This window comes from Collinsella sp. CLA-ER-H2, from assembly GCF_040092405.1.
In the GTDB taxonomy this organism is placed as follows: domain Bacteria; phylum Actinomycetota; class Coriobacteriia; order Coriobacteriales; family Coriobacteriaceae; genus Collinsella.
Window position 1 is genome coordinate 1 of record NZ_JBBNLO010000009.1, and the last position, 57,671, is coordinate 57,671.

37 protein-coding genes (1 of these 37 running past the window's edge) are annotated in these 57,671 nt (G+C 62.0%); 8 read left to right on the plus strand and 29 right to left on the minus strand.

The window, feature by feature from the left end; translation table 11 throughout:
- Positions 1-400: 400 nt before the first annotated feature.
- Positions 401-1,738, minus strand: a complete 1,338-nt coding sequence (locus AAAX59_RS03880) for a hypothetical protein (RefSeq protein WP_349070699.1) — start codon at positions 1,736-1,738, stop codon at positions 401-403.
- A 218-nt stretch (positions 1,739-1,956) separates the two neighbouring features.
- On the opposite strand from AAAX59_RS03880, the gene AAAX59_RS03885 reads away from it, so the two are divergent.
- Positions 1,957-3,138 (plus strand): cation diffusion facilitator family transporter, encoded by a 1,182-nt coding sequence (locus AAAX59_RS03885; protein ID WP_349070700.1) that lies wholly within the window; start codon positions 1,957-1,959, stop codon positions 3,136-3,138.
- An 18-nt stretch (positions 3,139-3,156) separates the two neighbouring features.
- Here the strand turns inward: AAAX59_RS03885 and AAAX59_RS03890 are convergent, their stop codons facing one another.
- The 12 genes from AAAX59_RS03890 to AAAX59_RS03945 all read right to left on the minus strand — a co-directional run bounded on the left by AAAX59_RS03890 (position 3,157) and on the right by AAAX59_RS03945 (position 25,911).
- On the minus strand, positions 3,157-4,146 hold the full coding sequence (locus AAAX59_RS03890; protein ID WP_349070701.1) for a hypothetical protein: 990 nt from the start codon (positions 4,144-4,146) through the stop codon (positions 3,157-3,159).
- A 179-nt stretch (positions 4,147-4,325) separates the two neighbouring features.
- Complete coding sequence (locus AAAX59_RS03895) at positions 4,326-5,993, minus strand: formate--tetrahydrofolate ligase (RefSeq protein ID WP_349070702.1); 1,668 nt, start codon at positions 5,991-5,993, stop codon at positions 4,326-4,328.
- A gap of 144 nt (positions 5,994-6,137) precedes the next feature.
- Positions 6,138-7,205, minus strand: coding sequence for a Holliday junction branch migration DNA helicase RuvB (gene ruvB, locus AAAX59_RS03900; RefSeq protein WP_022095140.1), 1,068 nt, complete (start codon positions 7,203-7,205; stop codon positions 6,138-6,140).
- Complete coding sequence (ruvA, locus tag AAAX59_RS03905) at positions 7,205-7,825, minus strand: Holliday junction branch migration protein RuvA (protein WP_271736621.1); 621 nt, start codon at positions 7,823-7,825, stop codon at positions 7,205-7,207. Before ruvA ends, ruvB begins: the two co-directional genes overlap by 1 nt.
- On the minus strand, positions 7,825-8,346 hold the full coding sequence (gene ruvC / locus AAAX59_RS03910; RefSeq protein ID WP_022095142.1) for a crossover junction endodeoxyribonuclease RuvC: 522 nt from the start codon (positions 8,344-8,346) through the stop codon (positions 7,825-7,827). Before ruvC ends, ruvA begins: the two co-directional genes overlap by 1 nt.
- Positions 8,347-8,588: 242 nt before the next feature.
- On the minus strand, positions 8,589-10,574 hold the full coding sequence (locus AAAX59_RS03915) for a hypothetical protein (protein WP_349070704.1): 1,986 nt from the start codon (positions 10,572-10,574) through the stop codon (positions 8,589-8,591).
- Positions 10,575-10,691: 117 nt separating this feature from the next.
- Positions 10,692-11,054, minus strand: a complete 363-nt coding sequence (locus AAAX59_RS03920) for a desulfoferrodoxin family protein (RefSeq protein WP_055285739.1) — start codon at positions 11,052-11,054, stop codon at positions 10,692-10,694.
- 165 nt (positions 11,055-11,219) lie between these two features.
- Complete coding sequence (locus AAAX59_RS03925; protein WP_349070705.1) at positions 11,220-14,684, minus strand: SNF2-related protein; 3,465 nt, start codon at positions 14,682-14,684, stop codon at positions 11,220-11,222.
- A gap of 28 nt (positions 14,685-14,712) precedes the next feature.
- Positions 14,713-18,516: a DNA polymerase III subunit alpha gene (gene dnaE / locus AAAX59_RS03930; RefSeq protein WP_349070707.1), complete on the minus strand. Its 3,804-nt coding sequence runs from the start codon at positions 18,514-18,516 to the stop codon at positions 14,713-14,715.
- Between the two features lie 176 nt (positions 18,517-18,692).
- Positions 18,693-22,325 (minus strand): UvrD-helicase domain-containing protein, encoded by a 3,633-nt coding sequence (locus AAAX59_RS03935; RefSeq protein ID WP_349070708.1) that lies wholly within the window; start codon positions 22,323-22,325, stop codon positions 18,693-18,695.
- A 3-nt stretch (positions 22,326-22,328) separates the two neighbouring features.
- On the minus strand, positions 22,329-25,427 hold the full coding sequence (locus tag AAAX59_RS03940) for a PD-(D/E)XK nuclease family protein (RefSeq protein ID WP_349070709.1): 3,099 nt from the start codon (positions 25,425-25,427) through the stop codon (positions 22,329-22,331).
- 184 nt (positions 25,428-25,611) lie between these two features.
- Positions 25,612-25,911 carry a YerC/YecD family TrpR-related protein gene (locus AAAX59_RS03945; protein ID WP_022094855.1) on the minus strand — a complete coding sequence of 100 codons (300 nt, stop codon included), beginning with the start codon at positions 25,909-25,911 and terminating at the stop codon, positions 25,612-25,614.
- A 324-nt stretch (positions 25,912-26,235) separates the two neighbouring features.
- Here AAAX59_RS03945 and AAAX59_RS03950 point away from each other — a divergent pair, with 324 nt between their 5' ends.
- Positions 26,236-26,601, plus strand: a complete 366-nt coding sequence (locus AAAX59_RS03950) for a phage holin family protein (protein ID WP_349070710.1) — start codon at positions 26,236-26,238, stop codon at positions 26,599-26,601.
- A gap of 141 nt (positions 26,602-26,742) precedes the next feature.
- On the opposite strand, the gene AAAX59_RS03955 is transcribed toward AAAX59_RS03950, so the two are convergent.
- Positions 26,743-27,171, minus strand: coding sequence for an Rrf2 family transcriptional regulator (locus AAAX59_RS03955; RefSeq protein WP_022094857.1), 429 nt, complete (start codon positions 27,169-27,171; stop codon positions 26,743-26,745).
- Between the two features lie 253 nt (positions 27,172-27,424).
- Here AAAX59_RS03955 and cysK point away from each other — a divergent pair, with 253 nt between their 5' ends.
- Both cysK and mnmA read left to right on the plus strand, forming a co-directional pair.
- Positions 27,425-28,363, plus strand: a complete 939-nt coding sequence (cysK, locus tag AAAX59_RS03960) for a cysteine synthase A (RefSeq protein WP_349070711.1) — start codon at positions 27,425-27,427, stop codon at positions 28,361-28,363.
- 55 nt (positions 28,364-28,418) lie between these two features.
- Positions 28,419-29,642: a tRNA 2-thiouridine(34) synthase MnmA gene (gene mnmA / locus AAAX59_RS03965; protein ID WP_349070759.1), complete on the plus strand. Its 1,224-nt coding sequence runs from the start codon at positions 28,419-28,421 to the stop codon at positions 29,640-29,642.
- Positions 29,643-29,778: 136 nt separating this feature from the next.
- Here the strand turns inward: mnmA and AAAX59_RS03970 are convergent, their stop codons facing one another.
- From AAAX59_RS03970 to AAAX59_RS03980, 3 genes are all read right to left on the minus strand, one after another.
- Complete coding sequence (locus AAAX59_RS03970; protein ID WP_349070712.1) at positions 29,779-30,822, minus strand: M42 family metallopeptidase; 1,044 nt, start codon at positions 30,820-30,822, stop codon at positions 29,779-29,781.
- Between the two features lie 607 nt (positions 30,823-31,429).
- Positions 31,430-32,596: a lactaldehyde reductase gene (gene fucO / locus AAAX59_RS03975; RefSeq protein ID WP_022094861.1), complete on the minus strand. Its 1,167-nt coding sequence runs from the start codon at positions 32,594-32,596 to the stop codon at positions 31,430-31,432.
- Positions 32,597-32,761: 165 nt separating this feature from the next.
- Entirely contained in the window at positions 32,762-33,478 is a 717-nt protein-coding gene (locus tag AAAX59_RS03980) for a YoaK family protein (RefSeq protein WP_055310199.1), read from the minus strand.
- Between the two features lie 253 nt (positions 33,479-33,731).
- On the opposite strand from AAAX59_RS03980, the gene AAAX59_RS03985 reads away from it, so the two are divergent.
- Positions 33,732-35,873 carry a YgiQ family radical SAM protein gene (locus AAAX59_RS03985; protein WP_349070713.1) on the plus strand — a complete coding sequence of 714 codons (2,142 nt, stop codon included), beginning with the start codon at positions 33,732-33,734 and terminating at the stop codon, positions 35,871-35,873.
- Here the strand turns inward: AAAX59_RS03985 and AAAX59_RS03990 are convergent.
- From AAAX59_RS03990 to AAAX59_RS04045, 12 genes are all read right to left on the minus strand, one after another.
- Entirely contained in the window at positions 35,870-36,790 is a 921-nt protein-coding gene (locus AAAX59_RS03990) for a CPBP family glutamic-type intramembrane protease (protein ID WP_349070715.1), read from the minus strand. The two genes, AAAX59_RS03985 and AAAX59_RS03990, sit on opposite strands and share 4 nt — an antisense overlap.
- Before the next feature lie 83 nt (positions 36,791-36,873).
- A complete protein-coding gene (locus tag AAAX59_RS03995) occupies positions 36,874-37,074 on the minus strand; it encodes a hypothetical protein (protein ID WP_349070716.1) in 201 nt (66 codons plus the stop codon).
- A gap of 215 nt (positions 37,075-37,289) precedes the next feature.
- Positions 37,290-38,669 (minus strand): ATP-binding cassette domain-containing protein, encoded by a 1,380-nt coding sequence (locus AAAX59_RS04000; protein WP_349070717.1) that lies wholly within the window; start codon positions 38,667-38,669, stop codon positions 37,290-37,292.
- A 3-nt stretch (positions 38,670-38,672) separates the two neighbouring features.
- Entirely contained in the window at positions 38,673-39,731 is a 1,059-nt protein-coding gene (locus AAAX59_RS04005) for an ABC transporter substrate-binding protein (protein ID WP_349070718.1), read from the minus strand.
- A 2-nt stretch (positions 39,732-39,733) separates the two neighbouring features.
- A complete protein-coding gene (locus AAAX59_RS04010; RefSeq protein ID WP_349070760.1) occupies positions 39,734-41,488 on the minus strand; it encodes a [FeFe] hydrogenase, group A in 1,755 nt (584 codons plus the stop codon).
- Positions 41,489-41,538: 50 nt separating this feature from the next.
- Positions 41,539-43,371 (minus strand): NAD(P)-binding protein, encoded by a 1,833-nt coding sequence (locus AAAX59_RS04015; RefSeq protein ID WP_349070720.1) that lies wholly within the window; start codon positions 43,369-43,371, stop codon positions 41,539-41,541.
- A 256-nt stretch (positions 43,372-43,627) separates the two neighbouring features.
- Positions 43,628-45,010 (minus strand): 6-phospho-alpha-glucosidase, encoded by a 1,383-nt coding sequence (locus AAAX59_RS04020; RefSeq protein ID WP_022094313.1) that lies wholly within the window; start codon positions 45,008-45,010, stop codon positions 43,628-43,630.
- A 3-nt stretch (positions 45,011-45,013) separates the two neighbouring features.
- Complete coding sequence (locus AAAX59_RS04025; RefSeq protein WP_349070721.1) at positions 45,014-46,630, minus strand: PTS transporter subunit EIIC; 1,617 nt, start codon at positions 46,628-46,630, stop codon at positions 45,014-45,016.
- A 99-nt stretch (positions 46,631-46,729) separates the two neighbouring features.
- A complete protein-coding gene (locus AAAX59_RS04030) occupies positions 46,730-47,584 on the minus strand; it encodes a PRD domain-containing protein (protein WP_349070723.1) in 855 nt (284 codons plus the stop codon).
- 18 nt (positions 47,585-47,602) lie between these two features.
- Positions 47,603-48,115, minus strand: coding sequence for a PTS glucose transporter subunit IIA (locus tag AAAX59_RS04035; RefSeq protein WP_349070724.1), 513 nt, complete (start codon positions 48,113-48,115; stop codon positions 47,603-47,605).
- Between the two features lie 343 nt (positions 48,116-48,458).
- Positions 48,459-49,220: a 4Fe-4S dicluster domain-containing protein gene (locus AAAX59_RS04040; RefSeq protein WP_349070725.1), complete on the minus strand. Its 762-nt coding sequence runs from the start codon at positions 49,218-49,220 to the stop codon at positions 48,459-48,461.
- A 622-nt stretch (positions 49,221-49,842) separates the two neighbouring features.
- Entirely contained in the window at positions 49,843-52,092 is a 2,250-nt protein-coding gene (locus AAAX59_RS04045) for a DEAD/DEAH box helicase (protein WP_349070727.1), read from the minus strand.
- A gap of 508 nt (positions 52,093-52,600) precedes the next feature.
- Between AAAX59_RS04045 and AAAX59_RS04050 the strand changes: the two genes are divergently transcribed.
- The 3 genes from AAAX59_RS04050 to AAAX59_RS04060 form a co-directional block, all read left to right on the plus strand.
- Positions 52,601-53,563: an FHA domain-containing protein gene (locus tag AAAX59_RS04050; RefSeq protein WP_349070728.1), complete on the plus strand. Its 963-nt coding sequence runs from the start codon at positions 52,601-52,603 to the stop codon at positions 53,561-53,563.
- A gap of 171 nt (positions 53,564-53,734) precedes the next feature.
- Positions 53,735-55,819, plus strand: coding sequence for a DUF6273 domain-containing protein (locus AAAX59_RS04055; protein ID WP_349070730.1), 2,085 nt, complete (start codon positions 53,735-53,737; stop codon positions 55,817-55,819).
- Between the two features lie 411 nt (positions 55,820-56,230).
- On the plus strand, positions 56,231-57,671 hold the 5' portion of the coding sequence (locus tag AAAX59_RS04060) for a heavy metal translocating P-type ATPase (RefSeq protein ID WP_349070731.1). Its footprint extends 902 nt past the window's final position; 1,441 of the gene's 2,343 nt are visible here — the first part of the coding sequence; the start codon lies at positions 56,231-56,233; the stop codon falls past the right edge of the window.

The following is a 57,671-nucleotide window of genomic DNA, read 5'->3' on the forward strand; positions in this document are numbered from 1 at the left end:
GAAGCGCACCCGCAGGAGCCCGCGGATATTAGCTTGCCAGGCAAGCGTCGACTAAGCCATGCAGCGTGCGCGGGCCCTCCCGACGGGAAACGAAAAAGCCCGGTTTCAAACCGGGCTCGAACGAACATGCCTATTGACAATGGCTTTCTCATATTAAAGGGCCGGTTGCAGCCGGCCCTTAAGACACTTGTACCTGCGTTGCCCGCGCTTCCAAAGTTGACCGACTGAGGAGCGGGTTCCGCGGCACAACCTGATTTTACCCGGTGGGGCGGCTCTTTTGCAGCCGCTCCACTGTTTATTTACATCTGGCACCCTCAAACAATCAGACGGCAGCCCGCACTCCTGAGAGCTGCCCCGCACCCCCGGCCATCACCTTACGGCAACAACCGGTGCTACTCCCCTACTTCCCAAATAGCGCACCCAGCAGACCGCGGCGTTTGGGCTTCTCCTCTCGGTAGGAACCCTCGACGGCGGCTGCAACCTGGCGCGGTTGCTCGCCGCCTCCACGGCGCACGATCTGGTACAGGAAGGGCGATTTAACGTATTTGACCTCGACGGGCGTGGCGTGCACGGTGCTCTCACCGGACAGATGCAGGCTCGGGCTGAGCGGCGCCACGATATGCGTTTCGCGCTTGTCGCTAAACACCACCGCGGCCGCGCGGCCCGTCTGGCCGTTTACGGCAATGCGCACCTGCTCGCCATCGCGGCCGTCTGTCGCCGGACGATCGACAAAGTAGACCGGCACCATCACCAGGCCGTCCTTATGTTTGCGGGCCTTGCGCGCCCACATGCGAATGCTCTTTTTATTGAGCCCCAGTACAGCCTCGGCGTCGTTGCCCGCAACGTCGAGCGCCAACTTATCAATGACCACCTGGTCCTTGGTAGACGCATCGACTGAGACGACGCGAAAGTCACCTTCCTGCATGGCGGGATCGAACGGACCGACCTTGGCAAAGTCCCACGGCTCCAAAATGCCCATGAGGCGAACGTCCAGGTAGTTTGCCCTGGGGTATGCCCAGTCGAGCACCTCGTAGTACACCAAGGCCTCCTTGCTCAGGCCCTTGCCCGGGAAGCTCGCCATCATGCGCAAGTCCGCCAGCGCCATGGGGAAATAGAAGAGCATCATGTCGTTTTGGATCGCGTCTTCCACGTCGTGCCCGGCAAAGGCATCCGGATACTGGCGCACCAGCTGCAGCGCGTTGGCACGTGCCTGCTGCGGCGAGATTTCGCAGGGAATACCCTGCTCGGGCACATACTCCGCACCAACGCCCATGGTCAGGCGCTTGCTAAACGTCCCCGGCTTGAGCAGGTCCGCAATGCCGATCTTATTGCCGCAGGACGGGCACTCAAACACACGCTGCGTTGACTCGCCCTCAAAGGACGCTCCGCAGAAGGGGCAAGGAATGCTCACATGCGTGGCCTCTTGGAACTCCTGCGCCGTGCCGCGATCCTCCCACAGCAGATGTTCCAGGACCGACTGATTGCGCCAGTGCGCATTGAAGAAATACCAGTCCGGGTCCTGCGGGCGCTCGAGTTGCGACACATGCGTGAGTTTGAGCAGTCCATCCACCACCGTCAACGGCGTATGGCGAATACCCAAAGCGCTCTTGGGCTCTCCGGCGTCCGCCTGCCACGGAACCACCGTGCCGCAATAGGCGCACTCAAAGCTGCGCTTAGCCTGGTGCGAGTACATAGGGCCGCCGCAGTTTTGACATTTAATGGCAAACATCTCGTCCATGGAAACGTCCTCCTTTGCACAGGGGCTGTCGACATTAAGTATGTCGAGCAAGCAGGCACATGCCCATACCCATGTGGCCCAAAATGGACCACCCAGGCAGACGAGAAGGCTCGCTCGTTAGCACCGGCAGACTATTGCTGCATTTTCTGAGCATCGGCGCACGGCGCCCCCGTGCGAGCTACACTATTCCCTTAAACATGATTGTGAGGACGACCGCTATGCTATTTGTAAATCGGCTGGTACATACGCTTGTTCCCGGCAGCGAGAGCGAGCCGGTCGATGCATCTTGCCGCACCAACGCGGGCTTTTCCGCAAGCCTCGTCTGCATTGGCCTCAACATCACCCTGTGCCTGGCCAAGGGCATCGCGGGTCTGCTCGCCGGCTCCGTCTCCCTCATCGCCGACGCTTTCAACAACCTCTCCGATGCCTCGAGCAACATTGTGAGCCTGCTCGGTTTCCGCCTTGCCAGCCGCCCGGCAGACGAAGGCCACCCCTATGGTCACGGCCGCTACGAGTACCTAGCCGGCCTGTTCGTCGCCGTCCTGGTTTGCGCCGTCGGCATCAACCTGATTCTCGAGTCGGTCACTAAGATCATCAAGCCCTCGCCCACCGCTTACACGTTTATTTCCCTTGCGGCACTGGCTACGTCCATGCTCGTTAAGCTCTGGATGGCAGCGTTCAACCGCACGCTGGGCAACCGCATCGATTCCGAGACGCTCATCGCCACGGCGCAGGACTCCAAAAACGACGTCATCACCTCGGGCTCGGTCTTGGTGGCGGCGCTTATTTCGCAGACGACCGGCTTTGATCTCGATGGCTGGGCAGGCCTGGGTGTGGGCGTCTTCATCTGCATCAGCGGTCTGGGCCTGGTGCGCGACGCCATCAGCCCGTTGCTGGGGCAAGCGCCCGACCCCAAGCTCGTCCAGGCAATCCGCGACAAGATCATGTCCTATCCGCAGGTCTTGGGCACACACGACCTCATGGTGCACGACTACGGCCCCGGTCGTCAGTTTGCCAGCGCCCACGTGGAGATGCCCGGCGAGGGCGACGCGTTTGAGCACCACGAGATTCTGGACACCATCGAGCACGACATCAAGCGCCAGATGGGCATTGGTATCACGCTGCACTGCGACCCCATCGCGACAACCGGCGATGACTTGCGCGGCTGGGTCAAGCGCGGCGTCATGCAGATCGATCCCGCGCTCTCCATCCACGATCTGCACGAGCACGACGGGTTCGTTTCGTTTGACCTGGTGCGTCCCGACGGCTTTGACATATCCGACGAGGAGCTGCTGGAGCTCGTCACGCGCATCGTGCACGAGCGCCGGCCCGATGTCTCATGCGTCGTCACGTTTGATTCGGGCTTCAGCTCGCCCGAGCGTCCGGCCGAGCAGCTGTAGCCCCGCTCCGCTCGTCCGCTAGTTTCCCTGCGCGCCCGAGATGCCGTTTTGCAGGGCGTTCCAGGCATCCGTCGCCATGCCGCCCAAGTTCTGCGCGGTATCGCCCAGGTTCTGAGCGGTGTCGCCCAGCTCCTGCGCCTTGTCTCCCAACTCCTGCGCCTTGTTGCTCAAGTCCTCCAGCGTATTGGAGCTCGAGCTGTCGGTACCGCTTTGGCCGTCGGACGAGTTGCCCGAACTGTTCTTGTGCGTGAGTTGAATTTCGAGGTTGCCGTTGTCGTTATAGTAGGCAGAAGTAACGACCCAGTTGGCATCGACGACGGGCGTTGAGCCATCATCAGTCAGGACCACGGCATTCGAAAGATCGGCGCCGCGCGACTTGAGGATCTTCTTGGCGTTGGACCAGTACTGCCCCGGGATATCGCTCAGATCGACGGTGCTAGACGAGGCGGACTCGGTTTGCTCGGCAGTGGCATCGGCCGTTGAACTCCCCCGCTTGTTGAGCATGCCCGACACGATGGCAAACACAATCGACAGCGCAAAGAAGATCGCCAGTACGATGAGGATCTTCTTGATCACGCTCGACGAACGCGACGGCTTCCTCTCCTCGTCCTCGCCATATTGCGGAATCGACTTGGGGTACTCGCGATACGGCTCGCGCGACTCGTAGCGAGGCTGCGCCGTGCGAGGCATATACGTCGTCTGCTGAGGCTGCGGAATGGGATTTTGCGGCAGGTCATCATAGGGATTCGGCGTCGAGGCAGCATAAGAATCCTGCGGCGCGTAATCAAACGGGTCTGCCGCCGCGTTGCCATAGGGGCTTTGCAAAGATGCAGCGTAAGGGTCCTGCGCCGCGTCGCCATAGCCCATAACTCGGGTGAGCTCGGCAGAAGGCTGCGTCGCGGCGGGGTCGACATAACCGGGGTTGGGAACAACGCGGGTCGCATCGGCGCTATCGCCAGCCTGCGCGGAACCGTAGCCGCCCATCACGGTTGTCTTGTCCTGATCCATGCAACGATTCCTTTCCGTCGCCTGTAAGCATCAAGTTATCCATGCATTCTACCAGCGCAAAAGCCTATGATGGGCAGAGTCCGTCGGTATCTACAAGACATGCGCGGGTCTAAGGATCAAAAAGCCCCGCCGGGCCTTGTGGGCACGGCGGGGCGGGCTAGCAGCGATGGACAGCAGACTTAGAACAGGCCGGTGATGTTGCCGTCGTTGTCGACGTCGATGTTCTCGGCCGCAGGGACCTTGGGCAGGCCCGGCATGGTCAGAACACTGCCAGTCAGTGCGACCACAAAGTGGGCGCCGGCGGAAACCTTGAGCTCACGCACCGTGATGCGGAAGTTCTCGGGAGCGCCCAGGGCCTTGGCGTTGTCGCTAAAGCTGTACTGCGTCTTGGCGACGCACACCGGCAGGTTGCCAAAGCCATTCTCGCGCAGCTCGGCGAGCTGGCGCTTGGCGGCCGGCGTAAAGTCAACGCCGTCGGCGCGGTAGACCTTGGTGGCAACGGCCTCGAGGGCATCAGCGACATCAGCGCCGTCCTCATAGGCAAACTTGAGCTCGCTCGGCTGCTCAATCAGACGCATGACCTCATCGGCAAGCTCGAGTGCGCCCTCGCCACCCTTGGCCCAGACCTCGGACAGCTTCACATTGACGCCCAGCTTCTGGCACTCGGACTCGATGAGGGCAAGCTCTGCCTCGGTATCGGTCGGGAAGCGGTTGATGGCGACCACGCAGGGCAGACCGTAGACATTCTGAATGTTGTCGACGTGGCGCAGCAGGTTGGGCATGCCGGCCTTGAGGGCCTCGAGGTTCTCTTCGTTGAGGTCGCCCTTGGCAACACCGCCGTTGTACTTAAGCGCGCGGGCAGTGGCGACGACCACAACAGCGCTGGGACGAACGCCCGTCATGCGGCACTTGATGTCGAGGAACTTCTCGGCACCCAGGTCGGCACCAAAGCCCGCCTCGGTAATGGCGACATCGCCAAAACGCATAGCCATACGCGTGGCCATGATGGAGTTGCAGCCGTGGGCGATATTGGCGAAGGGACCGCCGTGGACAAACGCGGGCGTACCCTCGAGCGTCTGCACCAGATTGGGCTTGAGCGCATCCTTGAGCAGTGCGGCCATGGCACCCTGGGCCTTAAGGTCGCGGGCACGGACGGGCTCGCCGGCAAAGCTATAGCCGACGACAATCTCGCCCAAGCGTTCCTTGAGGTCGCTGATGCTCGTAGACAGGCACAGAATTGCCATGACCTCGGAGGCGACGGTGATATCGAAGCCGTCCTCGCGCGGCACGCCCTGGGCCTTACCGCCAATGCCGTCGATGACGTGGCGCAGCTGACGGTCGTTCATATCGACGACGCGCTTCCAAGTGATGCGCTTAACGTCAATACCGAGCTGATTACCCTGCTGGATGTGGTTGTCGAGCATGGCGGCCAGCAGGTTGTTGGCAGCACCGATGGCATGGAAGTCACCGGTAAAGTGCAGGTTGATATCCTCCATGGGGATGACCTGAGCCCAGCCGCCGCCGGCGGCACCGCCCTTAACGCCAAAGACGGGGCCGAGCGAAGGCTCGCGCAGGGCCACGGCACTCTTGACGCCGCGACGACGCAGGCCATCGGCCAGACCGATGGTCGTGGTGGTCTTGCCCTCGCCCGCAGGCGTTGGGTTGATAGCGGTCACGAGGACGAGCTTGGCCTGGTGATCGGTCGGCTCGTTGAGCAGTGAGTAGTCAACCTTAGCCTTGTCGAAGCCGTACGGAATCAGGTGCTTTACGTCGACGCCGGCGTTCTTAGCCACCTCGGTAATGGGCAGCGGCGTGACGGAACGTGCGATTTCGATGTCAGTAGGCATGGGCGGTCCTTTCGTTACCGAATGAGAAAAAGACCAATTCAGCATAGCACGGGCGCGCAATAGTAAAACACCCGTAACCGATGAATGGCGATATGTTTATCCAATGCTCAGTGATAGCCTACAGACTAGCCAAAACAAAGCGCCCTAAACGGTAGGTTCAATCCCCAGGTGCTCAAAGGTGCGAAGTGTTGCCTGACGACCCTGCGGCGTACGAATCATCAATCCGCACTGCAGCAAATAGGGCTCATAGACATCCTCGAGCGTGCCCGGGTCCTCGCCCACCGCGCTGGCAAGGGTCGTAAGTCCCACGGCGCGACCGGAGAACGTCTTAGCGAGCGTCTCCAAAATGCGAATATCCATCCAGTCCAGACCGAGCTCATCGATCTCGAAGAACTCGAGCGCCTGGCGACAGATATCGAGCTCGATGGGGCCGTTGCCGCGCACCTGTGCGTAATCGCGCACGCGTTTGAGCAGGCGGTTGGCAAGACGCGGCGTGCCGCGCGAACGCGAGCCGATCTCGAGTGCACTGGGATGATCGATCGTCACGCCCAGAATAGTCGCCGAGCGCGTCACAATCTGCGCGAGTTCCTCGACCGTGTAGTAATCCAGGCGATATGAAATGCCAAAGCGGTCGCGCAACGGGCCGGTCAACATGCCTGAGCGGGTCGTTGCCGCTACCAGCGTAAACTTGGGAATATCCAGGCGAATCGAGCGCGCCGCCGGACCCTTGCCAATCACGATATCGAGGGCAAAGTCCTCCATCGCGGGGTACAGGACCTCCTCGACCGAACGGTTAAGGCGGTGGATCTCGTCGATAAACAGCACATCACCCGGCTGCAAGTTGGTAAGGATGGCCGCCAGGTCGCCGGTGCGCGCGATGGCAGGGCCACTCGTCGTCTTGATCTGAGCGCCCAGCTCGTTGGCGATAACGGTGGCCAGCGTGGTCTTGCCCAGGCCCGGAGGACCCGAGAAGATCACGTGGTCGAGCGTCTCGCCACGGCTCTGCGCCGCTTCGATCAACACGCGCAGGCTCTGCTTGATGTGCTCCTGGCCGCAGTAATCGTCCAGGCGCTGAGGGCGCAAAGTGCGGTCGACATCGAGATCCTCGGCCGTCAGCTCCGAGCCCACCATGCGCTCGCCGTGCGCCATGGATGCCGCCGGCGAGTTACCGGGCGTCGCCCACAAGTCCTGAGAGTCATCGGCTTCCCACATCACGCATCCATTCCGAGTCGCTTAAGCGCCGCGCCGAGCAGATCCTCGACACGCATATTCTGCCCATCATACCCGCTCAGGGCAACATCGGTCTCCTGCGGGCTAAAGCCCATGGAAAGGAGCGCCGCACGGGCATCATCGATCACCGAGGGAGCGGCAGCGGGCACGGGCATCGCAACCTGTCCGGGAATCACGTCGACCGGCACAAAGCCCTTATCCTTGGCAAAGGTGCTCTTGAGTTCCAGGATCAGGCGCTGAGCTGTCTTTTTGCCCACACCGGGTACCTTGGCCATGCCCTTGTCGTCCTCGGCCATCACCAGCGAATACAGCTGTCCCACGGTATAGGTGGAAAGCACGGCAAGCGCCAGGCGCGGGCCAACGCCCGAAACGGACACGAGCCGGTCGAACATCATGCGCTCATCCTTTGAGGAAAAACCGAAAAGTGTCATGGCGTCCTCGCGCACCTGCATACGCGTGTAGAGGCAGACCTCGCCACCGGGCGTCGGCAACGTGGCCGCAGTGCTGCCCGAGATGCCGAGCTCAAAGCCAACGCCCGACACATCGACGACAGCAGAGCTCATCGTGGCCTCGACAAGCGTTCCGTGGAGCTGGGAAATCATCAGTATCCGGTTCCTCTCTGTTGATAGAACTCGCCACCGGTGAGGGCGCGGGTGCGGCTGAGGTTTACGTGGCAGATGGCGCAGGCCAGGGCATCGGCGGCATGGTCGGGATGCGGGTCGTGATCGAGCTGCGTGAGTGTGCGTACCATGTAGGCGACCTGCCGCTTGTCCGCGGCGCCAGTGCCCACCACAGCCTGTTTGATCTGCATGGGCGTGTACTCGCCAATCTCGAGTGCGCATTCCGAAAGTGCGACGAGTGCAGCACCGCGGGCATGCGCCGTGGGGATGGCCGAACGAACGTTGGCGCCAAAGTAGATGCTCTCGACAGCAGCCGTGTCGGGTCGATAACGCTCAACGACATCCTTAAGGTCATGGGCGATATGCGACAGGCGCACCGCGAGCGGACTTCCGGCACTGGTCTCGATGCAGCCATAGGCACGGCAGCGAACCTCGCCACGCCGCTCCTCGATAATCCCCCAACCCGTATGAGCCAAACCGGGGTCAATGCCCAAGATAACCAAGCCGACCTCCCCTCGCCACAAGCACAGCGCAAGACAAGGCCCCGCGCATCATTCACGAACGTCTGTTCTAGAATAACACAACGCTAGCCCTATAAGTCAGCCGAGATCGAATTGTAGGTTGAGTATACGCAAGCGAGCGCCCGCCAGAGCGAGCAAGGTGCCTTGAAAGAGGAGGGCATTGACCTGGCGGTCATGTCCGACGATTGAAAGGCAGATTGCCGCTCTGGCGGGCGCGCAGCGACCTAGTTCTGAGAGAAGAACGGAAATTGTCGGGGATCAACCGGCGGATGCGGCATCGGGCCACCCTGGGGCCCACCCTGCGGGCCACCCTGGCCGCCCATCATCTTATCGATGGCGTCCTGAACCTCGCCCTCGAACTTTTTCATTCCCTCGTGTAAACGACGCTGACCGTCCTCAGAGCGCAGCTCCTCCATTTGCTCGGGCGAAATACCCAGTAGCTCACCCAGCACGCCCATCATCTCGTTTCGCACGCGCTCGCTCGTATCCTCGTCAGCAAAACGGCGCACCTCGGCGCGCGCCAGCGAATCGACCGTCATACGCTCCTTGCCGTTAAGCCCCAGGTCGGACCACGCGAGCATATACGGCCAGGCACGCTCGGCAAACGAACGGGCCGAGACGATCGGCGCCATCGGCAACATGCGGCGGGCAGCCTCACCCTGTCGAACGAGCATCAGCAGCAGCGAGCAGGCCTCAGGCTTGCCAGCGGCCATCGGGATGTCGTCGAAAGATCGATTGCGGTCCACGTGCGCCTCGAGCGCGCCATCGACCTCACCCGGCTCAAGCCCGCCGAGCAGCTGTGCCGCACGGTCGAGCATATCGACCGGACCGTCGAGCGTCGAGAGCGCCTGCGCCAGCACGCGCTCCATACAATCTTCCACTGCGTTGAGCGTCACGAGCTCTTGGGGCACCACGACAGACGTGCGGTTGCGCACACGCGCCACAAACTCAAGCGTCGACAGGTACACATCGCCAAAGGGCGCAAAGTCGCCCTGGTAGCCGCCGCAAAGCGCCGGCGCCGCCAGCGCGTACTCGGTTTTGGACAGCGGGCTCAGCGCCATCGCACCCAGCTCGAGCGCCGTATCCTCCAGCATCAGGCCCAGCGTGCGCGAGCGCAGGCGCTCGGCATCGCCCGCCGACACGTCGCGATCGAGCACGCGCGCCGCATCCGGTGCATCGCGCTCGACGGTGCGAATGTGCAGACGCTCGGCGATGGCGCGGACGGCGGCACAGCGGGCAGCCTCGGCTTCTTCCTGCGCCGGCGTAAAGATACGGTTGCGCCCCAGCACCAGGCCAATCACATTGCGCGGGCCCAGAGCGTCGACGGCCAGCGCCGCCAGCAGGGACGACGGCAAGTCACCCTCGAGTGCCACCACAGCACGCGACGCACCGTGGGCTCGGGCGTTGTCGCGCACGGCGAGCACCAGCGCCTGCCACAGCCACTCCTCGGAACGGAACTCGGGCAGTTCGTGATCCTCCAGGGCATCGAGCATCACGCCGCGCTGAATCTCCTGAACCAGCAGGCTCTCCTCAAAGCACGGCGCCTGGGCCACCACGCGACCGCAGTCGTCGAGCACAAACGAACCGCCGGTATACACCGACTCGTCATAGGCACCGACCGGCGCCATGCAGGCAAACCACACGCTGCGCTTGGATGCGATCTTGCGGTAGGCGCCGCTGCGAACGGCAGCAATGGCGGCAGTCTCGCGGTCGGTCATGTCAAACGCGTTGAATTGGAAATACGCAATGAGGTCAACACCGGTCGGCAGCATCTCGAGTTCGCGGTCCAAGTCAAAAATCACGGCGATGCGCACGCCGTCCACGTCGAACACCGGCGGCGCCCAACGTGTGTCGTTGTTCTCGCCACGCTGCAGGGCAATGCTCGAACGCGCCGGCACCACATGACCGTCCTTGAGCATCATGTAGTCGAGCAGCGGCTGGCCCTCAAACGAAACCGCCGCGGGCACGATGCAGATCATGTCAAGCTCCTGGATACGCTCGGCGACACCAGTCAAACCGGCAAGCACGTCGTGCTCAAAGTCGGCAGCGCCCACCAGGCCACCGGGCATGGCGCCCATAAAGAGCGGAGCCGGAACGCACAGCACGCGCGCCCCGCGCTCGTGGGCCAGACGAGCCTGGTCCTCGATGCGGCCGCAAATGCCCTCAATATCACCCAGGCGCATATCGATCTGTGCAAGCGCGAGCTTCATGCCCCAGCCCTTTCCGTCGTAAACCATCGAAATCGTAGTAAAAGCGCCGGCCGCATAATGCAGCCGGCGCTTGCATGTGCATATGCTAGCTATGATACCCCGAGCGGGGGCGCGCTCCTAGAATGTCGCGGACCACAGCCCGTGCAGGTTGCAGTAGGCATAGACGGTACCGGTCTTGGAGCCGCCCGCGAAAAACGTCGCGGGTTTCATGCCGGGCTCAAGGTAATGAACCTCTAAGCGGCCCTCGGCCTCAAGCGCAATCCACTCAATGTAGTGTTCGGGCAGGCTGGGGTGCTCGACCGAGCCAACGCGTGCACGAATCACGTGACCGTCGCGCTCGGTCTCGACAACAGGCACGTGCTTCTCGTGCGCCGCGTCCTCAGTGTTTGCGGTCAGTTCCGTGCAACCGGCAGGGGTCGCAACGTCGTCGCCAAGGGCAGCGATGAGCTTACCGTCGGGGTCCTTAAAGAATTTCGCCATGATGTTCTCCTTTGCTGATGTGCCAATGTTCTTGATGGTTCTTATGCCCAAAGGCAGACAAACCATCCACGGCATTGCAAATGAACACATAACGGATCAGGCAAGCGGTCGGGCCAAAATGCGTCGACCGTCCTGCCCACTCCAGCAGTCCCACCCCGCGCGCGGCTAGCGCCCGTCGCCGCCGAGCAGCGCCAGGACATCCTCGCGCGTGAACAGTGCCGACGAGATGCCGTCGCCGCCGAGCACGCTGTTGACCAGATCGCGCTTGGACTCCTGCATCTGCATAATGCGCTCCTCGATCGTGTCCTTGGCGATGAGCTTGTACACAGTCACGGTATGTTGCTGGCCAATACGGTGTGCACGGTCAGTCGCTTGGTCCTGCGCCGCCACGTTCCACCACGGGTCGTAGTGGATGACCACGTCGGCAGCCGTCAGGTTAAGGCCCACGCCGCCCGCCTTAAGCGAAATCAAAAAGACCGGAACCTCGCCCGCTTGGAACTGCGCGACCATCTTGGCGCGGCTCTCCTTAGACGAAGCGCCCGTGAGCTTAAGGAAGACGATGTCCTCCTTGGCCAAGCGCTTACCGATGATATCGAGCATACCCGTAAACTGGCTGAACAACAGGATGCGATGTCCGCCGTCGTGGGCGCCGTGCACGAGCTCCATGCACGTATCGAGTTTGGCGCTCCCCGCCTTGTAATCCTCGTAGTGTAGACGCGGGTCGCAGCAGATCTGGCGCAGCTTGGTGAGCTCGGCGAGCACCTTGAGCTTGTCTTTCTTAAACTCGGATGACTCGCGGTGCTGCACCTGTTGGGCGATACGGTCCTGGTTGGCCAGGTAGAGCTTGCGCTGCTCGCCGGTGAGCTGCGCCATGACCGTATCCTCGATCTTCTCGGGCAGGTCGGCCACCACGTCTTCCTTGACACGGCGCAGCACAAACGGCGACACGAGCGCTTGCAGGCGAGCGGCACTGTCGCCCTCGGCATGCTCGACCGGGCTTTCGAAGCGCTTTGCAAACGATTCACGCGTGCCGAGCAGGCCCGGCATTAAAAAGTCGAAGATGCTCCAGAGCTCGGATAGGCGGTTTTCGATGGGCGTGCCCGTCAGGGCAAAGCGCACGCCGGCAGGCAAGCGCTTTGCGGCGCGCGCCACCTGGGTGAGCGGGTTTTTAATGTACTGGGCCTCATCGAGCACCGCACGGGCAAAGTCCTGCTCGGCGTACTCGTCGATATCGCGCCGCATAAGGTCATACGACGTCACGACCACGTTATGCTCGGCCACGCCGGCAATCTGTACGCGACGCTGCGCCTTGGCGCCCACGATGGCGCACACATCGAGCGAGGGCGCAAAGCGCTCCAGCTCGGCAGTCCAGTTGTACACGAGTGAGGCCGGGCATACCACGAGCGTGGGCTTGGTGTCCCCCGCCTCCACGCGCGCCAGGATATGCGCGATCATCTGGAGCGTTTTGCCCAGGCCCATGTCGTCGGCCAGGATGCCGCCAAGGCCCAGGTGTTCGAGCGAGCCGAGCCACTGGTAGCCGTCGACCTGATAGCCGCGCAGTGTGGCCTTGAGCGAGACCGGCACCGTAAAGTCTATCTTGCCGAGCGTGTCCAGACGCTCGACGGTACGGCGGAACGCAGCGTCGCGATCGGCCTCAAGCGCCGGCGTGCGCGCAAGCATGCTATCGACGAACAGGGTACTCGACGCGGGGAGCGACACGCCGTCGAGCAGGTCGACAGCATCGACACCCAGGTCCTCGGCAAGGCCAAACGCGGCGCGGGCGCCCTCGTCCAGGCGAATGATGTCGCCGGACGTAAGGCGCGCAAACGTCTGGTGGCGCTTGTACGAGTCCAGATAGATGGCAAGGTCGGCCGCCGAAAGACCGCTCGCGCCCAATTCAACATCGAGCAGGTTGCTCTTGACGGTCGCACGCACCGAAAGCTTGGGCGCGGGACGGACCGAAATCTGGCGCAGACGGTCGCTGAGCATAACCTCACCCAACTCGGACAGGGCAGACAGGCCCTCGGTCAGCAGGCAGAACAAGCTCTCGTCATCGCGTTCCTCAAACGCCAGACCGCCCTCGTAAAAGTCGAAATACAGGGCCGCCGTATCCATAACGCGAAACTCTGCCACCTCGTCGCGGGGCGGCACGCCCGGGCGCTGCTCTTCGAAGGGGCTGCCCGGAGCGCCCAGACTAAAGAGGTCTGCCGACCAGTCGCCGTAGGTAACCGTAATTTTGCAGGTCACGAGCCCATCGTCGACGCCGATTGCCATAGCAAAGCTCGGCTCGGGCGCCACGGTATCGAGCGCAGCGGGCGCGGTAAGGTCGGTATAGTCGCGCAAAATGGGCAGAGCCATACGACAGAACTCCCCCACCTGGTCGGCAGCGATATGGACTGGCGTGCGACAGGGCAGCAAGCGCGATAGGAACGGCGCCGCATGCTGGGCAAACGCCACATCGGTGCGGCGCGCACGGCGGGTGTCGACCAGATAAGCTACGTCGCCCGAAGCAAAGCAGTATGCATCGGCCGGCAGGCGCAGATCGTAGCTACCACCAGCCGCCGGCGCGATTTTGGCGGCAAGGAGCGGTGGGCGCTTAGCGGACGCCTCGTCCTCCCCTTGCGGAGACAGCTCAACCGCCACGTCATAGGTGCGATGCGTCGTCGTCCCCCGCGACCAGGCGGGCTCAAAAGAGATGGTCTGGCCGCGCAGCAGGTCCAGCACATATACGATGCTATGCTCGGACAGCGGCAACTGACGCTCGGCGACAAAACCGCTGCGGGCAAAGTCGTACGACGCCGAACGCGAGCTTGTGATGTCATCGAGATAGGCAACTGTCGTCAAGACAAGGCTGAGCAGCTTTGTCGACACATCTTCGAAGGCTTCGGGCGTATGGACAAACGTGAGCTTCTTGCCGTACGAGAAGGTGCCGCCGCGCACGTAGGCATCGGCCATGCCGTCGATATCCTTGACCACGTAGGACACCGAACCGCGGCGAATGCGGAACTCGAGCGCCCAGCTAAAGCGGTCGGCGAACAGCGGATTGTAGTACGGCACCAACGAGGGCTCCAACGCCGCTTTGGGGGCGTCGGGACCAACGGCACCGGCAAGCTTGCGGCGCATGCTCGCCAGCTCATCCATGCGCGCGTTCGAAAGATCGGAGAGCGCCGCCATGAGGCTGGGGCTCGTGGGGACAGGTGCTGGGAAGGGAAAGTTGGGGTTGACCGTGGGCGTTGTAGGCGCGGGACGCGCGGACTGTTTGGGCTGAGCCGCAAACGTGCGGACCGGCGTGCGCAAACCTTCGACGGGCTCGGCACCGCTGGCGTCCAGGTACGCCAGCGCCGTGGCGATGGCGTGCTTGCACATGCCGGGGTAGCGATAGGCAGCGGGGCAATCGCAGTCGTAGTCGATCACCTCGTGCTCGTCCATGTCAAGCGCCACGTGCGTCTTGTACAGGTCGCCGCGCGAGCCGCGCACCGAGCCCTCAACCGTCACGTTTTTGGAGAAGCGCGAGCCGCTGTCCTCGATCGACAGAACGGCGCCGTTGAGCATGAGCGAACGCCCCTTCATAAAGGTTCCGCTCAACGCCGCCTCTTTGCGAAGCGCCTGCACAAACGTCCCCTGCGCCATCACTTCCTCCAATCTCACCCGGGGTAGCTTAGATAACCGTCACGCGGCCTTGGTTGCCGACGATGGCCTTTGCCTCTGCCAGCAGCGGAATCGAGCGTGCATTGACCTTGGCCGGCACCTCAGCGCGCAGCACGCGCCCGTCGACTTGCTCAATAAAGATCTCCACGCGGTCGCCGCCCGGGTTGGTGGTGAGCACCGTGGCCAGGCGCGCCATATTGCCCTGGCTAAAGCGGCTGTTGGGCACCATGACCTCAAAGACCTTGGGCTTGTTTTTCTCCTCGCTAAGCTCCAGCGGCACAATCTCCTGCGCGATGATCTGGTCGCCGCGGTCCGAGCGCTCGAGCTTGCCCTTAATGCGCACAAACGCGTCGGACAGCTGCGCGCCGGTCTCGGGATCGACCTCGCCGTACAGATACCCCTCGGCCTCCTTGTAGGTCTTGGGGAACACCACGACCGTGGCCTCGCCTTCCATGTCCTCGAGCTGCACGATGCCCATGGGGTCGCCGTTTTTGGTCACGCGCTTGGACGCGCTCGAGACCATGCCGGCCCACCACAGCGCCTTGCCCTCGGGAATCTCCTGGTTGATGGTACCGCCCGTGGGGTTTTGCACCTCATAGCCGGTGTCGATCTGCGAGAACGAGAAGTCGCGCGCTTTGCTAAGTGCATACTCAAACGGGCGCAACGGGTGGTCCGAGACATAGATGCCCAGAACCTCCTTCTCCTGGCTCAGCTTAAGGTGGCGGTCCCACTCCTGGCCGTCCGGATCGGGCACGCTCACCTCAAAGCCCGAGCCCTCAACGTCGCCGAACATATCGAAGAACGACGTCTGGCCGCTCGCGCGATCCTTTTGGCGCTTCACGGCGGCATCGATGATGTTCTCGGGGTTGTTCTTATCCACAAAGTGCATCATCTGGCGACGCGGATACCCCGTGGAGTCGAAGGCGCCTGCCTTGATGAGCGATTCGATCACGCGACGGTTGGCCTGGCTCGAGTCCACGCGCTCGACAAAGTCGTGCAGCGTCTTAAACGGGCCGCCCGCCTCGCGCTCGGCGATAATCGCCTGCGCCACGCCAGTGCCCACGCCGCGGATGCCGGCCAGACCAAAGCGCACGCCCTCCTTGGTAGCCGTGAACTCGGTACCGGACTCGTTGACATCTGGCGACAGCACGGGGATGCCGTCGTGGCGGCACGCCGAGACGTAATGAACGATCTTGTCGGTCTTGCCCGTGTAGGACGTCAGAACGGCCGCCATGTACTCGTGCGGATAGTGCGCCTTGAGCCACGCCGTCTGCATAACCAGGATGGCGTAGCCGGCGGAGTGCGACTTGTTAAAGGCGTAAGACGCGAACTCGAGAACATCGTCCCAAATCTTCTGGGCGACCTCGCGCGTGTAGTTGTTCTTGATAGCACCGTTCATCCAGTGGTCGTAGGTGGTCTCGTCCGAGCCATCCTCCCAGTGGAGCACCGTCGACGTGAGCAGCTTGATCTTTTTCTTAGCCACGGGCTTACGGATACGCGAGTCCGATTCGCCCTTGGAGAAGCCGCACATCTCGACGGAGATGAGCATAACCTGCTCCTGGTAGACCATGGTGCCGTAGGTTTCGCCCAGGATGTCGTCCAGGCGGTCGTCGTAGGAGACGGCCGGCTCCTTGCCGTTCATACGGTTGATGTAGGACGAAACCATGCCGGCGCCCAGCGGGCCCGGGCGGTACAGAGCGATCAATGCCACGACGTGCTTGTATTCGGTGGGTTTCATGTTCTTGATCGTGGCCGTCATGCCGGCGGACTCGACCTGGAAGACGCCGGCGGTGTGGCCGGAGCCCATGAGCTTAAAGATCTCGGGATCGTCAAAGGGAATCTCTTCCTCTTTGATGTCGATGCCGAAGTTCTTTTTGATGTTTGCCTTGGCCTTGGAGATAACCGTCAGCGTGCGCAGGCCAAGGAAGTCCATCTTGAGCAGGCCCATGTCGGCAACGGTATGGCCCTCGTACTGGGTAATCTCGACGCCGCCCTTGGTGTCGAGCTTGGTGGGCACATGCTCGTTGACGGGGTCGCGGCAGATCAGAACGGCGCACGCGTGCACGCCCTCGCCACGGGTGAGGCCCTCAATCGAGAGCGCCGTGTCGATGATGCGGCGGGCGTCGTCGTCCTTTTTATAGGCCTCGGCAAAGTCGGGGTTAAACAGATCCTCTTTGCCGGGTTGTTTTTCGAGCACCTGCTTGAGCTTGACCTTGGGGTCGCTCGAGACCATCTTGGACAGGCGCTGGCCCATGTAGACCGGGTAGTCCAGGACGCGCGCGGCGTCGTTGATGGCCTGCTTGGCCTTAATGGTCGAGTAGGTGATGACGTGGGTGACCTTCTCGGGGCCGTAGAGCTGGCGAACGTGCTCCACGACCTCGAGGCGCCGCTCATCGTCGAAGTCCATATCGATATCGGGCATCTCGGTACGCTGCGGGGACAGGAACCTCTCGAACATCAGGCCGTTCTCGAGCGGGTCAAACGCGGTGATGTTCATGGCGTAGGCGACGATAGCGCCGGCGGCCGAGCCACGGCCGGGGCCGACGCCGATGCCGTTGTCCTTAGCCCATTGCACGTACTCGGCGACGATCAAAAAGTAGGCGGCAAAGCCCTTGTCGCAGATGACCTTGTATTCGTACTCAAAGCGCTCTTTGATGTTGACGCCGCCGATCTCGCGCGTGGCCCAGTCGTCACCGTAGTGCTGGCGCAGGCCTTTCTCGCACTCGCGGCGGAACTGGCTCTCGTGCGTCTCGCCGGGATCGAGCAACGGGAAGCGCGGCAGGATGATGGAGTCCCAGTCCAGTTCCACGTAGCACTTGTCGGCAATCTCGAGCGTGTTGTCACAGGCCTCGGGGCAATACGGGAACATCGCCCGCATCTCCTCCTCGGTCTTCATATAAAACTCCGAGCCGGTCATGCGCATGCGGTTGGGGTCGTCGACCTTGGCGTTCATGCCGATGCACATGATGACGTCCTGCACGGGCGCATCCTCGCGGCGCAGGTAGTGAAAGTCGTTGGTAGCGATGACCTTGACGCCCACCTGTTTGGCGATGTCGATGAGCGTACGGTCCATCTGCTCGTCGGTCAGGCCATTATCGGTGGTAATGCCGTGTTCCTGAATCTCGATATAGAAGTCGCCGGGATCGAAGGTGTCGCGGAAGGTTTCGGCCCACTTGATGGCGCCTTCCATGTCGCCGCGGTCGATGTATTTGGGGATGATGCCCGCAATGCAGGCGCTCGTGCAAATCATGCCCTTGGCATGGCGACGCAGGTTGTCGAGCGTCACGCGCGGCTTGTAGTAAAAGCCCTGCACGGCGGCCTCGGAAACCGTCTGCATCAGGTTGACATAGCCCTCCTGGTCCTTGGCCAGAAGGATCATGTGGTAGAGCTCGGGCTTGTGGTCGCGGGCAAGGGTCTCGTCCGGCGTAAAGTAGACCTCGCAGCCAAAGATGGGTTTGATGACCAGGGGCGGCTTGAGCTCGTCGATATTGCCCTTCTCGTCCCACATGGCCATGTCCTTCACATACTGGGCATGCTCGCGCGGGTTTTCCTCGGGATCGGGCTCCACCAGCTCGTCACGACGGTCCTTTTCCAAGAAGGCCTTGTCGTGGCTCCAGGTTTTGTACTCGGGCGTGTTGTGGTTGACGGCGTCGCAGGCCAGCGCCAGGTCGGGCACGCCATACATGTAGCCGTGGTCGGTAATGGCCACGGCGGGCATGCCCAGCTCAACGGCACGGTTGACCATATCCTGGATACGGGTTGCGCCGTCGAGCATGGAAAAGACAGTGTGGTTGTGCAGATGGACGAATGCCATGTGATGAGCTCCGATGCGGGTTCGTGTTCTGACTGAACGATTTTACCGCACGGCGCGGACGGCACCCGAACCTAGCCAAACCCACACGGCTCCTCTTGCAGTTGCGGTGAAATACGGACTGTTTGGCGGCTTTTTTGGCCAAAACAGTCCGTATTCCACCGCAAGTTATCTGAGGGCTAGAAGTTGTAGGTGACCACTTGAGGTTCGGCGGGTTCGACGAAGAGGGTCGGATCCGGCTGCTCCACGCGGACGAACTTGACGGTCACGGCCTCAAAGCCCGCCTTGTGCAACACGTCGGCGTAAACGCGCGCCTGCAGGGCGTGCTTCTCGAGCAGCTGGTCCGGCGTCTCGTCCGGCGTGCCGCCCGTCTTGTAATCAATGACCAGGGCGCGCGACGGATCGGCCGGGTCGGTGGCCAGTGCATCGATGGCGCCCTCGGCATAGGCACCGTAGCGAGCGATGTCCTCGTCCTCGCAGCCCAGCGAAAAGAACGGCACCTCGGCGCGAACGCACGGCCACGCGAGCAGATCGGCACGAACAGCCGACTTGAGCCAGCGGTTCAGGGCAACGTCGAAGCGTTCGCGCTGCTCCGGCGTCAGGCGCCACAGGCGCGCCAGAGCATCGGCACGCTCAGCGGGCAGCGCATCGGAACCCATCTCGATCAGCCACTGGCAGGCGGCATGGAACGCCGAGCCCAGCGCCATGGGGTTGCCGGCGGGCTCGACAGCGGCCACGTCCGCATCCGTCATCTCGGAACCATCCGACTCCGCATCATCGCCAGCCTCGTCCATGGGTACACGCGCCTCGGCGGCACGGTCTTCTGTCTCGGCATGGAGCGCCGCGGCGATTGACGAGTAGCTATACGAGTCACGCACCGGAAATGGACAGATGCCCATGCGCACGCCCACTGCCTGGGGATACACAAGCTCAAACGAATCGGGCTTGGGGTCGGCAGGACCAGGGACGATTGTACTGGCCGAATCGTCGGCAGCATCTGCATCGGCATCGCCGCGGACAAGCCTGCCCTCGACATCCAGCGAAGCGTTGGCCTCAAACGCCTGCTCGCCAAAGGTAAAGCCCGCGAGCGAGATGAGCTCGTAGTCGCCCGGCTTGGAGTTGTCGAACACCAAACGGTCGCTATCGAGCTGCGGCATGTCCAGAGCGTCCGTCGGCAGAATGCGGCGCAGGACATCGTAGGTCAGATCCGTCTCGACATCGAAGGTCGGCGCCGCCACCTTGCCGCGGCTCACGCCGGCATCCATCGCCAAGATCACCAGCTCGCGCGCACGCGTCATGGCGACATAGAGCAGACGAGCCCGCTCCTCGAGCGAAAGCTGCAGGTCGTCGTTGCGCAGGCGAACGAATGCCTCGGCGGGAGAACCCGTCGCGCAGACATCCTCCATGAGCTCCGGCGGTAGCCACAGCGACGTGCCCTTGCCCTTAAACGCGTGCTCAAACTGCTTTTTGACGTCGTCGCCCTTCACAAAGGTTCCGTCGGTGAGCTTAACGCCGTCGAAGCGTGCCGGCAGCGCCACGACCTGCGCTCCTCCCTCGACGCGACCCATCTGTGCCGCACCCGAGGGCTTACGCACGCCAAAGCACTCGGCGACCGCCACGACCGGATATTCCAGACCCTTAGAGGCGTGAACCGTCATGATGCGCACCGCGCCGTCGCCCTCCTCGTTGAGGGCACCCGGGGCTTCCTTGCCCGCCAAGAAGCGGTCGAAGGCCAGCGCGATGGAACGCGGCGAGTTACCGAACTCGGCCTCCGCCTCGGCCACGGCGTCGAGCGCCTTGAGCACGTTGGCGGCAATGGCCTTGCCTTCGGGACCGCGCTGTGCCAGACGCACAAACCAGCCGGAGGCGTTGACCACGTCGCGCGCGATGGCGGCGAACGAATCGCGGCCCACGCGACGAAGCGCATACCGCAGCACCTCGCGGGCGCGCGTCACCAGCGGCAAGTCTTGCAAACCCGGCACGTCGAAATCACTCATGATGCCCGCATCGATGTTGCGGCGCGACGTCTCCCCCGTCTCGCTATCGAGCTTGGTCGCCAGCGCCAGGAACTCCTGAGCGCCGAGCGCAAACATCGGCGAGGCGAGCAGCGGCATAAGGCCCTGCGCCGTATCGGCCGGATTGGCGAGCGCACATACCAGGGCGCGCACCGTCTGCACCTCGGCTGCCTGGGCAAAGACCGAACCACCCGCGATGGCGCAGTCGAGCCCCTGGTCGCGGAAGGCCTGGGCGTAGACGTCGGCGTTGGTCATGCGGCCCAGCAGCAGCACCATGCCGCCCTGGGGCTGGCCGGCATCGGCAAGCGCGCGGAATCGCTCGGCGATCGCACGGGCCTTGGCCTGTGTGCGTTCCTGCGTACTGCCGCCGGCAACAAAGAGGGCCTGGCGACGCGAGGCGTCTGCCACCAGCGTGTCCTTGCGGCCGTCGCTCGCCTCAAGATCCAAAAAGCCCTGCATCAGGCCGCCGTCATCGCCGTCGAAGACGCGTGCCACGTAACGCAGTACCTCGTCGTGGCTGCGGAAGTTGCGCACGAGTTTGACGAGTTCGCCGGCAGGGGCGTCGACCACGGCAGTCGCCTCGGGCGCGGCAGACGAGCCCACCTTGCGCTCCTGACGACGGAACACCTCGACCTCGGCGCCACGGAAGCGATAGATGGACTGCTGCGCATCGCCCACGGTGCACAGCGCGCGCTCCCCCGCACCCGTCAGGTAACGGATCAGATCGACCTGCATCTGGTCGGTATCCTGAAACTCATCGATCATGACCATCTTAAAGCGGCCCTCGTACGCAGCACGGATGGCAGGGTAATCGCGCAGGGCCTCGTAAGCCATACGCAGCAGGTCGTTATTATCGAGGGCGGACTGGGCAGCCTTCAGCGCGCGATACTCGGCCTCCACGGAACGGGCCAGGCCCACCAACGCATCGAGCGCCGGGCCACCACAGGCAAGCACGATATTGATAAACGCATCGGCGGCCTCGGCCTTGAGCAGCTCGACCTGCTCCTTGGGGAACGCCTTGCTCGCGCGCGGCATGGTGCACGACATCATGAGTCGCGCCGCATCGACCATGGTCTTGTCGCTCGCCTCGAACGCGTCGATGGCATCGAGCGCCGCCTGCGCCTTCTCGGTCGAGGACTTGCTTGCGCCCAGCGCCGCGCGATAGGCATCGGCGAGTGCCGAGGTATCGGCCTGGCCGCGCGCCACGCGCACGTCGTCCATACCGCCCGACAACTGGCTCGACAGCTCCAGCAGGTCGCGCACCAGGCCCTTGATGGTCGTGCCGGTGCCAAAGGAACCGCCCTCGCCCGCCATGGGATACCAGGCATAGAGGGCCTTGAGCGATGCCGCGAGCTCGGGGGCGGCATCGGGTGCCGTCGCGCGGGCCAGCACGTGCTCAACAGCCTGGTCCATAAGCTCGTCGGTATCGGTGAGCACCGTGAACTCGGGGTCGATGCCCAGCTCCAGCGCATGCGCGCGCAGGATACGCGAGCACATGCCGTGAATGGTCGAGATCCACGCGTCGTCGACGGTCAGTGCTTCCTCGTCCATGCCCTCGTCGATAAGCGCACGGCGCACGCGGTCACGGATCTCGGCCGCGGCGTCTTTGGTAAAGGTAATGGCGAGTACCTGGTCCAGATGCTCGACGAACGGACCGGATTCGGGCGAGAGCGCGTAGACGATGCGGCGCGTGAGGGTAAAGGTCTTGCCCGAACCGGCGCCCGCCGAGACAAACAGCGGACGGTCGAGCGTTTTGACAATCTGCAGCTGTTGCGGCATCAAAGTCGAAAGATCCATGGTCTACACGTCCCTCCTTACAAACGTTCCTTCGTGGTTATACGAGCAGCGCGCATGCGCGGCCTGAGCCGACGTCGGGTCGACGGCGGCAACGTTGCCCGTCTCGAGCTCGCGCAGGCGCTCGGCGATGCCGGCCTCAACGCGATCGAGCAGGGCGTCGAAGTCCATGCTGCCACCCTCGCCGGGGAAACCTTTCTTAAGGCCCGGGATGCGACCGTCGCCGCGCTCTTCCTCGAGCAGCTCGGCGCTCGCGGCACCGCGCAACGCCGGCTTGCCGCCCTTGGTCGAAAAGTAGAGCGCCGCGCGGGTGTCCAAATCCAGCGCCCGGCGCATGGCCTGGGCGTAGATGAGCGTTTGGGTATGTGGTGGCAACCAGCGCGGATCGTCGATGGGCGCCGTGCCCGATTCCTCGTCGCGCACCGTAGGGTCGGCGAGCTTAAACTCCTCAACGCCCGTGCGATGCTTGTAGTCGATCACCACGGCACGATTCTCGGCGTCCACGTCCACGCGGTCGATGCGCCCGCCAAGCGGCCAACCGGCATACTCGACCTTGAGCTCGTTGAAGGCGAACTCCAGGTAGCGTGGCGCAAAGGGGGCAAGTGCCTCGGACTCGTAGGCGAGCACGCCTTCCAGCTGCGGCAGAATCTCGGCCACCTGACGTTCCTCTACCGGAGAGAGCGGCACGAGCGGACCCTCGGCACCGCGCTTGCCGGCGTGCTCGGCCAAGGTCTCGTCAAAGACCTCGCGCAGCAGCTCCTGTGCGCGCGGCAGGTTCTCGGGCGTCACGCGCTCCATGCCCTCTTGGGGCAGACGGGCATGCAGATGCTCCAGCACGTCGTGGACAAAGTTGCCCTTCTCCATGTTGCCAAAGCCCGCGTCGATAGACTGGGGCTTGACGCGATACGACACGAACCAGCACAGTGGGCAGGTAGAATAGGCCTCGATCTGCGAGGCGGACGTCAGACGCGGCACGAGCGGCGCGTCCTCGCCCTCGCCATCGCGACGGCGCAGGACCAGATACGGAACGGCTTCATCGCTCAGATGCTGAGGAGCTTCGCAGGTCACGCGCTCGCGCCTAAAACCTTCGCCTGCAGCGGGATCAAAGTCGGCGATGATATCGCCCTCGCCCACGCGCGTGGGCCTGGCAGCGCCAGCGGCCTCGGCATGTGCCCGCAGCTCGGTCCATACGGCTGCCGGGTAGCACTCGCGCGCCTGGCGATCGTGTGTCACGCGGGCAAGCGCGACCGGACCGCTCGTCGCCTGCATTGCACGGCCAAAGCGCACGCGCAGCAGGGCGGCGGGCTCCAAAGACACGCCGTCGCGGCGCAGCTCGGCCGTCAATGTGGCAAGCGGGCCCTCTTCGTGCGAAAGCGGATAGCTGTCCAGGTCGACATCGGCAAACAGCACGGCATCGTAGCCGCCAGGACGCAAAACCGACGCATCGGCAAGCGACGCGAAGCGCACTTGTGCTCGTGGTGTGCGATCGACCTCATAGGTCTCGTAATCGTAGGCGGTACTGCGCTTGTCCACCTTGGTTCGAACGCCGTCGAGAACCGGCACGGTCGCGGCCTGCGACACGTCGAGCGCGCGAGCATCGTTCATAAGGATGTCGATGGCATGGCGCAGCAAAGCCGTCTCTGCCTGGCGACGGGCCTGGCCGTCAAGGCCGCCTAGAGCGCGATCGGGCAACGCCTCGGCAACGGCAAGCATGGCCTTAAGCGCCGTCACGGGCTTGTCACGCCACAGCGCCTGGAACACGTCCGAGACCACACACGGTACGTTCTTAAACCAGTTATCGTCGCTCGTCGCCTTGCGCGCGCCCCTCACCTGGCCCTGAACGCTCTGCAGCAGGCTCTTGACGCCCGCGGTAGTCTTGCTGCGCGAGAGACGCATATTCTTATCGAAGGTACGGGCATTGACGGCATCAGCGCCCGAAAGCGGACTGTAGATCCAGTCGGTAAGCTCCGGCGCGGGCCACCACTCAGTCTTGGAAGCGGTGCCCTCGTCGGCGGCTTTCATACGCTCGATCAGGTTGGCGAGCGCCGTAAACTGCCTGCCCGCGATGGACTGGGAAAACGCCGTGAACTCAGTCGTCTCGGCCGCAATGTGACGCGCCGCCAAACGGGCGGCGAGCTCGCCGAACAGCTGGGGTGCCCGGGCAGAAACGACGAGCACGCGCACGGGGTCGGCGGGCGTTGCAGTAGCTTTATCGGCCTTGGACTCCTTGTGCGCTTTCACCAACTTATCGATGGCGTCCGCATAGACATGAGCACGGGCATGGGGGCCGGCGACTTCCACAAAGGCAGGACGTGCGACGGACTTTGGAGCAGTCGCGGGAGCGCCAGCATCCTCGTCCAGCGGTGCAACCTCAAACAGCACACCGCGGGCATCAAGGGCCGTGGCCAGCTCCTCACGCATCGCCGCTTGCTCGCGGGCGAGCAGCACGACAACCTCTCCCCCGTTGTTTGCCACGGCGGACAGCAGCTCGAGCAGGCTATACGTAAATGACGTGACGCCGCGCACGCAAACGGCGCGGGTGCACGCCGGCAGGCTGTCGGTCAAAGCGCCGGCCATAATGTCAGCTGCCTCGCAGGACTCGACCATATCTCGACGGTCCAAACCGCCCGCGTAGGCACGCAAAAGCTCAAACACACGAGCCTCGGCATCGCTTTTGGGCTTGGGCTTGCAAACGTTGTCGCAGCAACGCTCGGCACCAGTCCCCGCCACACCCGGAAGCACATCGCGAGCCATGCGCGCGAGCATGCGCACCGTGCCCTGGCTACGCGAAAGCGGCTGCAGGCCGGCATCGTCGCGGCGGGCAATCATATCCGAAAACAGCATCTGACGTTGCAGGTTGTCGACGAAACCACGCCCGTCGCCCAAAAGCTCCCAAAGCGAGCGAAGCCACGATGCGGGTGTCTTGTAGTCGATACCCAGCGAAATGCCGGCTTCCGCCGCATCATGACGGCACAGATCGAGCTCGGCAAACGTTGGTGCCAGCAACACGGCACGCCCGTGACGGGCAATAAGGTCGGCAAGCAGCGCCGACTCGGCATCGCTCAAATCCGTGCCGGCATTGGTGGTATAGATTCGAACAGGCATGGTCCTCCGCTCAAACCGTTCGCAATAATCAATGCATCCATCCTACCCGCCCAAGCGGACACATTGCCACCGCAGTTCCATCTTTTGGTACAAAGCAACCTGAACCCAACGCACCAGCCGATTGCAGGCATATAAAAACCGCCCCCGGAGGGACGGTTCTTCGTAATTCAATGTTGTCGCCGGCCTACTCGCCATCCTCCAACTTAATGAGGATCTTGCGGTAGCCACCGTACTCGCCGTTCAGCGCCTTTGAAACGCGGCTCACCGTGGTGGACGAAGCGCCGGTACGGGCCTGAACCTCAACATAAGGCTCGCCCTCGTCCAAATAGCGCGCAACCTGCAAACGCTGAGAAAGGTCGCAAATCTCGCGCGGCGTGCAGATATCGGTCAAAAACGCCTGGATATCCTTCTCGTCGTCCAAAAGGCTAAATGCGTGGACCAGCTGCTTGACATCAGGCTTGTCAAACATGTTCTCGATATTCATCGATCACCGCCAAACCCGCCAAAAGGCATCGAAGTTGATACTGACATCGGGCATCGTTCGCCCGTTCTATGCAATAGGGCAACGCCTGTGGCTTTTGCCCGTAGCAGTGTAGCACACCACCAAACTAAAGCGACAAGACTCTCTGCCAGCGGCGCGTTTTTCAGGACGAACGCCGTTTAGAAACCATATGCGCACGTAAGCTCCACGAATATTTGAGACAATGGGCGCCCAAACACCGCGGCGCGCCCGCGCAACCATCCAGGTCGCCGCCGCAAGCCGCTTCACGCGACGCCAGCAACCCCGGCGCAAGAAAGGATTCACGCCATGCGCTTTATGCTTAACTGGCTCTTCACCTCGATCGCCATCGCGATCGCCACGTTCCTCGTCCCCGGTATCCAACCCTTCGGTTTTGCCGAGGCCTGGGTCTGTTTCGCCTTTGTGGGACTGTTCCTCAACATCGTCGATTCGCTCGTCAAGCCGTTCCTGACGGTCATCTCACTGCCGCTCACTATTATTACGCTTGGTATTTTTCAGCTCGTAGTCAACAGCTTTATGCTCGAGCTGGCCAGCTACCTGTCGGTCAATCTGCTGGGCGCGGGCATCTCCATCGCCAGCTTTGGATCGGCCTTTATGGGCAGCATCCTGGTGTCCATCACGCGCAGCATCCTCGACAGCATCGCCGAGGACTAAAACGGCCATTCCGGCCGTGTCCGTCTCAACAGCCCAAAACGAAGGCCGCCCATCGCAAAAATGGGCGGCCTTCTTATTTGCCAAGTCTCAAAGGGCGAGAAAATCTACCATTTCCACCCCGTCCCCAAATGCAGGTGTGGGTTAGATGACGTAGTCGTAGCCATGGTTGGGAGCGACAAGTTGATCGAGCGTCACACCGTCGAGGTAGTCGTTGATGAGCTTGTCCAGGTTCTTCCACACGTCGAGCGTGGGACACTCATCAGATCGCGAGCAGCCCTTGCAGTCGCCATCCAGGCAGGCGACCGGCGCCAGACTGCCCTCGGTCAGGCGCAAGATCTCGCCCACCGTGTATTGCTCGGGCGGGCGCGTGAGCACATAGCCGCCGCCCTTGCCGCGCATGCCCGAGAGCATGTTGGCGCGCACGAGCGTAGCCAAAATGTTCTCGAGATATTTCTCGGAAATCCCCTGTCGCGCCGCGATCTCTTTGAGCGGGATGCGACCGGCTGCCTGGTGCTCGGCCAGATCGACCATAACGCGCAGGGCATATCTGCCCTTAGTAGAAACCAACATGTATAGTGCTGCCTTTCGGTCATTTAGTCCGTAGAAATTCTAGCCGAAATATTGGTTTTGAAAATACCCGTTCCGGTCAAGATGGTTAATCGACTCGTAATAATCTTCTATTTCCTATTGCGTTACTAGGCTTTACTGTCTACTATGCTTGCCAACAGCAAAACGAACAACCCATAAGGTTTGTGGGTTTCGCTGCTACACACACCGTAAAACCACACGGTATCCAGTCATTTGAACACTTTGGAGGTTCACCATGAGCAATGTTTACACGTCCATCGATCAGCTTATCGGCCACACTCCGCTTCTGGAGCTCACTCACTTTGAGGCCGATGAGGACCTCAAGGCCCGCGTGCTCGTCAAGCTGGAATACTTCAACCCCGCCGGCTCCGTCAAAGACCGCGTCGCCAAGAACATGATCGACGAGGCCGAGAAGGCCGGCAAGCTCGTGCGCGGCGGCGACTACACCATCATCGAGCCCACGAGTGGCAACACCGGCGTCGGCATCGCCTCGGTGGCGGCTGCCCGCGGCTACAAGGTGATCATCACCATGCCCGAGACTATGTCCGTCGAACGCCGCAAGCTTATGCAGGCATATGGCGCACAGCTCGTGCTCACCGACGGTTCCAAGGGCATGAAGGGCGCCATCGCCAAGGCCGAGGAGCTGCAGAAGGAGACGCCAAACAGCATCATCGCCGGCCAGTTTGTGAACCCCGCCAACCCCGCCATCCACAAGGCCACGACCGGCCCCGAGATCTGGGATGACACCGACGGCGAGGTCGACATCTTCGTCGCCGGCGTTGGAACCGGCGGCACCGTGACCGGCGTGGGTGAGTTCCTTAAGGAGCAGAACCCCGAAATCAAGGTCGTCGCCGTCGAGCCCGCCACTTCCCCGGTGCTCTCCAAGGGCCAGGCCGGCCCGCACAAGATCCAGGGTATCGGCGCCGGCTTTGTGCCCGACGTCCTCGACACCCAGATCTACGACGAGATTATCCCCGTTGAGAACGACGACGCCTTTGCCACCGGCCGCGCCGTGGGCCACAAGGAGGGCGTGCTCGTGGGCATTTCGTCCGGCGCCGCCGTGTGGGCCGCGCTGCAGCTGGCCAAGCGCCCCGAGAACGAGGGCAAGACCATCGTGGCGCTGCTCGCCGACACCGGTGAGCGCTACCTGTCCACGGCACTCTTCCAGGACTAGGGCCTCGTCCATAGGTTGAGCCCAGGGACGAGCCGGCCTCCTCTCTCCCGGTAGCCTGAGCCCATCCCATCAGGGTGTCCCACGAGTCGTCCGAACTTGCTACAATGTCTGCGGCGCGGAACCAGCCTCCCGCGCCGCTTTTCTTTTTTGGCCACATGCCACCAAGGAGAACCTCCCCATGCACAACAAGCGCGTGCTCGTCGCCATGAGCGGCGGCGTCGATTCCAGCGTGACTGCGTACCTACTCAAAAGCCAGGGCTACGAATGTGTCGGTGCCACCATGCGCCTCACCTGTCCCGCGCCCGATCCCGTCACAGGCATGAGCAAAGTCGACCGCGACATCGCCGATGCAAAGGCCGTCGCCGAGCGCCTGGGGATACCCCACCATGTGCTCGACCTGCAGCAGACCTTCGACCGCAATGTTATCGAGCGCTTCGTGATCGCCTACCAGGAGGGGTTGACGCCCAACCCGTGCATCATCTGCAACCGCCATATTAAGTTTGGCGCGCTGCTCGACGCGGCGCTGGATATGGGCTGCGACTACATCGCCACGGGCCATTACGCCAAAACAAGCCAGGCATCCGACGGCACCTGGCAGCTACATCGCGGCGAAGATCCCAAAAAGGACCAAAGCTACTTTTTGTATTCGCTTACGCAAGAGCGCCTGGCACGCACAATCTTTCCGCTGGCCGGGCTGGACAAGGAGCGCGACGTTCGCCGCATTGCCGCCGAGCAGGGCTTCATCAACGCCAAGAAGGCCGAGAGCGAGGATATCTGCTTTATCGCGGATGGCGATTATGCGGGCTATATCGAGCGCCGCTGCGGACATGCCGCCGAGCCGGGCGATATTGTATGGCGCGACGGCAGCGTGGTCGGACGCCATAACGGCGCGCTGCGCTATACCATCGGCCAGCGCAAGGGCTTGGGCGTCGCGATGGCGCATCCCGTGTACGTAACGGGCGTCGACACCGCCAACAACATTGTGCATCTGGGCGAGGCCGAGGACCTGGCTGCCACAGCGCTCGCGGCCAACGACTGGATTTGGAGCGCGCCGGCAGAGCGCATGGAGGCCGAGCTGGATGCCGGCGGCATTCGCGTGGGTGCCAAGTACCGCTACCGTCAGAAAGACCAGGCAGCGACCCTTACGCGTGGCGAAGATGGGCAAATGCTGCTAACTTTTGACGAGCCGCAACGAGCCATCGCCCCCGGCCAGGCTGTCGTCGTCTACCGCGGCGACGTCGTCCTCGGCGGCGGCACCGTTACTGCCGCCATCAAGTAGTCCCACCCCCTTCATAAGTTGCGGTGAAATAGGGACTGTTTAAGCGTTTAAAACCGCCAAACAGTCCCTATTTCACCGCAACTTAGAGAGGACGGCCTCGGTCGGTACTGCCGTATCAGCCGAGGCCGCTGCATCGTTAGCGCTGTACGTAGGCGCGGACCAGCTCGTAGGTATTGCGCACGCCGTCGATGTGGCTGCGCTCGTAGTTGTGGCTCGCGTACACGCCGGGGCCGATCAGGCCGTGACGGATGTCGTAGCCGGCCGAGAGCGTGGCCTCAACGTCCGAGCCGTAGTGCGGATACACATCGATGGCGTAATCGAGCTCCAGCTCGCACGCGATGTTGGACAGCGTGGTTACCAGGTCGTAGTTGTACGGACCGCCCGAATCCTTGGCGCAAATCGACACCATGCGCTCGGTGCAGCCCAGGTCGTCGCCCACGCAGCCCATGTCAACGCTGATCATCTCGCGCGTGTCGGCCGGCACGAAAGCACCGCCGTGGCCGACCTCCTCGTACACGGTAAAGAGCAGCGACACCTTGCGCGAAAGCGACACCTCGCCGTCAGCAACAGCGCGGGCCAGACCCAGCAGAATCGACGCCGACAGCTTGTCATCCAGGAAGCGGCTCTTGATGTAGCCGCTCTCCGTCACCGTGGTACGCGGATCCATAGCGATGATGTCGCCGGTCTGAATGCCCAGCTCAAGCACATCGTCCTTGCTGTCGACATTCTCATCGAGCAGGATTTCCATGTTCTTCTCGATGGTCTTGACCGGCTCGTCGGCCACATGCGCCGAAGGCTCAGTATTGAGGACCACGCCCGTGTAGACATTGCCATCGCGCGTATAAACGGTGCAGTTCTCGCCATCGGCCGTAGACCACTGATGCCCGCCGAGGGTCGTGGGGCGCAGGCGACCATTGTCCTTAATGGAACGCACCATGGCGCCCAGGGTATCGACATGGCTCGCCAACACAAGTGGCTCGCCCTCGCCGCCAAGCTCAACGAGCACGTTACCCTTATTAGAACGCTCAGGCCCAAACCCCATATCGCGCAGGGTCTCCATCAGATAATCAGTCGCCGCACGGGTATAGCCGGTAGGGGAGGCAATAGAAGTCAGCGTCTTAAGCTGTCCTGCGATATAGGAGAGCGTCTCCTCTAGAGAAGCATCAATATTAGAAGTCATATGCATCCTTCCAAGTAAAACTAAGACCGAGTCCCGATTTTAACCGTTCTGCACGTGCAATGCCCCAGGAGCCGAGCCGCCTCCAGACGTCCCCGCACCGGTTTTGTGCACGTGCACGGTTTACAATCTCAATCTTGCATAAATCCTATTGGTATTTGCATAGAAATGAGGCATCTTTTTGCTTCGTCTCAGGGTGCCCCACCTTGGACCGTGCAAAAAACGGAGTATTCAGCACCGTGGGCCCCAACGGCCCCATCACGAACGACAAAACGACGCGGTTACAGCAGTGTTGCAGGTCGTCGCAAAGCAGAAACTCAGTAACAACCCCCTCCACTCATCGATAGCCCGCCCACAATGGCTGTCGATGGGCGCCTGCGGATCACTACCGCCCATTCACAACGTTATGCATTTTTAAGAGCTTGTTGAATACTCCCAAAAATGCACGCAGGGAAGTGCACCACCTATCCGCAGCGGGCAGTACGCCTTGGTTTTGTCCGCCTCAGGGCATCGACGCAGCACAAAAAGCCCCGCCGTGCGTAGCACGGCGGGGCCAGCGGCAAGTCAAAAAGCGACCGCACACCTACAGGCGAAAGAACACCAAACGAGGCTAGGCAGCCGGGCAAATCTTCTTGAAGAGCTCGATGACGTCGTCGAGCGTTGCCTCGCGCGGGTTACCCGGGAAGCAGGCGTCGGCCATGGCGTCCTTGGCCAGAACCTCGATCTCGTCGGCCTTCATAGCCTCGCAGACGTGCGGGATATTCACGTCGGCGGAAAGCTGCTTGACGGCGGCGATAGCGGCGTCGGCAGCCTCGTCGGTGCTCATGCCCGTGGTGTCAACGCCCATGGCGACGGCGACCTTGGCCAGGCGCTCGGCGCAAACCGGCTTGTTGAACTCCATGGCGATCGGCAGCAGCATGGCGCAGGCGACACCGTGCGGGGTGTCGTAGTGAGCGGACAGGGTGTGAGCCATGGCGTGGTCGATGCCCAGGCCGACATTGGAGAAGCCCATGCCGGCGACATACTGGCCAAGAGCCATGCCCTCGCGGCCGGAGCCGGGCTGACCAGACTTGGCCTCGGCGACAGAGTCGCGCAGGTTCTCGCTGATCAGCTTAATAGCCTCAAAGTGGAACATGTCAGAGAGCTCCCAAGCGCCCTTGGTGGTGTAGCCCTCGATGGCGTGGGTCAGAGCGTCCATACCGGTGGAGGCGGTCAGGCCGGCGGGCATGGAAGCCATCATGTCGGGGTCGACGACGGCGACCTCGGGGGCGTCGTTGGTGTCGACGCACACGAACTTGCGGACCTTCTCGGGGTCGGTGATGACGTAGTTGATGGTCACCTCGGCAGCGGTACCGGCGGTCGTCGGCACGGCGATGGTGAACACGGCGTGGTTCTTAGTGGGAGCAACGCCCTCGAGGCTGCGGACATCGGCGAACTCGGGGTTATTGATGATGATGCCAATAGCCTTGGCAGTGTCCATAGAGGAGCCGCCACCGATGGTCACGATAGCGTCAGCCTCGGCGGCCTTGAAGGCCTCGACGCCGTCCTTGACGTTCTGGATGGTGGGGTTGGGCTTGATCTCGGAGTAGAGGCTCCAAGCGATGCCGGCGGCGTCGAGCTCGTCGGTCACCTTAGCGGTAACGCCAAACTTGACCAGATCGGGGTCGGAGCAGACGAAGATCTTCTTGTAGCCGCGACGCTGGAGCTCGCCGGGGATCTCCTTGATGGCGCCGGAACCATGGTAAGAAATGGTGTTGAGAACGAAACGATTAGCCATTGATAGCCTCCTATCGTGCGCGGGGCACCCGTTACGCCCCGCACTATAAGTCCCATCCTAACGCTTTTGAAACAAAAAACGCGTGAGAACGTCAAAAGTGTTAAAGCGTTTCAACATATGATGAAAAATATTGCGGCAAAGGGACAGCCCCTTTGCCGCATTCGGTTACTTTCGGCAGCCCTCTTTCCAAGCCTCGGCCGCAACCTTCCAGCGTAAGCGCAAGTCGCGCTCGCGGTCGATGAACATGATGGCAAACGCGACAAACAGCAGCAAGCTCGCCACGACGATGGCGTGCAGGCCCATGCGCTCAATACACCAGTTGCCCAACACGGCGCCAAACACAAAGGTAAAGATCACGCCAAAGTACAGCAGGCCGTTTTCCAAAAAGCCGCGCCTGTGGGTGATGATGTAATCGTCCACGTTTTGCAGCGCGTTGCGCAAGTTGCCGATGCACATGGTCGTAGCGATGCCGTGACCGTGGATCTTGCGGAAGCTCTCGACCTGCATGCCGCAGGCAAACGAGGTGAGGCAGTTGGCGAGCAGGTTGAAATTGCCGCCCGGGATAAAACTCACGCCCAGCAAGATGACGGCTTCAAAGAACACCGTCACCTGTCGCCAGTGAATCACGCTGCCAAACCGCTCGTGTACCAGATCGGCAAGCATGATGCCCACGGCAAACGACACCACAGGGAAGAAGTAGCGCCCCGCAAGTGCCCAGTTGCCCTCCGAAATGCTCACGCCCACGAGCAGGATGTTGCCTGTCTGCGCGTTGGCAAAAACATGGTCGCGCCCAATGTACGAATACACGTCCATAAAGCCACCGGCGAGCGCCAAGATGATGCCCAGCTCAATAGACTCCGATATCTGTTTGGCACGCTGCATCGTCGTGCATCCTCCTTGTTGACGACTCTCTCGTGCGTTGGCGGAAACATAGCCGCCGTTCATACTGTAACCCATTGACAACATGGCGTGCGTGCGAGACGGCTCCTTCGACGCAGGGATACACAGTCTGGAAACAAACGGCGGGCGCGGCGACGCTCTCACTCACCAGCCCATGTACTCCCCCAGTCTTTTTAGCTCCGTCCCAAAAAGACTGGTTACAATTACGTGCAGCATACAGACACCGGGAGGGATCGTGGCAAAAAAGCCTCAGCACGCTCAGAACAACCAGCGCAGTCAGCAGGGCAAACAGGGCCAGCAGCAAAAGCGCGGCGGCAAGGCGCAGGGCACGGTCGCCCGCACCAAGCATTCCCAAGCGACGCCCGCCCGCCCCTGGCGCCCGGGCCGCGATAAATTCCTCCCCGTCAGTCGCGTCGACATGGATGCACGCGGCTGGGACCAGTGCGACTTTGTCTACATCTGCGGTGACGCATATGTGGACCATCCCAGTTTTGGCATGGCCATCATCAGTCGCGTCCTTGACGCGCACGGCTACAAGGTGGGCGTCATCTGCCAGCCCGACTGGACCGACCCCGCCAGCATTACCGCGCTCGGCGAGCCGCGCCTAGGCTTTCTCGTCAGTGCCGGTAACATGGACTCCATGGTCAACCACTATTCGGTGACCAAGCACCGCCGCCACACCGACGCCTATACCCCCGGTGGCGAGGAGGGGCGCCGTCCCAATCGCGCCGTCACGGTCTACGGCAACCTTATCCGCCAGACGTTTAAGGATGCCCCCATCATTATCGGCGGCATCGAGGCGAGTCTGCGCCGCCTGGCCCACTACGACTACTGGCAGGACAAGCTCAAGCGCTCGGTACTGCTCGACTCGGGCGCCGACATCCTCATCTACGGCATGGGCGAGCACGCGATCGTCGAGATCGCCGACGCGCTCGACGCGGGACTGCCCGTCGATCAGATCACCTATATCAACGGCACCGTTTACCGCACGGGTTCGCTCGACGAGGTCTACGACTACGACCTGCTGCCAAGCTGGGACGACCTTGCCGCCGACAAGCTCAACTACGCGCGCAGCTTTAACGTGCAGCAGCAGAACATGGACCCCATCACTGGACACCGCCTGGTAGAGCCCTACCCCAACAGCGTCTATGTGGTGCAGAACCCGCCGTCGGCGACGCTCACCACCGACGAGATGGACGAGGTGGCCGAACTCCCCTACGCGCGCGATTGGCATCCCGACTACGACGCGGCGGGCGGCGTGCCGGCCTTTGCCGAGATCAAGTTTTCCATTAGCTCCAACCGCGGGTGCTTTGGCGAGTGCTCGTTTTGCGCGCTCACCTTCCACCAGGGTCGCGTGCTGCAGATGCGCAGTCACGACTCGATCATGCGCGAAGCCGAGCTGCTCACGCGCGATCCCGAGTTTAAGGGCTACATCAACGACGTGGGCGGACCGACGGCTAACTTTAGCCGCCCGGCCTGCGACAAGCAGCTCAAGCACGGCGTGTGCAAGAACAAGCGCTGCCTGTGGCCGAGCGTGTGCAAGAACATGGTGGTCGACGAGAGCGGCTACACGCAGCTGCTGCGCGACCTGCGCCAGCTGCCGGGCGTCAAGAAGGTCTTCGTCCGCAGCGGCATCCGTTTTGACTACACCATGGCCGATGCCTCGGACGAGTTTTTGCGCGAGCTGCTGGAGCACCATGTCTCGGGCCAGCTGCGCGTAGCGCCCGAGCACGTGAGCGACGCGGTGCTGAGTGTGATGGGCAAGCCGAGCCGCGCCGTCTACGATGCGTTCTGTCGCAAATTTGAGCGCTTGAACCATGAATACGGACTCAAGCAGTACGTGGTGCCGTACCTGATCTCGAGCCACCCCGGTTCAACCATGAAGGAAGCCGTGGACCTTGCCGAAGCCGTGCGCGACATGGGCTATATGCCCGAGCAAGTGCAGGACTTCTACCCCACCCCGTCCACCATGTCGACCTGCATGTACTACACCGGCGTGGATCCGCGTACTATGCAGCCGATCTACGTGGCGCGCGACCCGCACGAAAAGGCCATGCAGCGCGCGCTCATCCAATACCGCAAGCCCGAGAACTACAAGCTTGTGCGTGAGGCGCTGGAAAAGGCCGGCCGCCGAGATCTAATCGGCTACACCAAGCATTGCCTGATCCGTCCCGTACCGCCGCGCCCGGGCGAGACGCCTGTTAGCGGCGGACATGGGACCGGCAAGAAGGGCGGCAAGGCCCACGGTGGCGCCGCCGGCAAGGGACCCAAAGGCAGCAAGGGCCACGGCGGCATGTCCCGCGCGCAGAACACCGCCGGGCGCAACCGCGCGGCCCAGGGACGCCAGGGCGCCAACGGAGGCGGACGCCGCAATTAGTGCAGGAATGCGGTAGATGTGGTCGCAGCGCTCTGTTGGCACGCTTGGCGCAGCGAGCACATTGCCTCCACCAGGATCACGCCGGCGATCGCGACCGTAATTATCACGTCGAGCGGCGTGTTCACAAACCAGAGCAACGTCATGAGATACGACCCGGCATTAAAGGCAAAGTGCAGCAGGATCGTGTAGCGGAGCTTTCCGGTCGTCACGAGCACCCAACCAAAGATGAGGCCAGCGGCACCCGCGTAGCAACCCTGCACCCAATTCATGTGCATAAAACCGAAGATTGCCGCCTGCAGTACAATCGCCGCTGCGATACCCCACGTGCTTGGGGCCGCCCAGGGCACCATGGCGCCGTCCTGCGCGCTCGCACGACGCCGGCGCTTCCAAAGTGGGCGGCACTGCGGATTAAACGCTCGGAGCGAAAACTCGAAAATAATGCCGCGCACCAGCAGCTCTTCACAAAATGGGGCGCCGAGTACCGTAGTCAGAACGTCGAGATAGCTAGTGTCGCCCATGCCCGTTTCCTCGACAAGCTCGCTGTAGTCGGCCGCCGCCTCGGGCAAAAGCAACAGCACAGCATCGGTCACGTAGCCAACGACCACCTGCAGGGCAAGGCCGATCACGATAACGCAGGCGATGCGTTTCCACGCCCCACGCGCTCCCCCGCCAAGCGGGCGCTCGCCCTGCCAGCGCGCCATAAACGAGCGCGGCCACAGATAACGCCACCACAGCAGCGCCATCAAAAACGACGCCGTCTGAGCGGCAGCCTGGAACCATTGGATATCGAGATTGTCGATCGGATAGCCCGTCAGCACCGATACGGCATCGAGAACTGAAAACAGAACCATGCTCAGGGCAATACCGGCCGCGACGACGCCAAAACAGGCAAGCGCCCAAATCATCGCATTGAGCATGCCAACCTCCTCAAAACCGTTCCCTAGTTCTACCACAACTCGGCAGAGAGCTGATCCCATGGGGACGGAGGAAAACGGATCACTTATTGATGAGAATCGGACGTAGTGCCAAAAGCCCCGCTCGGCGAAATGTCGAACGGAAAGGTGCCGCAGCGATTGAAGGCGGCGATGAACATGCGGATGGCGTTGGACGGCGTGGTGCCTACGAGTTGGGTTGCCGCCGCGAAGGCCGCCTTTTCCTCGGGCAAGACCTTCGCGACAACCGGGGTCATGTGTTCTGCCATGGCGCTTCCTTTTTGAAACGACGGTGGTGCGGATAGATGCGGGCCACGCGGCTGGGCGACGGGCTGTGAAGGCAACCCAATTGGCCCGCATCCGGAGTTTGTTTCTACGGCGTTGGTATTACTTGGTATTCCTAAGTATTACCCCGCAGATAGAATACCACACCCGACCCCATGGAGACGGAGGAAAACGAATCATTTTGTTGCTGAGTTAGTATTTAGAGCGTGATGATATCCGAGATATCGAGGGCCCGAGCGTCGGAGGCGTCGTGTGTGGCGAGCAAGAGCGTGCGGCCGTCTAGCAGGTCGAGCACAACCTTGGTCGTCGCATCGCGCGCGGCGGTATCTAAACCGATAAAGGGCTCGTCAAGAATCACCGCGCCGCCCGGGCACAGCAGGGCTCGAGCGATCTCGACGCGACGGCGCTGCCCGCCCGAAAGCTCGGCCACGCGAGCATGCACATCGATTCCCGGCACCAGCAGGCGCAGCAATGCCGCGGCGCTCGAAGCATCCACGCGCGCATCGGCGCACACCAGCACGTTATCCAGCGCCGAGGCGGACTCGACCAAGCGCGCGTCCTGAAACACCATCGAGCACGGCGCGCACTCCCCCGCTGTCAACGAAAGCAGCGTCGACTTGCCCACGCCTGAAGCGCCCATCACGCAGATACGCCCGCCCGCGGGCACGTTGAGCACCAGACCATCCAGCGCCGGAGCCCAGGGTGCCCGGTCGCCCACGGCGAGCGCAAGCTCCGCCGCAGCCCCGCCACCAGCAGAGCCGCCCGCACGCCCGCGCAGTCCATGCCCATGTGCCCGCACGGCCGCGCGCCACGCCACGGGTCCCGAAACCCGCAGCAGCCACACCAGCACGCGCTCACACGCCCACGAGGCGGCAACGACCAGCACGGTCCACGCCAGCAGATCAGCCGTCTCAATCAAAAGCTTTGCCTGATAGATGCGCTCACCCACGGTGCCCACCGCCATGCCGATCAGCTCCGCCGCCACGCCGGCCTTCCAGCTCATGCCAATCACGGCGCGGGAACACGAAAGCACAAACGGCAGGACCTCGCGCCAGGTGTGGGCGCAAAACAGACGCCAACCCCGCACGCCATGCAGACGAAACATCTGCTCCAGCGGCTTATCCACTTGCGCCAAGCCCTCGACCAACGAAAAATACACGCCCGGAAGTGCCATCAAAAAGACCGCGGCGATGCTCACGCGCGCCGACCCCAGCCAAATGAGCAGCAGGACCACCACACAGGCAACCGGCGTCGCCTTAACAAACGAAAGCGCCGGCGCCACCAGGCGGGCAAACGTCCGCGACCGCACCGAGGCTCCCGCCAGCACGCCGCCGCACACCGCGGCAAGCGCCAGCCCGCCCAAGATTCGCGCGCCTGATCCCACCAGGATCGCCCACGTGCCGGCATCGCATACCAGCCGCAGCAACGCCACCACAACAGCACCCGGACCCGGCAAAATCAGCGGCTGTGCCACCAGCGCCGCCGCGAAGACCCACACGGCAAGCCAAAAGGCGGCAACGGCACCTGCTGCCGCCACCGCCTTCATACGCTCTGCCATTTGTCGAGCAAACGCACGCACGGGCTACTCCATGTAGTAGAAATCATCGGCCGGGAGCTTGCCGCCCACGGCGCTCGCGTCCGCATCGGCCAGCACCTGCAGGTACCCACCGAGCGCCGCCTTCATATCCTTCCCCGTCTGGCACACGAGCATGCACCCGGGAATCGCCTTTTCGGCAATCGCGGCGTTATCCACGATACCCGCATCGACCACGGCCTGAGCCCAGTCCGCCGGCGCCGCGTTCACGGCCTCAACGCTCGCAGCATGCCAGCTCAGGAATTCCGCCACGGCCTCGGGATGCTCCTCGGCAAAGGCACGGCGCACCACGGTCACGCCCGTCAGCAGGCGCGAGCCCGTGTCACCCGCCAGCTCATCCCACACATCGGTCAGGCTTACCGGAGCCGACAACTTGCCTTCGCTCTTTGCGATGGCAGCGGTCTTGAACGGCTCGGGCAGCACGCCCACGGCAGACGGATCGGCAAGCAGGGCCGACAGCACCTCGGTGGGCTCGCTCTTAAACTCAAGCGCCACCTGGCCGGTCAGGCCCGCGCGCTCCAACAGGTAGTTCATGACGTACTCCGGCGTGGTGCCCTTGCCCGTCATGTAGACGGTATGGCCCGCCAGATCGCCAAACGAAGTAACGTCCGCGTTACCCGTCACCACGTTCAGCACGCCCAGCGTGTTGATATCGATGACCTGCACCGCACCCTCGGTCTTGTTGTAGAGTACGCTCGCCACGTTGGCGGGCACCAGGGCGATATCGATATCGCCCTGAATGACCTTGGGCACAATCTCGTCGGCGGCAGTGTTGATCGCAAAGTCGAACTCATTGTCCGTGGCACCGTCGGCCGCCTGGTCCATAAACTGCACCAGCCCAATCGACGTCGGACCCTTGAGCGAGGCGACGTGCACCTCAACCGGCTCGGCAGCGGCACCGTCAGCGGCAGACCCGGCAGCCGAGCCCGCGGCAGACCCGGCACCGGCAGCCCCGCCGCCACAGCCCGCGAGCGCAAGCGACAGGGCGCCCGCGGCGAGCGCCGAGGCAAATCCTCGGCGCGTCATCTCAGCATCAAACGCACGCATCGCTAGCACGCCCCCTCGTTGGGCATCGTCCACGCATGATGGTCGGTATGCAGCAGCTCCTCGGCCAGCGGCGAGAGCGGCGCACCCAAGAACTCGCGATAGCATGCCTGAACATCGGGGTTCTCGTGCGAGAAGCGAATGTCCGCAGCGGCGTCCAGGCCCCACAGCACCTGGCCGCGCTCGGCCGTCAGCTCGCAGCCGTCGTGGATGGGCTGACCGCCGCCACCGACGCAGCCGCCCGGGCACGCCATGACCTCGACGAAGTCATAGCTCGCACGGCCGTCGCGAATCGCATCGAGCAGGCGGGCGGCGTTGCCCAGCCCGTGCGCCACGGCGACGCGTACCTTGGTGCCATCGATATCGGCGACGGCTTCCTTCCAGCCATCCAGGCCACGCACGTCGGTAAAGAAGTCCGCATCGGGGTTCTTGCCCGTCACCAGGTAATATGCCGAGCGCACGGCAGCCTCCATCACGCCGCCCGTGGCACCAAAGATCACACCCGCGCCCGTGCCAAAGCCCAGCGGCGTATCGAGCGGCTCCTCGACCAGCGTGTCCACGCTCACGTGGCTCGCGCGGATTATGCGCACCATCTCGCGCACCGTCAGCGCAACGTCCACGTCGGGCGCGCCGCCCTCGCCCACCATGCTCGGCAGCGCACACTCGGCCTTCTTGGCCGTGCACGGCATCACGGACACCACGAACAGGCGCTCGGGCTCCACGCCCAGCACCTTGGCGTAATACGTCTTGGCGATGGCGCCGAACATCTGCTGCGGCGACTTGGACGTGGACAGGCTGTCGACAAACTCCAGGTAGCGCGCCTTCACAAAGCGCACCCAGCCCGGGCAGCAGCTCGTGAACATGGGCCAGCCGCGGCTGTCGCCTTCGCCCTTAGCGGCGGCGCCTAGGCGCTCGAGCAGCTCGGAACCCTCCTCCATAATGGTGAGGTCGGCCGAGAAATCGGTGTCGAACACGTACTCAAAGCCAACGCGGCGCAGTGCGCAGGCCAGACGCTCGACGGTTGCCTCCTCGCGAGATATGCCGAGCTCCTCGCCCCAGGCGCTGCGCACGGCAGGCGCGATCTGCACCAGCACGATCTTGTCGGGATTAGCAAGCGCGTCAAACACGGTCTCGGTGTCGTCGCGCTCGCGCAGCGCGCCCGTCGGGCAATGCGTGATGCACTGACCGCAGGCGACGCAATCGGTCTTGCCGATCGGTGCGCGCCCGCGGGTACCCACGGCGGTATGTGTGGCGCGGTTGGTCAGGTCCCAAATCCCTAGGCCCTGCACGCTCTCGCACACCTTGATGCAGCGCATGCATTTAATGCACTTGTCGTTTTCGCGGATGATGGGAAAATCGAAATCCCAGCCCTCGCCCGCCAAATGCCTTTGATACGGCAGATAGAAAATGCCCAGGTCGTTGGCGATGGTCTGTAGGTTGCAGTTGCCGCTGCGCACGCAGCTCGTGCACTGCGAATCGTGCTGGGACAGCAACAGCTGCACGTTGGTACGACGGGCCTCGCGGGCTTTGGGGCTGTTGGTGTGGACCACCATGCCGTCGAGCACGTAGTTGTTGCAGGCGGCAACCAGCTGGTCGCAGCCCTCAACCTCGACCACGCACACGCGGCAGCCGCCGATCTCGTTCAGATCGCGCAGGTAGCACAGGGTGGGAATCTGGATGCCGACGGACTTGGCGGCGTCCAAGATCGTGGTGTGCTCGGGTACCACGACCTCGCAATTATCGATAGTGAGCTTGACCATATTGAGTGCTCCGCTTTCGGTCTTGTCGCTGACAGTGGGGTTGTTGAGCTCTACCATTCCAGATTCCTCCCTCCGCGGAACGCGCCAAAGCCAAAGTGGTCGCAACGCAGGCAGCGGCTTGCCTCCTGGCGCGCCTCCTCCTCGGTAAGGCCCTGCTCGACCAGATTCCAATCGTGAATACGCTCGCCGGCCTCGCGCTCGCCCAGCTCGCAGCGGCCGCACTCGTGCTTGCCCTTAAACTGGACGGTCGGCAGCTCCACGTCGAGCTTGATCTTGTGGTCGAAGCCCAGATAGCGGTCGATGTTTGCCGAAGCTACGCGGCCGGCATTGATGGCGCGGATGACGGTGGCGGGGCCGGTCTGGCAGTCGCCGCCGCTAAAGAGGCCATCGAAATTGGGCACGACGCCGTCCGAGTCGGTGACCACGCAGCCCCACTTACAGGCGATGCCCATGTCCTCAAACGGCTTGGAATCGATGTCCTGGCCGATGGCCACGAACACGCGCTCGCAGGGAATGACGCGCTCGGGCGTCGCGGCGGCACGCGGGGCCGGACGACCGCGACGGGGCTCGCCGATAATCTGCGGTTGCACGCGCAGGCCGCTCACGCGACCATCTTCGCCCGTCTCGATGGCGAGCGGCGCCGTGAGCTCCAGAACCTCGCAGCCCTCGGCCTGGGCACCGGCAATCTCGGCGTCCTGGGCTGTCATATCGCAGATGCGGCGGCGGTAGACAATGCTCACCTTTTCGGCACCGCAGCGCACGGCAGAGCGAGCCACGTCCATGGCCACGTTGCCGCCGCCGATGACGCACACGCGCTGGCCGCTCAGGTCGGGCAGCTCGTCGTCGCCAATGGCACGCAGCATCTTGACGGCCGACTCCACGCCGGGAGCCTCTTCGCCCGGAAGACCGAGCTTCTTGTCATTGTGGGCACCAATGGCCAAGTAGACGGCATCGAACTCGTCACGCAGGCGGGCGAGCTCCTCGCCGTTCACGGAGTGGTCGAGTTCCACATCGATGCCGGCGCTCAAGATCCAGTCGATCTCGGCCTGCAAGCGCTCGCGCGGCAGACGATAGCTGGGGATGCCGTAGCGCAGCATGCCGCCCAAGTGGTGGCGCTGCTCAAAGATGGTCACCTTATGACCCATCACGGCCAGGTAGTAGGCGCAGGAAAGGCCGGCCGGGCCGCCGCCGATCACGGCGACGCGCTTACCGGTGTTGTCCACTACATGCGGCTTGTGGTCGTTGAGGTCACTGTGCTCAACGGCAAAACGCTTGAGGGCGAGGATGTTCATGGGGTCATCGACCATGCCGCGGCGACAGTGCATCTCGCAGGGATGCTCGCACACCAGGCCGCAGACGAGCGGCAGTGGGTTGTTCTTGCGGATGACCTTGACGGCATCGGCATAGCGGCCGGCCTCGACGAGCGAAATGTACCCGGGAATGTCGACGTGCGCCGGGCAGCCCGAGACGCACGGGACGCGGGCCTCGCGATCAAAGCCGCAGGAGTGCTCGCGAATGTGATGCTCAAAATCGTCGCGGAAGCCGCGAATGGCCGTGAGTGCCATGGCGCCAGCTTCGTAGCCGATGGCGCAGTCGCTCGAAAGGTAGATGGTGCGGGCCGTGCGCTCAATCAGGTTGAGTGTGGACTCATCGGCGCGCCCTTCGAGCACATCGGCAAGCAGGTCGCTCAGCGCGCTCAGGCCCACGCGACAGGGCGTGCACTTGCCGCAGCTCTGGGTGGAGCACAGGTTGACGAGCGCTGCCGTAAACTCCACGGGACACGGGGCGAGCGAGCTCACCGCCAGACGACGTCCGAGCGCATCGTGCAGGTCGTCCATGACGGCCTGAGCGTGGCTGCGTTCCATTACATGCAGTCGAGCCATAAGATCCCCTCTCACATGGCAGCCCGGAGGCGAGGCCGGGCGAAATTGCTACACGCACAACACTGACCTAAAAAGTTGTTAGGTCTCCACGCAGTTCGGCAGGCGGCATGAAATGTCACCCTCAGCGGTGAAATAGAACATTACCGCAGATAAATGCCATATTTGATAAAACGCGTTACCAAATGACAATGCCCCGTCCACGCAATCACGTGGACGGGGCATTGCTCTAGGTATGCGGCCAGCGACCCTGTTGCTTTTACTTAAGCTCGGGCCAGTAACCCTTGTTGGCCTCAATCATGTCGTCGAGAACCTCCTTGGCGACCTTCATCGACGGCACGGTCTTGTTGAGCGTAAAGGCCTTGAGCGCCTTCTCGTACGAACCCTCGATCGTAGCCTCGACAATGAGCTTCTCGGAGTTCAGCTGCTGCATCATGAGGCCCTGCTGGAACAGAGGAATGTTGTCACGGCTGATGACCTCGGGGCCGTTCTTGCCAATGTAGGCAGGCAGCTCGACCATGGCGTCGTAGGGCATGTTGGGGATAGCGCCCTTGTTCTCGCAAATGACCAGGAAGCGCTGCTTGGTGTCGTTCTTCAGAGCGATAGCCAGGTCGGCAATCCAGTCGCCGTGGCTGCCCGCATAGAACGTGCTCTCGTCGATCTCGCCCGTCTTCTCGTAGTGATCGATACCATCAAAGAGGTTCTTCTCGCGCGTCTCCTCAACCTCGTTAGCACGGGTGCGCTCGGGGTTGGAATGCTCGACGAACTCCTTCTGCTGCAGGTAGTAGTTCAGATACGTGTTGGGCAGGTACTCCGGGAAGCACTCCATGATCTCGTACTCGCCCTTCCAGACGTAGTACCAGCTGCCCTTGGTGTGACGGTTCTGCTCGGGGTGCTCGTCAGTGGCCTCCTCGGGCTTCTTTGCCATGAGCGAGCCCATGCCCTTGAGGTAGGAATCGGGCAGCAGAATCTCGTGCTCCTTGATGTACTCGCGCAGCTGCGGGAGCACCTCCTCGCCCTTGTGGCGGATCGAGGTGAACCAACCAAAGTGGTTGAGGCCAAAGTAATCGTACTCGACATCCTTCTTGTCGATATCGAGCGCGGCGCAAACCACGTCGATAATCGCGATCGGCATGTCGCAGATGTTGATGATACGAGCGTTGGGACGCAGCACACGGCAGCCCTCGGAGACGATGGCGGCAGGGTTGGAGTAGTTGAGAATCCAGTAGTCCTTCTTGGCGTACTTCTCAACGTCATCGATCAGCTCGACCATGGGGAAGATGGTGCGCATGCCGTAGGCAAGGCCGCCGCAACCGCAAGTCTCCTGACCAACGCAGCCGTGACGCAGCGGAATCTTCTCGTCCTGCTCGCGCATGGCGTAGCCGCCCACGCGCATCTGGGCAAACACGAAGCTCGCGTCGGTAAAAGCCGTCTTTTTGTCTGTGGTCACCGTCAGCTTGATGTCAAGGCCGAGATCCTCGTGCAAAATCCAGTCCACGAGCACGCCGATCTTGCGCTGGCGCTCCTCGTTGATGTCGTACAGACGAATCTCGTCAACGTCGAGCTCGTCCTTGCGCAGGGCGATGGACTTGACGATGCCGGGGGTAAAGGTGGATCCGCCACCACACAGAGTAATGATCATTGTTTACTGCTCCTTCTCAATTGCGTTCTCGACTTTGTCGCGCATCTCGGCGACCTTCATGCCAAAGATGATCTGAATATTGTTGCCGTTGCGGTTGATGCCGCTGTTGGGCACGTGGTTGATGAGGTCCTCATCGATGAGGTCCGGGTTCTTAACGTTCACGCGGAGACGCGTAAAGCAGTTCTCGAGCTCCTCGATGTTGTCCTTGCCGCCAAGACCTGCGACCAGGTCGGCAATGCCAGCATCGACGCCCTCTGCGGGAGCCGCGGCAACAGCGCCCTGCTTCACCGCGACAGACGCGGCGGCCTCGCCCTCGGCAACGGACTCGGCGAGCTCGGACTCTTCCTCGCGACCAGGCGTGTGGAGGTTGAGCTTCTTAATAAGGAAGGTAAAGAGGAAGAAGTACAGAGCGGCGTTGACGACTCCAAGCACCAGCATAACCGGCCAGTTGGTTTTATCAACACCAAGAACCAGGTTGGAAACCGCGATGTTGATGATGGCGCCTGCAGTCGAAGCGGGCACGGAGAGGACCTTGAGCAGAACCAGGAAGATGCCGGAAAGAACCGAGTGAACGACAAAGAGCACGGGAGCGGCAAAGACAAAGAGGAAGTCCATGGGCTCGGTGACACAGGAGAGCACGGCGGTGATGATCAGCGGGATGATAACGGCCTTGGTCTTATCCTTGTTCCCCTTGTAAGCGGTGAAGATAAAGGCGAGACCGATACCGATGTAGGGCCACAGGTTGTTGAAGGTGTAGCTGTTGAAGTAGGTGCTATCGGAGAAGGGCTGGCCCGTCATTGCCATCTCGGCGACACGGATGGGATAGGCACCGGCGATAACCTGATCGCCCAGCGTCAGGGTGCCACCCACATCGGAGAACTGGAACGGGGTGTAGATGAGGTGGTGCAGACCGGTAGGAACGAGCAGCTTGTTGAGCATGCCGTAGATAAACAGACCGATGTTGCCCGACTCCTTAATAATGCCGGCGACGGAGGAGATGGCACCCTGAACCGGAGGCCAAACGATGCAGAAGCCAGCGCCCATGATCCAGGAAATGATGATCATGATCAGGAACGGAAAGCGAACGCCCGAGAACATCGAAAGGGCAATGGGGAACTGCTTGTTCGAGTACTTGTTGAACACGGCACCGGTGATGCAACCAAGGATGATGCCACCGAACACGCCGGTATCGAGTACCTGGATGCCCATAACGGTGGCCTGGCCGGTTCCGGTAAGACCGAGCATGCCGCTCGCATCGGCAAGAGAGCCGGTGGCGTTGAGCACGATGTTGTTAGCCTGCAGGAACAGGAAGAACGACATCAGGGCGATCAGCGAAGCATGGCCCTTGTTCTTCTTTGCCATGGCGCCGGCGATGCCAACGCAAAACAGAATCGAGAGGTTGTTGATGATAAACATCAGCGACTGATAGACAACGGCGCCCACAAGCTGGAACGGACCGGAGCCCAGTACGGGGACCAAAGCACAAATGGTCTTGTTGGTCAGAATGATGCCCACGATGAGCAGGATGCCGGCAACCGAGAGATACATCATCGGCTGGACGATCGACTTTGCGAACACCTCCAACGGCGCTTTGAAATTGAACTTCTTTTTTGCGGTCATAGCGGTACTCCCCTTCCTTTTCCGCAAATTAAGACAGATGTGCCCTGGACAAGACCGTGAGCCTTGCCTTATATCAATCGATGTGTGGGCACGTTATGCCTAGAGACCAGGTTCTCCAAGCAGGTTAACAATGTGATATGCGAGATAACTCTTCTCGGCATCGGTAACGACAACGTTATAGGTAGACGACAAGTGGGCGGCTATGGCGTCCGCGCACGAGAATGCACGCGGATACGCCGTTTCATCGATTCGGAACAGCGCGTCGCCATTGATTTGCCCGGCGGCAGGATCGAGCGCTCGCCGTGCGAAAAATTGCAGGTGACGAACGAAACGTTCGTAAGGCAGCGAGGTGTCGTCGAGGGTCGTGGCATAGCGCTCGGAAACAATCGCAAGCACGTCGCGAACAAGCTGGACCGAAACGATCAGACGGTCAGAGCGCTGCGGCATGGTGGCGTTGACGATATGCAAGGTAACGAAACCCTGCTCTTCTTCGCTCATTTCAATGCCCAGATAGTCCTTGATAATCTGAAGGGCACGGCCCGCAAGCGCGTACTCCTTGCGATAGAACTGCTGGATCTCGAGCAGCAACGGGTTCTCGCAGGGAACGCCTTTGCGCTCACGCTCCAAAGCAAGGCTGATATGGTCTGCGAGAGCAATGAGGATCTTATCGTTGATGTCGGCATTGAGCTCTCGGCGAAGCATCTGAACAATTTCCTCGGAAATCACGAGGTTGACGGTGGGGATGGACTCCAAAAGATGTGCCAAGCGGTCAATCGTATGCGAATCCTGAGAAGTTCCCTCCTGCAACGCGTAGGTCTTTTCGACTGACGCCTCGTCGATGGCATCGCCGGCATGACGGCCAAAGCAGAGGCCTCGACCGATGACGATGAGCTCGGAGCCATCGTCCGAAGTGACCATTGCGACGTTGTTGTTAAAAACTCGCTTGATAACCACGGTACCCACCACAAGAATTTACTCGGAAAGCCAGATGACAGGCTCTTTAACAGCAACAGGGCCGGAAGCATGCTCGCGAAGAGTCGAGTTCTCCGAACGCTCGCACACGATAACGAAGACCGTAGGATCAAAGCCGGCAGCGCGGACCGCGTCGAAATCGACCTCGACGAGGGGCTGGCCCGCGTCGACATGGTCACCCTGGGCAACAAGCGCATGGAAGCCCTTGCCCTCAAGCTTAACAGTGTCGATTCCGATATGCAGCATCACCTGAGCAGAGCTGTCATCGGACATGATGCCCAGCGCGTGCTCAGTCGGAAACAGCGCCGCGACGGTGCCGGAAACAGGAGCGCACACCGTTCCCTCTTGGGGGACCACGGCAACGCCATCGCCCACTGCGCGGCTGCTAAAAGCGGGGTCATTGGTATTTTCTAGATGAACAAGCTCGCCGGAAACGGGAGCGAGGATTTCGAACTCGGAAGCTGCAGTCGTCTGCTTATCCGAGCCCCCCATAAGGCGAGAAAAGAAACCCATGGTGGCATGTCCCTTCATAAATATAGCCCAACCAAAATCAATCGAATGCGCCCATTGAGGCGCTCGCGATCAAAGACTTTGGTTAGGCCCACGTCCGAGGGGACTCGGTAACCTTCCGCATTTCTTTTACGGGGGTTATTGTAGGCAACAACAAAGCCAGAATAGTCATTATGACCGGTGAGCGGTATTTTTTCTTCGATAAACGGTATTTAAGCGGCACTTAGGGACGTTCCTTTTCTGCCGGCACTCGGGGACACTCCTCACTCTGGTGCATTGGGGACAGGTCTGTTTACACCAGGTTGGTGCAGATTAACCTGGTCCCATTGCACCAATTTCGTATGCGCTAGATAAAGAGCTCGCATTCCTTCCGCACGACGCAAACCTTGCTCAGCATCTGGGAAACAGCGGATAGCTTGTTGGGATCAAGCTTACGAGCGCCTCGCGGACATACGGCAATGCAGCGCATGCAGGAGATGCACGCCTCGCCAGCTGCTCGTTTGGGGTCACCCTTGTCGATAGCACAAACGGGGCACGCCGCGGCGCATGCACCGCAGGAGACGCAATCCTCTGTTGCCTCGGGTGCCATGCGGTGACCCCCAGCTTGTTTATAAGGACGATTGCCGGGGATAGAGGGCTCGGACGCATCCTCAGCCAACAGCTTTTGCAGAATTTGCTGCGCAAACTCTGCGAGCTGCGCCGCATCCTGCGCATCCGGTCGCCCAGCAGCAAACTGACGAGCAACGGAATGCTCAGCAATAGCAGAAACCGCTGCAACCACCCTAAATCCGGCGCGCTTCGCAACGTCCTCCAGCTCTACGAGCGTGTCCTCAAACGCGCGGTTTCCGTATACACAAACCAAAACTGCCCGAGCCCCGTTGCCTCGCACCATGCCCAACCGGTCAGCCACCACAGCCGGGATTCTACCGGCATACGCCGGCACAGAGATTACGGCCACGTCGTCCTCAGTCATCGAGACATCGCTGAAATCTAGCCCGCTATCGGTCAGATCGACGGTAACGGTATTCTTGTCCAGCGCCCCGGCCATAAGGCCAGACACCTTCCGCGTTCCACCCGTCGGGCTAAACACAATTTCGAATACGCTCATCGAGGCACCCTCCCCCTACGCCTGGCAACGCGTCAAGCCGTTTTCACATTCAGACAGAGTATACGGCGCATGGGATCCCCGTTTTGGTGCACCAAGCACCCCAATGCACCCACCCTACGCTGTCTGCCTCTTCGTTTTGTATAAATTACGGTACAGATTGTATATATTTACGGGATGCCGCCGTGTTCTCCTGAGGTACCCCATCCCAGCACGTGCAAAAAAACTGAGTATTCTGCAACGTAACCACGCCAGCACCGCCGCGGGTGGGCAAAACTGTAGGGCGCCGTATCATTCTAAGTCCCGACATGGCGAGAATGACGCGCCCCTGCTCCGGAAAACGGCGAAATCTGACTCAGAACGCTCGCCAGGGATATCAGAAGGCCACCGTTGGCGACGTCGAATCATATGCAGACAACTCGAACTGCAGAATACTCCAAAAAATGCGCGGCGCACCCCATGGGACCCATTGCCGCATGGCAGGAAACAGGCCCACGGCATCCTCTGGATGCATTCCCAAGGAAATCACATTTGAACTAGCAATCGGATACGGCAAACAAAAAGGGCCCCGAACGTAGTTGCTCGGGGCCCTTGGTTCACCTCGCTCTAGCGGGCGATGCGTATGTTACTTGCGCTTGCCGCCGCCGTCACCGGGGCGACGGGAGCTGCCGCCGCGCTTGCCGCCACGGCTGTTGCCGTAGCTGCCACGGTTATCGCGACCGCCGGCGCGGCCGCCACGAGAGCCGGCCTGGTTGCCGCCACGACCACCACGATAGCCGCCGCGACGCTCCTCGCGGGTATCGTCGTAGTTGCGCCAGTCATCGCGACGATCGCGGCTGGCACGCGGGTCACGACGATCACGCGACTCGTTAGAACGACCAGCGCCGCCGCGGCCGCCATTGCCGCGAGCACCCTCGCGACGCTCGCCGCCGCGGCTACCGCGCTCTTCAAAGCGCTTGCCGCCACGGGACTCACCGCCACGGGCAGTACGCTCACCGCGACCCTCGCCGCCGCGACGCTCATTACGGCCGCCGCGCTCGTCATCACGACCGGAACGCCGGCGGTCGCCCGCACCGCGCTTGCCACCGCGCGAACCGCGGCCCTCGTCCTCGCGCTCGACACGACGACGACCGCCGCGGTCCTCGTCCTCACGACGACGGCGGTGTGCCTCGCCCTGGAACTGCTTGGCACGACGCTCGGCACGGTTGCCGCGCGCAGGCTGCTCAGCGGCACCAGCACCGCCGCGCTCCTCGGCAGCTACCTCGCGAGCCACGCTCTCAACAGCCTCGTCCACGCGAGCCTGAACGCCCTCGCGCACGCGGGTCTTGCCGCCACGCTTGGGACGACTCGGGCGCTCGCCGTCGCTGCGGCGCTCGTCGCGACCGCGGTTGGAACGACCGGCCACATCGCCGTAATCGTCGCCGTTGCGCTTGCCGTCGCGACGTGCCTGCTCGAGCTTCTTCTTGCTCTTGGACTTGCCGCGCTTGGTCTTCTTCTTCACCTTAAAGGCCGCAGGATCGCGCTCGGGGTCAACCGCGGGCGGATTGGGGCCCACATGCAGGTCGCCGGCGTCATAAATGTCGGCCGTCTTGTCCATGAGCTTCTCGATCTCGTAGAACTCATCGACATCCTGCTCGGTCACAAACGTAATGGCCCAGCCCAGCTCGCCAGCGCGGCCCGTGCGGCCAATACGGTGGATGTAGTCGGTCGGCTCAGCCGGCACGTCAAAGTTCACGACGTAGCGCACATCGCTGATGTCGATGCCGCGGGCGAGCACGTCGGTTGCCACCAACACGTCGACGGTACCGTCGCGGAAGGCCGAAAGGGCACGCTCGCGCTGAGCCTGGCTGCGGTTGCCGTGAATCGCGGCGGCCTTGATGCCCTTACGCTCCAGACGACGGCAGCAGCTGTCGGCGCGGTGCTTGGTGCGCATAAAGACGATAGTGCGCTCCGGGCCCTCCTTCTTGAGGAACTCGGGCAGCAGGTTGTTCTTGGCCTCGATGGACACAGGGAACACAAACTGGTCGACGGTGTCGGCGGTCGACGTGGCAGGCGCGATCTCCACGCGGGCCGGGTCGCTCACCAGGTCGGTGATCTCGCCCACGGCCTCCTCGTCGAGCGTCGCCGAGAACAGCAGCGTCTGGCGCTCGGCCGGCGTCTCGCGCACAATGCGGCGGACGGCGGGCAAAAAGCCCATGTCGAGCATGCGGTCGGCCTCGTCGAGCACCAAGACCTTGACCTCGTTCAGATGACAGGCGCCCTGCTCGATCAGGTCGACCAGACGACCCGGCGTGGCGACCAGGATGTCACAGCCGTACTTGAGCGCCGCGGTCTGCGGCTTGTAGCTCACGCCGCCCACGACGGTCACGGCGACATGGCCGGTGACGTCGGCGATCTTGCTCGCGACCTCGTCGATCTGCTGGGCAAGTTCGCGCGTAGGGGTGATGACGAGCATCACGGGACCACGGCCGTTGCCCTCGGGCTTTTTAGCACCGCGACGGCGGTTGCGGGAGCCGCGCTCGCGCACGGGTTTGGGAGGAGCGATGTGCTCCAGATTGTTCATGGTCGGCAGCAAAAAGGCGGCCGTCTTGCCGGTGCCGGTCTGAGCGGCGGCAAGCAAGTCGCGGCCCTCGAGCACCACGGGGATCGAACCGGCTTGCACGGGCGTCGGCGCCGTGTAGCCCAGGCTCTCGATAGCACGAAGCATTTCGTCGGAAAGGCCCAGCTCTTCAAAGGCGGGCAGGCTCTCGGTAGCGGACTCGACGGCCTGGGCGGCATTTGCCTCATCGGCGGCATCGAAGGCAGCCTGGGTCATGGCCTCGCGGGTCTCGTCCAGAATCTCGGCGTCCGTGACGTCGGATACAGAATTACGCATATGTTGTTGTTCCTTATCTGCACGCGCAATGGGCACGGCATGCGGCCGCGCGGGCGTGCTTGGTAGTGCGCTAATACATACAAAAACGGGTGCGCACAGAGAGGACGTTGCTCAGCACGCTGGCGATCGCTTTGGCAGCCCTATCACGCGCCGTCCAGACGCAGCAGCTCTAAGCGATGGAGCAGATTCGCCGCCGGTTAGTATACCCGTACTCCGTATGCCCCCACGTAAACCACAGATGACGAGGCGGATGAGGCGGGCCCGGGCCGATTGTCTCAATCTGTAACAGTTACGGGGCAAAACCTGCCTCAGGTGTTACAGAACAAGACAGGGAGGGATTTCCGTACAGTCAAAACCAAATCTCTCGCTCTTCCTGCGACTTCGCACATATGACCTATAATGCTGCTTTGGCTACGCAACATATTGCGCAGCCATTTAATACGATGCCCACCGGGAGCCATTAATTTCTATCGCCATATTGGTTAGAAAGCAATCAAAGGAGGTATTTGTGGCAACAAAGACGCCGTGCTCGATCCTCTATAACGATATTCGCTCGTTCGGCGGTCTTAAACATCTCGAGATCGCCCGAATGCTTATCAATGGAAACTCTTATCTCGGCAGCACCCTGCTCGAGAAATGCTCTTCCAACCGCTCGTACCTCACCCGTTACATCGTCCATCGCGAGCCTGACCAGTGCGCGCCCGCCATCTACAGCGACTTTATCGTCGCCACGCTCAACCTTTCCGCGGCAATCTGCAGCAAGCTCGGCGGCGGCGAGTCCGCCTATCAGGCAATCGCCGAGCACTATCGCGGTCCGGCCGCCAACGAAATGATGTCGGCTCTCGCCAGCTACAAGCTGGACAGCCGCCTATATGCAAATGCCCTCAATCGCATCGACAACTTTGACGGCAATGCCGTGCGCGAGAAAAGCACGCTCTTCTTGATGCTCTTTGTGGCGACGGGCGCACTTGCCGATCCCGTTCAAGGCGTGGCCACCGTCGAGCGCTTTTGCGACAGCAAGACGGGCGGGCACTTTGGCACCACCGAAACTACCGTCGGACGTGACTTTATAGGCAGCCTGGAGCAGCCGCGCGCCGTCGCCCCCAACCTTGGTCTGCTCAGGACACATGCCGACAACTGCGTCGACATGCAAATCCATCCCCTCACACGCGATCCGCGCGGCACCGTGATTGGTTCTTTGCCCAAAACCTCGCCCAGCATTACCGATGTGGGCGCCGACGCATCGCGCGAACATCTTCGCATTTGGCTTGAGGGTGAGCACTGGTACGCCCAGGGCCTTGGATCGACCAACGGCACGGTGCTCGAATCGGGTGCAGGCGACGGCGATATCGTAATCGAGCCGCCGCGCGACCAACGCGAGCCCGGCAAGATCTATCCCCCAGTAGAAATCGAAAACAGCGACAGGCTCCATCTGGGTCTCTACACGACATTCCTCGTCATTGTGGACTAGCGCGGACGGTGATCGAAAGACGGTCATCGCCCGTCTTTCGTCTGCTACTTTCTACGTCGTAAACGACAATACCCAGCGGCATACGTGAGCAGTGCGGCTATTATGGTACTTTACCGATAACCGCACTGCTCACGTATACGTGCGGCAACCCATGCCAGACAAAGGAACGCCATGGATACTACCAATAGCGCCTATGGCGACAAACTCATCCGTCTCGATACGTTCGATACCGCCGTGGCGGTCGACCCCAGCGCCGAGGACGACGCCAAGCGTCGGTTTATGACGCTTATTCTTCAGACGGCATACCGCGACGGCGGCAATATCGGACATGTGCTCCGCGCGACCAACACGAGCGGCGAAGTCTTTGCCGTCAAGCTGCTCAAGGACAACGCCATCCTTTCCGACCAAGCCCCCGACCGCTCCGCCGAGCAATCGGCCGCGCACCTGGCCAACACCGCCGCGTTGTTCGAGGAGTACCGTCATCTGTGTACCGTCTCGCACCTGCGCGGATTTCCGCGCGTCTATGGCTACGGATCGTGCGAGGACGACCCGCTCATCCTCATGGAGTGGGTCGAGGGCACCTCACTCAAGCAGGCGCTGCCCCTGCTTCCTCACGACGCCTCGGGCGGGCTGACCACCCAGATGGTCGCCGCCGTCGGAAACGCCGTGCTTCGTACGCTCTTGATGACCCAAGGCCTCGTGAATCCGGTCGTCCATCGCGACCTGTCGCCTGCCAATATTATGTTCCGCACCACCAGCCGAACGCTCGAGCAGCAGATTGCCGATTGCTCCTTTGACCCCTGCCTCATCGACATGGGCTCCGCGACCATGGCTCTCGGCGACGACACGATCACCCGGCGCGCCGACATCTGGCGCTTTGCCACGCCCGCATACGCCGCGCCCGAGATGCTCACGCAGGATATCGAAGGCATCGCGGCCCTTCGCCGTTCGCCGGCAATCGACGTCTATGCGCTTTCGAGCATTCTGTACCAGCTCTACAGCGGTCGCAAACCGTTTGACTTTGAGTCGACGGACGCCGCTGCAACCGGCTCGTTCTATCTCGTAAAGACCAAGACCAAGCCGGCACCGCTCGAGCCGCGCTGCGAGGGCGATGAAGCGCTCGTCCAAATCATCATGAAGGGTCTCTCAGTCGAGCAGTGCGATCGTCCCACCGAGCAGCAGATGCTCGAGGTGCTCTCGGCATACCTCACCGATGCCGAATCCGAGGGCCGCGAAGGCGCGGGCAGTGACGCCGCAATCGATATCGATTCTGGCACGCACCTTAAGGTCGACGTCGCCGGCGAGCGAGCGCGAGAGATTCTGGAGCAGGCCCGGCACGATGCCATGACCCGCCGCCGCTTTATAATCGGTGGCGTTGTCGCGGCCGTTGCGGGGCTCGGCGTTATCGGGGCGGCAACCCATGGCTTTGGTATCCCCGACTACCTGGACGGCATCCGCGGTTCGCTTGACGACTACGCCTGGGATCAGCTGCAGGAGATTTCGCTCAAGATTAAGGCTGCCGAGACCCGTAGCGAGGCACGCGAGATTGCCAAGCGCTATCATCTGCTCGATGACAACGGGCATATCCCCTATCCGTGTACCAAGCGTGTCACGCTCACCAACGGGCTGCAGGTTGGCGCGCAGCTTGTGGGCATCCGCCACGATGAGCTTCTGGACGGGACGGGCAAGGCCGGACTGACGTTTATGTTCGATGCGGGTATTGCCGAGCGCAACGCTGCGGCTGAACCGCCGAGCGCCGGCTGGGCAGATTGCGAGCTGCGGGAATGGCTCAACGGCGACGGCCTTAAGCTGCTGCCCAACGAGTTGCGCGCACTCATCAAATCTGTCAAAAAGGTCTCGAACAACGTTGGCGCCGCCAGAAGCGCATCGTGTCTGAGCGAGTTGCCCGCAACCCTTTGGCTGCCCGCCATGGTCGAGCTGTGCGGTACGCAACCGCCCTATTCGTTTGCCAAGGACTATCACTACCTGGCAGACATCTACAACGGCGAGGGCAAGGAGTACCAGCTCTTCCGCGAGCTCAAGGTGAGCCCGTATTCCACGAACGAGACGATGGTCCGCCAGTGGAAGGGCAAGGACACCTGCTGGTGGGAGCGCACGGTGAGCCCCGACTCATCGGAGACCGAAGGCACGCTCTATTTGAATCGCGTGGGACACGACGGCGACGTCTTTACGTACGCAACGCCTGCGGAAAAGCCAAATAAGCGAAACTGTGTGATCCCTGGGTTCTGTATCTAGGCGGTGGGCGTCTTGCCGTGACGGGACCCCTCCCCGGCAATTGTCTCGATCTGTAACACTAGCTCGGCAGATACGGGTCTAGATGTTACAGAACGAGACAAACCCCAACCCCGCGAGACAACATCTCAATCTGTAACAGTAAGGGGTCAAAAACCTCTCTAGATGTTACAGATCAAGACATTTGAGTTGACCGCGGACAGTCTGTCTCGATCTGTAACATCTAGCAGGCAAAACGGTCCCCAGATGTTACAGATTGAGATGTTTGGCAGAGACTGCCAACGATTGAGCAGCCGCCCTCATCCGTAACGAAATGTCATATATTTCTTTCTGTACTAGACACCCCCAGGGGGTATGGGTGTATAGTATCGGCAGGTTAACAATTCCAATACCGAGCCACAGAAAGGAGAAGCCATGGCTCAAGATAAATTCGATGTGGGTGGCCTGACATGCGCCGCCTGTCAGGCGCACGTGGACCGCGCCGTGAGCAAGCTCGACGGCGTCCAAAGCGTCGCGGTCAATCTGCTCGCCGGCTCTATGCTGGTGGACTACGACCCCGCGCAGGTCTCCCCCGACGATATCTGCACCGCCGTCGACCGCGCGGGCTACTCGGCCTCGCCCGTCGATGTGGGCACCGGTGCCGCCGGCTCAAACGGCAGTGCGCAAGCCAGGTCCGGCGCCGCCCATATGGAGTCGCCTACCAAAAAGCTGGAGGCCGCCGCCTCCGCCATGCGCACCCGCCTCATCGTCTCGATCGTATTCCTCATCCCACTGTTCTACATAGGCATGGGGCACATGCTTGGCTGGCCGCTACCCGGCATTTTCACCGACCATACCCACAGCATGACGCTCGCGCTCACCGAGCTCGTCCTGCTCATCCCCATCGTCTACGTCAACGACGCGTACTTTATCAGCGGGTTTAAATCGCTCGCGCACGGCGCGCCGACCATGGACGCTCTCATCGCCGTCGGCGCCACCGCGTCGATCGCCTGGTCGCTCTATGCCATGTTTATCATGGCCGACCAGCTGGCCACAGGTCAGGTGCACGAGGCCATGATGACGAGCATGGACAACCTGTATTTTGAGAGCGCCGGCACCATCCTGTCGCTGGTCACCGTGGGCAAATACCTCGAGACACGCAGCAAATCCAAAACCGGCGGCGCTATCGAGGCGCTCATCGACTTGGCACCCAAGACCGCGACCGTCGTTGCCGACGACGGTACCGAAACCACCGTCGACGTCGACAGCATCCTTCCCGGCCAGGTCCTGCGCGTGCGCCCCGGAGAGTCCATCCCCGTCGATGGCGTGGTGCTCGAGGGCAGCTCGGCCGTGGACGAGAGTGCGCTCACCGGCGAGTCCATCCCCGTGGAAAAGACCGCCGGTGCCACCGTCAACGCGGCCACGGTCAACCGCACGGGCTCGTTTACCTTCCGTGCCACGCACGTGGGCGCCGACACGTCGCTCGCCAAGATTATCCAGCTCGTCGAGGACGCCAACGCCACCAAGGCGCCCATCGCCCGCATGGCCGACAAGGTCGCCGGCGTGTTCGTGCCCGTGGTGTTTGTAATCTCTGCCGTAACTTTTGTGGCGTGGATGGTACTGACCGGAAGCATCAACGAAGCGCTTACCTCCGCCGTCGCCGTGCTGGTGATCAGCTGCCCATGCGCGCTGGGCCTGGCCACGCCCGTCGCCATTATGGTGGGCACCGGCAAGGGCGCCGAGATGGGCATTCTGTTTAAGAGCGCCGAGGCGCTGGAGAACCTGCGCAGCGTGGGCACCGTGGTGCTCGATAAGACGGGCACCGTCACCCGCGGCAAGCCGACTGTAACCGACATTGAGGTGGCCACGCGCGCCG

Bases quoted from the DNA above. Each gene is read 5' to 3' on its own strand.
- AAAX59_RS03880 (WP_349070699.1), bottom strand. From the start codon at position 1,738: ATGGACGAGATGTTTGCCATTAAATGTCAAAACTGCGGCGGCCCTATG.
- AAAX59_RS03885 (WP_349070700.1), top strand. From the start codon at position 1,957: ATGCTATTTGTAAATCGGCTGGTACATACGCTTGTTCCCGGCAGCGAG.
- AAAX59_RS03890 (WP_349070701.1), bottom strand. From the start codon at position 4,146: ATGGATCAGGACAAGACAACCGTGATGGGCGGCTACGGTTCCGCGCAG.
- AAAX59_RS03895 (WP_349070702.1), bottom strand. From the start codon at position 5,993: ATGCCTACTGACATCGAAATCGCACGTTCCGTCACGCCGCTGCCCATT.
- ruvB (WP_022095140.1), bottom strand. From the start codon at position 7,205: ATGTGGGAAGCCGATGACTCTCAGGACTTGTGGGCGACGCCCGGTAAC.
- ruvA (WP_271736621.1), bottom strand. From the start codon at position 7,825: ATGATTTCCCAGCTCCACGGAACGCTTGTCGAGGCCACGATGAGCTCT.
- AAAX59_RS03915 (WP_349070704.1), bottom strand. From the start codon at position 10,574: ATGAAGCTCGCGCTTGCACAGATCGATATGCGCCTGGGTGATATTGAG.
- AAAX59_RS03920 (WP_055285739.1), bottom strand. From the start codon at position 11,054: ATGGCGAAATTCTTTAAGGACCCCGACGGTAAGCTCATCGCTGCCCTT.
- AAAX59_RS03925 (WP_349070705.1), bottom strand. From the start codon at position 14,684: ATGGCGCAGGGGACGTTTGTGCAGGCGCTTCGCAAAGAGGCGGCGTTG.
- dnaE (WP_349070707.1), bottom strand. From the start codon at position 18,516: ATGGCATTCGTCCATCTGCACAACCACACTGTCTTTTCCATGCTCGAC.
- AAAX59_RS03935 (WP_349070708.1), bottom strand. From the start codon at position 22,325: ATGGATCTTTCGACTTTGATGCCGCAACAGCTGCAGATTGTCAAAACG.
- AAAX59_RS03940 (WP_349070709.1), bottom strand. From the start codon at position 25,427: ATGCCTGTTCGAATCTATACCACCAATGCCGGCACGGATTTGAGCGAT.
- AAAX59_RS03945 (WP_022094855.1), bottom strand. From the start codon at position 25,911: ATGAATATCGAGAACATGTTTGACAAGCCTGATGTCAAGCAGCTGGTC.
- AAAX59_RS03950 (WP_349070710.1), top strand. From the start codon at position 26,236: ATGCGCTTTATGCTTAACTGGCTCTTCACCTCGATCGCCATCGCGATC.
- AAAX59_RS03955 (WP_022094857.1), bottom strand. From the start codon at position 27,171: ATGTTGGTTTCTACTAAGGGCAGATATGCCCTGCGCGTTATGGTCGAT.
- cysK (WP_349070711.1), top strand. From the start codon at position 27,425: ATGAGCAATGTTTACACGTCCATCGATCAGCTTATCGGCCACACTCCG.
- AAAX59_RS03970 (WP_349070712.1), bottom strand. From the start codon at position 30,822: ATGACTTCTAATATTGATGCTTCTCTAGAGGAGACGCTCTCCTATATC.
- fucO (WP_022094861.1), bottom strand. From the start codon at position 32,596: ATGGCTAATCGTTTCGTTCTCAACACCATTTCTTACCATGGTTCCGGC.
- AAAX59_RS03980 (WP_055310199.1), bottom strand. From the start codon at position 33,478: ATGCAGCGTGCCAAACAGATATCGGAGTCTATTGAGCTGGGCATCATC.
- AAAX59_RS03990 (WP_349070715.1), bottom strand. From the start codon at position 36,790: ATGCTCAATGCGATGATTTGGGCGCTTGCCTGTTTTGGCGTCGTCGCG.
- AAAX59_RS03995 (WP_349070716.1), bottom strand. From the start codon at position 37,074: ATGGCAGAACACATGACCCCGGTTGTCGCGAAGGTCTTGCCCGAGGAA.
- AAAX59_RS04005 (WP_349070718.1), bottom strand. From the start codon at position 39,731: ATGCGTGCGTTTGATGCTGAGATGACGCGCCGAGGATTTGCCTCGGCG.
- AAAX59_RS04010 (WP_349070760.1), bottom strand. From the start codon at position 41,488: ATGGTCAAGCTCACTATCGATAATTGCGAGGTCGTGGTACCCGAGCAC.
- AAAX59_RS04015 (WP_349070720.1), bottom strand. From the start codon at position 43,371: ATGGCTCGACTGCATGTAATGGAACGCAGCCACGCTCAGGCCGTCATG.
- AAAX59_RS04020 (WP_022094313.1), bottom strand. From the start codon at position 45,010: ATGATCATTACTCTGTGTGGTGGCGGATCCACCTTTACCCCCGGCATC.
- AAAX59_RS04025 (WP_349070721.1), bottom strand. From the start codon at position 46,630: ATGACCGCAAAAAAGAAGTTCAATTTCAAAGCGCCGTTGGAGGTGTTC.
- AAAX59_RS04035 (WP_349070724.1), bottom strand. From the start codon at position 48,115: ATGGGTTTCTTTTCTCGCCTTATGGGGGGCTCGGATAAGCAGACGACT.
- AAAX59_RS04040 (WP_349070725.1), bottom strand. From the start codon at position 49,220: ATGAGCGTATTCGAAATTGTGTTTAGCCCGACGGGTGGAACGCGGAAG.
- AAAX59_RS04045 (WP_349070727.1), bottom strand. From the start codon at position 52,092: ATGCGTAATTCTGTATCCGACGTCACGGACGCCGAGATTCTGGACGAG.
- AAAX59_RS04055 (WP_349070730.1), top strand. From the start codon at position 53,735: ATGGATACTACCAATAGCGCCTATGGCGACAAACTCATCCGTCTCGAT.